This window comes from Pseudomonas sp. Tul2A7 (assembly GCF_054790505.1).
Genome location: NZ_CP186499.1, coordinates 4731926 through 4787596, shown reverse-complemented (window position 1 = coordinate 4787596; position 55671 = coordinate 4731926). Strand labels below are relative to the sequence as shown.

At 60.1% G+C, this 55671-nt stretch carries 56 protein-coding genes (2 of these 56 only partly in view); 33 read left to right on the top strand and 23 right to left on the bottom strand.

The features are described 5' to 3' along the window. Positions 1 to 139, top strand: the 3' portion of a protein-coding gene (locus ACOYXJ_RS21525; protein ID WP_460371328.1) for a LysE family translocator. The gene continues 482 nt to the left of window position 1, outside the view; the window shows 139 of its 621 coding nt (coding positions 483-621); its start codon lies beyond the left edge, outside the window; its stop codon occupies positions 137 to 139. Here the strand turns inward: ACOYXJ_RS21525 and ACOYXJ_RS21520 are convergent. Beyond that, entirely contained in the window at positions 136 to 549 is a 414-nt protein-coding gene (locus ACOYXJ_RS21520) for a VOC family protein (protein WP_460371327.1), read from the bottom strand. The two genes, ACOYXJ_RS21525 and ACOYXJ_RS21520, sit on opposite strands and share 4 nt — an antisense overlap. Positions 550 to 759: 210 nt before the next feature. On the opposite strand from ACOYXJ_RS21520, the gene ACOYXJ_RS21515 reads away from it, so the two are divergent. The 4 genes from ACOYXJ_RS21515 (at position 760) to ACOYXJ_RS21500 (ending at position 4522) form a co-directional block, all read left to right on the top strand. Continuing rightward, on the top strand, positions 760 to 1842 hold the full coding sequence (locus ACOYXJ_RS21515) for a bifunctional transcriptional activator/DNA repair enzyme AdaA (protein WP_460371326.1): 1083 nt from the start codon (positions 760 to 762) through the stop codon (positions 1840 to 1842). A gap of 32 nt (positions 1843 to 1874) precedes the next feature. Beyond that, positions 1875 to 2672 (top strand): isocitrate lyase/PEP mutase family protein, encoded by a 798-nt coding sequence (locus ACOYXJ_RS21510; RefSeq protein ID WP_460371325.1) that lies wholly within the window; start codon positions 1875 to 1877, stop codon positions 2670 to 2672. A gap of 1 nt (position 2673) precedes the next feature. Then, entirely contained in the window at positions 2674 to 3303 is a 630-nt protein-coding gene (locus tag ACOYXJ_RS21505) for a DNA-3-methyladenine glycosylase family protein (RefSeq protein WP_150794951.1), read from the top strand. A gap of 703 nt (positions 3304 to 4006) precedes the next feature. Further along, the gene (locus ACOYXJ_RS21500; RefSeq protein ID WP_150794950.1) at positions 4007 to 4522 is read left to right on the top strand and encodes an HvfX family Cu-binding RiPP maturation protein; all 516 of its coding nucleotides are present in this window, start codon (positions 4007 to 4009) and stop codon (positions 4520 to 4522) included. A 3-nt stretch (positions 4523 to 4525) separates the two neighbouring features. Here the strand turns inward: ACOYXJ_RS21500 and ACOYXJ_RS21495 are convergent, their stop codons facing one another. Further along, positions 4526 to 6142 (bottom strand): L,D-transpeptidase family protein, encoded by a 1617-nt coding sequence (locus tag ACOYXJ_RS21495; protein WP_150794949.1) that lies wholly within the window; start codon positions 6140 to 6142, stop codon positions 4526 to 4528. Positions 6143 to 6293: 151 nt separating this feature from the next. Between ACOYXJ_RS21495 and ACOYXJ_RS21490 the strand changes: the two genes are divergently transcribed. The 4 genes from ACOYXJ_RS21490 to ACOYXJ_RS21475 all read left to right on the top strand — a co-directional run bounded on the left by ACOYXJ_RS21490 (position 6294) and on the right by ACOYXJ_RS21475 (position 9587). Next, positions 6294 to 7004 carry a murein L,D-transpeptidase catalytic domain family protein gene (locus ACOYXJ_RS21490; protein WP_460371324.1) on the top strand — a complete coding sequence of 237 codons (711 nt, stop codon included), beginning with the start codon at positions 6294 to 6296 and terminating at the stop codon, positions 7002 to 7004. Between the two features lie 241 nt (positions 7005 to 7245). Then, a complete protein-coding gene (locus tag ACOYXJ_RS21485) occupies positions 7246 to 7503 on the top strand; it encodes a DUF2790 domain-containing protein (RefSeq protein WP_150794947.1) in 258 nt (85 codons plus the stop codon). 9 nt (positions 7504 to 7512) lie between these two features. After that, entirely contained in the window at positions 7513 to 8184 is a 672-nt protein-coding gene (locus ACOYXJ_RS21480) for a heavy metal response regulator transcription factor (protein ID WP_016985270.1), read from the top strand. Next, on the top strand, positions 8181 to 9587 hold the full coding sequence (locus ACOYXJ_RS21475; RefSeq protein WP_460371323.1) for a heavy metal sensor histidine kinase: 1407 nt from the start codon (positions 8181 to 8183) through the stop codon (positions 9585 to 9587). The genes ACOYXJ_RS21480 and ACOYXJ_RS21475 overlap by 4 nt, the downstream gene beginning before the upstream one ends. A gap of 51 nt (positions 9588 to 9638) precedes the next feature. Here the strand turns inward: ACOYXJ_RS21475 and ACOYXJ_RS21470 are convergent, their stop codons facing one another. Then, on the bottom strand, positions 9639 to 11051 hold the full coding sequence (locus tag ACOYXJ_RS21470; protein ID WP_460371322.1) for an MFS transporter: 1413 nt from the start codon (positions 11049 to 11051) through the stop codon (positions 9639 to 9641). Between the two features lie 103 nt (positions 11052 to 11154). Between ACOYXJ_RS21470 and ACOYXJ_RS21465 the strand changes: the two genes are divergently transcribed. Next, positions 11155 to 12042: a LysR family transcriptional regulator gene (locus ACOYXJ_RS21465; protein ID WP_460371321.1), complete on the top strand. Its 888-nt coding sequence runs from the start codon at positions 11155 to 11157 to the stop codon at positions 12040 to 12042. Here the strand turns inward: ACOYXJ_RS21465 and ACOYXJ_RS21460 are convergent. After that, positions 12039 to 12659: a cell wall hydrolase gene (locus tag ACOYXJ_RS21460; protein WP_460371320.1), complete on the bottom strand. Its 621-nt coding sequence runs from the start codon at positions 12657 to 12659 to the stop codon at positions 12039 to 12041. The two genes, ACOYXJ_RS21465 and ACOYXJ_RS21460, sit on opposite strands and share 4 nt — an antisense overlap. A 199-nt stretch (positions 12660 to 12858) precedes the next feature. Here ACOYXJ_RS21460 and ACOYXJ_RS21455 point away from each other — a divergent pair, with 199 nt between their 5' ends. Next, complete coding sequence (locus ACOYXJ_RS21455; protein WP_460371319.1) at positions 12859 to 13710, top strand: CAP domain-containing protein; 852 nt, start codon at positions 12859 to 12861, stop codon at positions 13708 to 13710. Positions 13711 to 14025: 315 nt separating this feature from the next. Here ACOYXJ_RS21455 and ACOYXJ_RS21450 read toward each other — a convergent pair whose 3' ends face one another. From ACOYXJ_RS21450 to ACOYXJ_RS21435, 4 genes are all read right to left on the bottom strand, one after another. Further along, positions 14026 to 14181 (bottom strand): DUF2474 domain-containing protein, encoded by a 156-nt coding sequence (locus ACOYXJ_RS21450; RefSeq protein ID WP_081265204.1) that lies wholly within the window; start codon positions 14179 to 14181, stop codon positions 14026 to 14028. Next, positions 14168 to 15184: a cytochrome d ubiquinol oxidase subunit II gene (gene cydB, locus ACOYXJ_RS21445; protein WP_460371318.1), complete on the bottom strand. Its 1017-nt coding sequence runs from the start codon at positions 15182 to 15184 to the stop codon at positions 14168 to 14170. The genes ACOYXJ_RS21450 and cydB overlap by 14 nt, the downstream gene beginning before the upstream one ends. A gap of 3 nt (positions 15185 to 15187) precedes the next feature. Then, positions 15188 to 16591 (bottom strand): cytochrome ubiquinol oxidase subunit I, encoded by a 1404-nt coding sequence (locus ACOYXJ_RS21440; protein WP_460372994.1) that lies wholly within the window; start codon positions 16589 to 16591, stop codon positions 15188 to 15190. A 106-nt stretch (positions 16592 to 16697) separates the two neighbouring features. After that, positions 16698 to 19022: an FdhF/YdeP family oxidoreductase gene (locus ACOYXJ_RS21435; RefSeq protein ID WP_460371317.1), complete on the bottom strand. Its 2325-nt coding sequence runs from the start codon at positions 19020 to 19022 to the stop codon at positions 16698 to 16700. 354 nt (positions 19023 to 19376) lie between these two features. On the opposite strand from ACOYXJ_RS21435, the gene moaA reads away from it, so the two are divergent. Both moaA and ACOYXJ_RS21425 read left to right on the top strand, forming a co-directional pair. Further along, positions 19377 to 20375: a GTP 3',8-cyclase MoaA gene (moaA, locus tag ACOYXJ_RS21430; protein ID WP_460371316.1), complete on the top strand. Its 999-nt coding sequence runs from the start codon at positions 19377 to 19379 to the stop codon at positions 20373 to 20375. A 35-nt stretch (positions 20376 to 20410) separates the two neighbouring features. After that, positions 20411 to 21307: a bestrophin family protein gene (locus tag ACOYXJ_RS21425; RefSeq protein ID WP_460371315.1), complete on the top strand. Its 897-nt coding sequence runs from the start codon at positions 20411 to 20413 to the stop codon at positions 21305 to 21307. A 324-nt stretch (positions 21308 to 21631) separates the two neighbouring features. Here ACOYXJ_RS21425 and ACOYXJ_RS21420 read toward each other — a convergent pair whose 3' ends face one another. Continuing rightward, positions 21632 to 22837 (bottom strand): molybdopterin molybdotransferase MoeA, encoded by a 1206-nt coding sequence (locus ACOYXJ_RS21420; protein ID WP_460372992.1) that lies wholly within the window; start codon positions 22835 to 22837, stop codon positions 21632 to 21634. Next, positions 22834 to 23373 carry a molybdenum cofactor biosynthesis protein B gene (moaB, locus tag ACOYXJ_RS21415; protein WP_150794935.1) on the bottom strand — a complete coding sequence of 180 codons (540 nt, stop codon included), beginning with the start codon at positions 23371 to 23373 and terminating at the stop codon, positions 22834 to 22836. The genes ACOYXJ_RS21420 and moaB overlap by 4 nt, the downstream gene beginning before the upstream one ends. A gap of 289 nt (positions 23374 to 23662) precedes the next feature. Here moaB and ACOYXJ_RS21410 point away from each other — a divergent pair, with 289 nt between their 5' ends. From ACOYXJ_RS21410 to ACOYXJ_RS21375, 8 genes are all read left to right on the top strand, one after another. Then, positions 23663 to 24562, top strand: coding sequence for a LysR family transcriptional regulator (locus tag ACOYXJ_RS21410; RefSeq protein WP_460371314.1), 900 nt, complete (start codon positions 23663 to 23665; stop codon positions 24560 to 24562). Between the two features lie 149 nt (positions 24563 to 24711). After that, entirely contained in the window at positions 24712 to 25557 is an 846-nt protein-coding gene (fdhD, locus tag ACOYXJ_RS21405; protein ID WP_460371313.1) for a formate dehydrogenase accessory sulfurtransferase FdhD, read from the top strand. Further along, positions 25554 to 26039, top strand: a complete 486-nt coding sequence (gene moaC / locus ACOYXJ_RS21400) for a cyclic pyranopterin monophosphate synthase MoaC (RefSeq protein ID WP_134176681.1) — start codon at positions 25554 to 25556, stop codon at positions 26037 to 26039. The genes fdhD and moaC overlap by 4 nt, the downstream gene beginning before the upstream one ends. Further along, positions 26036 to 26287 (top strand): MoaD/ThiS family protein, encoded by a 252-nt coding sequence (locus ACOYXJ_RS21395; RefSeq protein WP_460371312.1) that lies wholly within the window; start codon positions 26036 to 26038, stop codon positions 26285 to 26287. Before moaC ends, ACOYXJ_RS21395 begins: the two co-directional genes overlap by 4 nt. Before the next feature lie 3 nt (positions 26288 to 26290). Continuing rightward, positions 26291 to 26752: a molybdopterin synthase catalytic subunit MoaE gene (gene moaE, locus ACOYXJ_RS21390; RefSeq protein ID WP_460371311.1), complete on the top strand. Its 462-nt coding sequence runs from the start codon at positions 26291 to 26293 to the stop codon at positions 26750 to 26752. 315 nt (positions 26753 to 27067) lie between these two features. Beyond that, entirely contained in the window at positions 27068 to 28411 is a 1344-nt protein-coding gene (gene chrA / locus ACOYXJ_RS21385; protein ID WP_460371310.1) for a chromate efflux transporter, read from the top strand. Positions 28412 to 28818: 407 nt separating this feature from the next. Then, positions 28819 to 30183, top strand: a complete 1365-nt coding sequence (locus ACOYXJ_RS21380; RefSeq protein WP_460371309.1) for a glutamine synthetase family protein — start codon at positions 28819 to 28821, stop codon at positions 30181 to 30183. Positions 30184 to 30332: 149 nt separating this feature from the next. Continuing rightward, positions 30333 to 31616 (top strand): NAD(P)/FAD-dependent oxidoreductase, encoded by a 1284-nt coding sequence (locus tag ACOYXJ_RS21375; RefSeq protein WP_460371308.1) that lies wholly within the window; start codon positions 30333 to 30335, stop codon positions 31614 to 31616. A 105-nt stretch (positions 31617 to 31721) separates the two neighbouring features. Here the strand turns inward: ACOYXJ_RS21375 and ACOYXJ_RS21370 are convergent, their stop codons facing one another. Next, positions 31722 to 32507, bottom strand: a complete 786-nt coding sequence (locus ACOYXJ_RS21370; RefSeq protein WP_460371307.1) for a DeoR/GlpR family DNA-binding transcription regulator — start codon at positions 32505 to 32507, stop codon at positions 31722 to 31724. A 253-nt stretch (positions 32508 to 32760) separates the two neighbouring features. Then, positions 32761 to 33654, bottom strand: a complete 894-nt coding sequence (locus tag ACOYXJ_RS21365) for a LysR family transcriptional regulator (protein ID WP_460371306.1) — start codon at positions 33652 to 33654, stop codon at positions 32761 to 32763. 85 nt (positions 33655 to 33739) lie between these two features. Here ACOYXJ_RS21365 and ACOYXJ_RS21360 point away from each other — a divergent pair, with 85 nt between their 5' ends. Beyond that, entirely contained in the window at positions 33740 to 34516 is a 777-nt protein-coding gene (locus tag ACOYXJ_RS21360) for an NAD(P)H-dependent oxidoreductase (RefSeq protein WP_460371305.1), read from the top strand. Between the two features lie 64 nt (positions 34517 to 34580). Here ACOYXJ_RS21360 and ACOYXJ_RS21355 read toward each other — a convergent pair whose 3' ends face one another. Further along, positions 34581 to 35099 (bottom strand): transporter suffix domain-containing protein, encoded by a 519-nt coding sequence (locus tag ACOYXJ_RS21355; protein ID WP_016982834.1) that lies wholly within the window; start codon positions 35097 to 35099, stop codon positions 34581 to 34583. A 121-nt stretch (positions 35100 to 35220) separates the two neighbouring features. On the opposite strand from ACOYXJ_RS21355, the gene ACOYXJ_RS21350 reads away from it, so the two are divergent. The 3 genes from ACOYXJ_RS21350 to ACOYXJ_RS21340 are packed head-to-tail and all read left to right on the top strand — an operon-like array spanning position 35221 to position 38906. After that, entirely contained in the window at positions 35221 to 36774 is a 1554-nt protein-coding gene (locus tag ACOYXJ_RS21350; protein WP_460371304.1) for an efflux transporter outer membrane subunit, read from the top strand. Next, the gene (locus ACOYXJ_RS21345) at positions 36767 to 37891 is read left to right on the top strand and encodes an HlyD family secretion protein (protein ID WP_460371303.1); all 1125 of its coding nucleotides are present in this window, start codon (positions 36767 to 36769) and stop codon (positions 37889 to 37891) included. The genes ACOYXJ_RS21350 and ACOYXJ_RS21345 overlap by 8 nt, the downstream gene beginning before the upstream one ends. Then, positions 37881 to 38906 carry a DUF2955 domain-containing protein gene (locus tag ACOYXJ_RS21340; RefSeq protein WP_460371302.1) on the top strand — a complete coding sequence of 342 codons (1026 nt, stop codon included), beginning with the start codon at positions 37881 to 37883 and terminating at the stop codon, positions 38904 to 38906. The genes ACOYXJ_RS21345 and ACOYXJ_RS21340 overlap by 11 nt, the downstream gene beginning before the upstream one ends. On the opposite strand, the gene ACOYXJ_RS21335 is transcribed toward ACOYXJ_RS21340, so the two are convergent. The 4 genes from ACOYXJ_RS21335 to ACOYXJ_RS21320 all read right to left on the bottom strand — a co-directional run bounded on the left by ACOYXJ_RS21335 (position 38891) and on the right by ACOYXJ_RS21320 (position 41543). Then, positions 38891 to 39337, bottom strand: coding sequence for a YMGG-like glycine zipper-containing protein (locus ACOYXJ_RS21335; protein ID WP_102899238.1), 447 nt, complete (start codon positions 39335 to 39337; stop codon positions 38891 to 38893). The two genes, ACOYXJ_RS21340 and ACOYXJ_RS21335, sit on opposite strands and share 16 nt — an antisense overlap. Positions 39338 to 39617: 280 nt before the next feature. Further along, positions 39618 to 40637 carry an AbrB family transcriptional regulator gene (locus ACOYXJ_RS21330; RefSeq protein ID WP_460371301.1) on the bottom strand — a complete coding sequence of 340 codons (1020 nt, stop codon included), beginning with the start codon at positions 40635 to 40637 and terminating at the stop codon, positions 39618 to 39620. Between the two features lie 78 nt (positions 40638 to 40715). After that, entirely contained in the window at positions 40716 to 41138 is a 423-nt protein-coding gene (locus ACOYXJ_RS21325) for an HD domain-containing protein (RefSeq protein ID WP_102899240.1), read from the bottom strand. Between the two features lie 15 nt (positions 41139 to 41153). Then, positions 41154 to 41543: a hypothetical protein gene (locus ACOYXJ_RS21320; RefSeq protein ID WP_460371300.1), complete on the bottom strand. Its 390-nt coding sequence runs from the start codon at positions 41541 to 41543 to the stop codon at positions 41154 to 41156. Positions 41544 to 41708: 165 nt separating this feature from the next. Between ACOYXJ_RS21320 and ACOYXJ_RS21315 the strand changes: the two genes are divergently transcribed. The 3 genes from ACOYXJ_RS21315 to ACOYXJ_RS21305 all read left to right on the top strand — a co-directional run bounded on the left by ACOYXJ_RS21315 (position 41709) and on the right by ACOYXJ_RS21305 (position 43579). After that, complete coding sequence (locus ACOYXJ_RS21315; RefSeq protein ID WP_150793730.1) at positions 41709 to 42140, top strand: hypothetical protein; 432 nt, start codon at positions 41709 to 41711, stop codon at positions 42138 to 42140. A gap of 262 nt (positions 42141 to 42402) precedes the next feature. After that, complete coding sequence (locus tag ACOYXJ_RS21310) at positions 42403 to 42903, top strand: Hcp family type VI secretion system effector (RefSeq protein ID WP_102899242.1); 501 nt, start codon at positions 42403 to 42405, stop codon at positions 42901 to 42903. Continuing rightward, positions 42896 to 43579 carry a DUF4225 domain-containing protein gene (locus ACOYXJ_RS21305; RefSeq protein ID WP_150793729.1) on the top strand — a complete coding sequence of 228 codons (684 nt, stop codon included), beginning with the start codon at positions 42896 to 42898 and terminating at the stop codon, positions 43577 to 43579. Before ACOYXJ_RS21310 ends, ACOYXJ_RS21305 begins: the two co-directional genes overlap by 8 nt. 16 nt (positions 43580 to 43595) lie before the next feature. Here ACOYXJ_RS21305 and ACOYXJ_RS21300 read toward each other — a convergent pair whose 3' ends face one another. From ACOYXJ_RS21300 to ACOYXJ_RS21280, 5 genes are all read right to left on the bottom strand, one after another. Next, positions 43596 to 44138 (bottom strand): hypothetical protein, encoded by a 543-nt coding sequence (locus tag ACOYXJ_RS21300; protein WP_460371299.1) that lies wholly within the window; start codon positions 44136 to 44138, stop codon positions 43596 to 43598. A 155-nt stretch (positions 44139 to 44293) separates the two neighbouring features. Further along, a complete protein-coding gene (locus tag ACOYXJ_RS21295; protein WP_007950154.1) occupies positions 44294 to 44842 on the bottom strand; it encodes a cupin domain-containing protein in 549 nt (182 codons plus the stop codon). 488 nt (positions 44843 to 45330) lie between these two features. Next, positions 45331 to 46614, bottom strand: a complete 1284-nt coding sequence (locus ACOYXJ_RS21290; RefSeq protein ID WP_460371298.1) for an NAD(P)/FAD-dependent oxidoreductase — start codon at positions 46612 to 46614, stop codon at positions 45331 to 45333. A 49-nt stretch (positions 46615 to 46663) separates the two neighbouring features. Beyond that, positions 46664 to 48154, bottom strand: coding sequence for an aldehyde dehydrogenase (locus ACOYXJ_RS21285; protein WP_460371297.1), 1491 nt, complete (start codon positions 48152 to 48154; stop codon positions 46664 to 46666). Positions 48155 to 48425: 271 nt separating this feature from the next. Continuing rightward, a complete protein-coding gene (locus ACOYXJ_RS21280; protein ID WP_007918694.1) occupies positions 48426 to 49802 on the bottom strand; it encodes a glutamine synthetase family protein in 1377 nt (458 codons plus the stop codon). A gap of 281 nt (positions 49803 to 50083) precedes the next feature. Here ACOYXJ_RS21280 and ACOYXJ_RS21275 point away from each other — a divergent pair, with 281 nt between their 5' ends. The 5 genes from ACOYXJ_RS21275 to ACOYXJ_RS21255 all read left to right on the top strand — a co-directional run bounded on the left by ACOYXJ_RS21275 (position 50084) and on the right by ACOYXJ_RS21255 (position 55424). Continuing rightward, positions 50084 to 50845: a gamma-glutamyl-gamma-aminobutyrate hydrolase family protein gene (locus ACOYXJ_RS21275; protein ID WP_460371296.1), complete on the top strand. Its 762-nt coding sequence runs from the start codon at positions 50084 to 50086 to the stop codon at positions 50843 to 50845. 369 nt (positions 50846 to 51214) lie between these two features. Next, positions 51215 to 52357, top strand: coding sequence for an ABC transporter ATP-binding protein (locus ACOYXJ_RS21270; protein ID WP_007919249.1), 1143 nt, complete (start codon positions 51215 to 51217; stop codon positions 52355 to 52357). Further along, positions 52354 to 53268: an ABC transporter permease subunit gene (locus tag ACOYXJ_RS21265; protein ID WP_166497811.1), complete on the top strand. Its 915-nt coding sequence runs from the start codon at positions 52354 to 52356 to the stop codon at positions 53266 to 53268. The genes ACOYXJ_RS21270 and ACOYXJ_RS21265 overlap by 4 nt, the downstream gene beginning before the upstream one ends. Further along, on the top strand, positions 53265 to 54137 hold the full coding sequence (locus ACOYXJ_RS21260) for an ABC transporter permease subunit (protein WP_123594282.1): 873 nt from the start codon (positions 53265 to 53267) through the stop codon (positions 54135 to 54137). Before ACOYXJ_RS21265 ends, ACOYXJ_RS21260 begins: the two co-directional genes overlap by 4 nt. A 189-nt stretch (positions 54138 to 54326) precedes the next feature. After that, positions 54327 to 55424: a polyamine ABC transporter substrate-binding protein gene (locus ACOYXJ_RS21255; protein ID WP_034155530.1), complete on the top strand. Its 1098-nt coding sequence runs from the start codon at positions 54327 to 54329 to the stop codon at positions 55422 to 55424. Between the two features lie 242 nt (positions 55425 to 55666). Here ACOYXJ_RS21255 and thpR read toward each other — a convergent pair whose 3' ends face one another. After that, positions 55667 to 55671, bottom strand: partial view of an RNA 2',3'-cyclic phosphodiesterase gene (thpR, locus tag ACOYXJ_RS21250; protein WP_460371295.1) — the end only. It continues 517 nt past the right edge of the window; the window shows 5 of its 522 coding nt (coding positions 518-522); its start codon lies off the right edge, out of view; its stop codon occupies positions 55667 to 55669.

The window sequence follows — 55671 nt, the reverse complement described above, 5'->3', positions numbered from 1 at the left end:
CATCGGCGCCTACGCGTGGATGGGCCTGCACATGCGCCGCTGGTTCGCCGAGCCGCGTGGCAAACGGATCTTCAATCGTTGCTGCGCAGGCCTGCTGTCGGCGGCGGCTTCGGTGCTGTTGATGGCGAAACGCGCTTAAGCCTCGGACGGGCCTTTGAGTTCGACCTGATTGCCGTCCGGGTCGAAGCAATACAGTGACAAGCCGTAGCCCTCGGCACCGAAGCGGCGGGCGGCTTTTTCGACGCTCAGTCCGTGTGATTGCAAGTGTGTAATGAGCGCCGCTTCATCAAACGGCTCAATGCGCAGGCAAAAGTGATCGACGTTGCGTCGCTCGGCCCCGGCCGCCCCGCCGCCCTTGCGGCCGAGTTCGCCATGCAGGTCGACGAGGTCGATCATCGAAGTGCCGGCGCGCAGATGTATCAGGCCCAGCGGCTCGTTGCGCTTGACCACTTCGACGCCGAAGACCCGGTTGTAGAAGTCGATGCTGCGTTGCAGGTCCGCGACGCGCAGGACGATGTGATCAATGTGTTGGATGGAAAACGGATGCATCGGGTACACCTCAACAAACGGTAGGAGCTGCCGATAGCGGCGATCTGGGATTTTGGGACGCGGAGCGTCCCGGGCTGCATTCCCACGCAAAGCGTGGGAACGATCAAGATCGCAGCCTGCGGCAGCTCCTACACGGTAGTTCAGGGGATTTGAAAATTCACTGTCGATTTTTCGGTGGAGCCATCGACAAACTGGTTTTACTCTCGAGCCATGAACATACAAACCGCTGTCCTGCCGCCCCACGCCGAGATGGTTCGCGCCATGCTCGAACGCGACACTGCCTATGAAGGCGTGTTCTTCACGGCGGTGAAAACCACCGGGATCTTCTGCCGCCCCAGTTGCACGGCGCGCAAGCCGAAACCGGAGAACGTCGAGTTCTTCGCCCATGCCGACGAATGCATGTCGGCCGGCTATCGCGCCTGCCTGCGTTGCAAGCCGCTGGATGCGGCAGCCATTGCTCCGGATTGGGTGCAACGCCTGCTCAATGCCGTGGAAGCCGATCCCGAGGTGCGCTGGAGCGATGCACAACTGCTCGCCGAAGGCATCGAGCCGCTGAAGCTGCGGCGCTGGTTCAAGCAGCATTTCGGCATGACCTTCCATGCCTGGTTGCGCACCCGGCGCTTGGGCATGGCGCTGGGCGGGATCAAGCAAGGCACCTCGATTGATCATGCCGCGTTTGATTCGGGCTATGAGTCACTGAGTGGTTTTCGCGATGCTTTCCAGAAGTCCTTCCACATCACCCCGGGCCGGGCCAAACAGAGTGAACCACTGCTGTTCACCCGGCTGACCACGCCGCTGGGGCCGATGATCGCCATGGCCGAACGCCGTGGACTGGTGTTACTGGAATTTCTCGATCGCCCGGCGCTGACCCGCGAAGTCGAAGAGTTACAGAATCGCTACGGTTACGCAGTCGCGCCGGGGCACAACGCGCATTTGCAGCAGATCGAGCAGCAACTGGCGCAGTATTTCGCTGGCAAGCTGAACACCTTTACTGTACCGCTGCACTTGCCCGGCAGCGAGTTTGCCCGGCAAGTCTGGTCGGCGCTGCTGCAGATCCCCTTCGGCCACACCAGCACCTACGGCGCCATCGCCGCCAGTTTGGGCAAACCCGGCGCCAGTCGCGCGGTCGGTCTGGCCAACGGTCACAATCGGTTATCGATTGTGGTGCCCTGCCATCGGGTGATCGGCGCGGATGGCTCGCTGACCGGCTATGGTGGTGGACAACCGCGCAAAGCGTTTCTGCTGCGGCTGGAAAACGCCGCCGTGCAGCTCACGCAACAACTGGCATTCTGACCAACCGAATCGACTGACAAGAAGGATTTTTGATGAACGCGCTCGCGACGCAGTTTCACCAGTTGCACCAGCAAGGCCTGTTGATTCTGACCAATGTCGCCGACGCCACCGGTGCGCGACTGGTCGAGCACTTGGGCGGTAAAGCGGTGGCCACCAGCAGCGCCGCGGTGGCCTGGGCCCACGGCTATCCGGACGGCAACGCCCTGCCCCTTGAACGGCTGGTGGCGACGGTGGAATCCATCGCCCGGGTGATCAGCATTCCGTTGACCGTGGATGTCGAGGCCGGGTATTCCGATGACCTCGGGCGCGTGGCCGAAGTGCTCGATGCGGTGATCGCGGCGGGTGCCGTCGGCATCAATATCGAGGATGGTTCGGCGGATCCTGAATTGCTCGCGCGCAAGATCGAAGTGGCACGACAGGTTGCCAACAAGCGCGATGTGCAGTTGTTCATCAATGCGCGCACCGATGTCTATCTGAAAAGCCTCGTCCCGGCCGAAGATCGCGTCGCCGAAACCCTGCATCGGGCGGCGCGGTATCAAGCGGCGGGCGCCGATGGCTTGTTCGCGGCGGGTGTCACGTCGGCCTATGAAATCGAGGCCATCTGCAAGGGCACTGCGCTGCCAGTCAACGTGCTGGGTTTCGCTTGCCTGCCTTCGCCTGAAGAACTGCAAGCGCTGGGCGTGCGCCGCTTGAGCGCGGGTTCCGGGATTGCCGAATTCCTCTATGGCGCGATGGGTGGGCTGGTGAAAAGCTTTCTGGCCAGCGGCAAACTCGATACCCATGAGCTCAAGGCCTTCACCTATGGCGAAGTCAACGGCTTGCTGAAATAGCATGGCTGATGCCTATCAAGCGGCCAGCGAGTTTCTGGCCGCGCTTGATGCGGACTGGCAGCGCCATATCGCAGCGGTCGGCCCGTGCCTGCATCAACCGCATCCGGCGCGTGATCCGTATGAGTCGCTGGTGCGGGCGATTGCTTATCAGCAACTGCATGCCAAGGCCGGGGATGCGATTGTCGGGCGGTTGGTGGGGTTGTTTCCCGGTCAGACGTTCCCGCGTCCCGAGCAGATTCTTGCGACGGATTTTGATGGTCTGCGCAGTTGTGGGTTTTCCGCTGGCAAGATTGCGACGATTCAAGGGATTGCCCAAGCGACGCTGGACGGCGTGGTGCCGGATTACGCCACGGCGCTGGCGATGGACGATGAGGCGTTGATTGAACGCCTGGTCAGTTTGCGCGGGGTGGGTCGCTGGACGGTGGAGATGTTGTTGATCTACAGCCTGGAGCGCATGGATATTCTGCCGGCGGATGACTTTGGTGTGCGTGAGGGTTATCGGCGGTTGAAGGGGCTTGAGGTGCAGCCGACGCGCAGGCAGATGGTTGAGATCGGGGTGGCGTGGAGTCCGTATCGGACGGTGGCGGCGTGGTATTTGTGGCGGGTGCCAAAACTGCTGCCCTCACCCTAACCCTCTCCCGGAGGGAGAGGGGACCGATTGGGGGAGATTGGAGATTTACGCCGACTTGAAATAGCGCCTGTGAATCCATGATCGCCAAGACTTCTCAAACCCAGAATAGACAGCCCTCACCCTAGCCCTCTCCCGGAGGTAGAGGGGACTGATTGGGGGCGATTGGAGATTTACGCCGACTTGAAATAGCGCCTGTGAATCCATGATTGCCAAGACTTCTCAAACCCATAATAGACTGCCCCACCCTAGCCCTCTCCCGGAGGGAGAGGGGATCGATTGGGGGAGATTGGAGATTTACGCCGACTTGAAATAGCGCCTGTGAATCCATGATCGCCAAGACTTCTCAAACCCAGAATAGACTGCCCCACCCTAGCCCTCTCCCGGAGGGAGAGGGGACCGATTGGGGGAGATTGGAGATTTACGCCGACTTGAAATAGCGCCTGTGAATCCATGATCGCCAAAACCTGGATCCATAATCGACTCGGTTTTTCAGGTCGATGGATGACGCAAGACAACTCGGTCAGTCCCCTCTCCCTCCGGGAGAGGGTTAGGGTGAGGGGCTTTTGACTGTATCGCACTGTATACCCCGAAGCCGCAGACACACCCAACGCACAATCCCCCACCCCGCCGACACATCCCCGATACACCCCGACGCTGAAATACCCCGGTCGATTCAACTTGTTCAATCCACCGGAGACGCATCATGACCGCCACCCTTTCAACCGCCGTCAAAGGCCTGCACCTGAACCTCGATCGCGCCGGCACCTGGCTCGCCCCGCTGACCCTGCGCCTGTTCATTGCCTGGGAATTCTTCGAATCCGGACTGGAGAAATTCAACGGGCAAAACTGGTTCGAAGACATCCAGGACAAATTCCCCTTCCCCTTCGATCACCTGCCGGCAACGCTGAACTGGGAGCTGTCGATGTGGGCTGAGCTGCTCTGTGCGCTAGCGATTCTGGTCGGCTTTGGCACGCGTATCTCAGCGATTTCGCTGATTGTGGTCACCGTCGTCGCCACCGCCGCGGTGCACTGGCCCGCCGACTGGTCGTCGCTGAGCGAGCTGGCGCAGGGTTATGCGATCACCAATAAAGGCTTTGGCAACTTCAAGTTGCCGGCGATTTACCTTGCGGCGCTGATACCACTGGTGTTCGCCGGCGCTGGCAAGTTGAGCATCGATGCGTGGCTGGCGCAGGTGTTCTGGCGCCGCCACGCTCGCTGAGGCTCAATGCGCGCGATCAAGCCCGACGAGCAAGGCGCTGTCGCGACTGTAGATGTCCGGCGAGTAACGCACGCGGCCACTGCTGTCGACCTGTGCCGTCCAGTAGGTCATCAGGATCGGCACCGGCGCCGACAAGCGAAATTCGTGGGTAGTGCCGGTGGCCAGCAGGGTTTCGGTGCGGGCCTTTTCCGCCGGGGTCAGCAGCAGATCGCGCAGCTGCATCGGGTGCTCGACGCGCACGCAACCGGAGCTGAAGGCCCGCGGGCCTTTTTCGAACAGCGCCTTGCTTGGCGTGTCGTGCAGGTACACCGAGAACGGGTTGGGGAAGCGGATGACCATTTGCCCCAACGGATTGCGCGGTCCGGCGTCCTGACGCAGCAGTATGTTGCCGGGGTTGTCCCAATCGATGTCTGCCGCCGCCAGCGGCTGTCCGTTGGCGTCGAGCACTTGCAGGTTCTGCCGGCTGAGGAAGGTCTGATCCTTGCGGATCTCCGGCAGTTTGTCCTCCTTCCAGATGGTCGGCGGCACGGTCCAGGTCGGATTCAGGGTCAGGCGCGTGACACGGGACTTCAGCAACGGGGTCTGGCGCTCGGCACGGCCGACCTGGGTACGGGTCTGCCATACAGGCACGCCGCCCTGATACAACGTCAGTTCAGCGGCAGCGACGTTGACCAGCAGGCCATTGGGTTCCATGTCCTGGGCCATCCAGCGGAAACGTTCGAGATTGACCCGCAGTTGTTCACGGCGGGTCAGCGGAGTGATGTTGAGTTCGGCAATCGTCCCCGGTCCGACCACGCCATCAGCCTGGAGCGAATGGTTGGCCTGAAAACTCTTCACCGCGTCGACCAGAACGCCGTCATACGCATTGCCGGGCGTACCAATGATCTGAGTCAGATAACCTTCGCTGTACAGACGCTGAGCCAGTTCCGGCACGCGTTGGTCTTCCATGTCCGGGCGCAGCAGCGGCCCGCTGCCCACCGATTGCCATTGCGGCAAGGCTTTGAGCCGTTGCGCCGCGTAGAGCTGACGCAGATCCTGATATTGCGCCAGACGCGGCCGAGCCAGGTCGAACGCAGCGGGAATGTCATGCATGCCCGGTACGGCGATGGCCAACAATTCCGCCTGACGGTCACGCGGGGTGGCATCGGCATGCCACAGCGGTTCGAAGTGCGATTGCAGCAGCAGACCGTAGTGCAAATCCTGCAGGGCCTGGAGATAGTTGCGACTGATGTCGATGTCGGCACACAACTCGCCATCCTGCGGCGCCGTAGTCGCGACGGGATAGCGTTTTGGATTGAGACCATCATCGGCCAACAACTGTAATTGTGCCTGCAACATCGGCAATCGCGCAGATTCACTCGCCCACACCGGCATCCAGTCCTGCTGCTGGTAGAAGGCTTGCAGTTGCGTCAGCGCCGGGCCGTTGAGATGCGCGGCAATCGCCGGGCAAGACTGCGCCAGGCTGATCATTACAGCCTGCAACGGGCTTTGCGGCTCGACCGGCATCTCGGCCGGTGGCGTTGGCAGTGTCTCCAGCGGCGGCAACGGCTCATCGGCACAAGCGACAAACGGCGCAGCGAGCAAACAAATGCTCAAGTAGCATGCGTACTTTTTGAACAACTGCTTTACTCCAATCCATGGCCGTCCAGATGATGGCCAACCTTACATCAGGTGCGCTGAACAGTCAGGCTCGATCTGCGGGCTTGCGGGTTACGACTGGACGTCAGGAGCCAAAGTGCCAAATAAGTAGCAAGTGAGGACACTTTATAAAATGTTGACGTTTTTGCGCCGACTTCTGCTGACTGCCACCGCTCTCGTCGTGACCAGTCCCGTTTTTGCCGCCGGCAAACCCTCGCCGGTTCTCTACACCAGCCTCGCGCACGCCGCGCCAGAACTCAATCCCCAGGCGCTGAAAGGTGCGTTGAACGCCATGCAATGCGCGGTCAACAACGGTGCGAAACCGTCCCGCCATCTGGCGATCATCGACTATTCGCAGCCATCCACCGAACGCCGTCTGTGGATCTTCGACCTCAGCAAAAAGAAATTGGTGCTGCGCGATCTGGTTGCCCACGGTTCCAACTCCGGGGAAAACTTCGCCACGCAGTTTTCCAATGTCGAAGGCAGTTACCAGTCCAGCCTGGGCCTGTTCCGCACCCAGGAAAGCTACAGCGGCACCCACGGTTATTCGCTGCGCATGGACGGTCTGGAGCCGGGTTTCAATGACCTGGCCCGCGATCGCGCGATCGTCATTCACGCCGCCAGTTATGTGAACCCGTTGTGGAGCAAGAAACAGGGGCGCATCGGCCGCAGCCAGGGTTGCCCGGCAGTAAGGCCACAGATTGCCAAGCAGGTAATCGATCGTCTGAAGAATGGCCAGTTCATGTTTTCGTGGTATCCGGATCAGCGCTGGCTGAAGTCCTCGCCGTATCTGAACTGCCAGCCGCAGCAAGTGGCGAGCATTCTCAATACCCACGCGAGCTGACCGACCACCACAAATCCCCTGTAGGAGTGAGCCTGCTCGCGATAGCGGTGTGTCAGCCAACACAGATGGTGCCTGACACACCGCTATCGCGAGCAGGCTCACTCCTACATTTGATCTCTGTCAGCCCCACGTTTCATTACAACTTTGTCATTCAGCTGTCGGTTTGCCGTGCGGATCGCTCGGTAGCCTGAAGTTGTCCCGGCGCCAATGCCGATCAACTTTGACCACTGAGTGACTGACCATGAAAAGCCTCCTGCTCGCCTTCACCGCCCTCCTCGCCACCGGCAGCGTGTTCGCCGCGAACATGCCCGACACCGCTGTGATCCATGACAAATCTGGCTTCTACGTCCATCTGGATGTCGACAAAGTCCTGTCCAGCACCGATATTTCACAAGCGTGTGGCGTGGTCCCGGCGCAATTGAATTACCTCGACCATCAAGGCCGCGAACATGTGCTGGACTATCAGGTACAAGGCAGCGGCTGCATCAATGACCATTGAGGCTGATCGATGAATATTCTGGTTGTCGAAGACGAACCCAAGGCGGGCAATTACCTGCTCAACGGTTTGCAGGAACTGGGTTACAGCGTCAGCCTCGCCCGCGACGGTGCCGACGGTCTGCACCTGGCGCTGGAACACAGTTTCGATGTGATCGTGCTCGATGTGATGATGCCGAAAATGGATGGCTGGGAAGTCCTGCGCCGGTTGCGCAAGGAAGCTGACACGCCGGTGCTGTTTCTCACCGCCCGCGACGACATCGCCGACCGCGTCAAAGGTCTCGAACTGGGTGCCGACGATTACCTGATCAAGCCGTTTTCCTTCGCCGAACTGGTGGCGCGCCTGCGCACCCTGACTCGACGCGGGCCGATCCATGAAGACGAACAGCTGCAAGTGGCTGATCTGCAGATCGACGTGCTCAAACGCCGCGTGACGCGCGCCGGGGTGCGCATCACCCTGACCAACAAGGAGTTTGCGTTGCTGCAGTTGTTCGCCACGCATACCGGGCAGGTCCTCGCCCGTTCGCTGATTGCTTCGCGGGTCTGGGACATGAATTTCGACAGCGACACCAACGTCGTCGATGTCGCGGTGCGCCGCTTGCGGGCGAAGATCGATGACCCGTTCCAGCTCAAGCTGATCCACAGCGTGCGTGGCATCGGCTATCGCTTCGATACGCAGCCATGAGCGGCCATCGCCCTTATTCGCTGACCTTGCGCCTGGCGCTGGTGTTCGCCCTGCTCGCCTTCGCCTCTCTGGCCGGCCTCGGTGCCGCGCTGTACAACGAACTGGAGCAACAGTTGATCCGCCGTGATGACACCGCGCTGGTCAGTCGCGTCGATCAATTGCGCACGTTCCTCAACGACAGCAACACCCTGGAGCTGATCAAGAACAAACCGGCGCTGTTCCAGAACATGCTCGGCAACCGCGAAGCACTGCTGACCATCGGCGCGCCGGGGCAACCGCCGCTGCTGGTGGTCAACCCGGGCAATCTGAACACGCCGACGTTGCCGGCGGTGCCCATTAACCAAGCGCTGACGCTGAAAGACGTGCAGCACCTGCCGAATGTCGACGGTGTGCCGTTTTCGGCGGTGGCGGCAAGTATCGATTCCGGTGAACTGGGCAACCTGCAAGTCACCACCGGGCGCCTGATGAGCGAGCGCACGGCGATGCTCGCCAACTACAGTTTGAGTGTTTATGGCCTCGCTTCGCTGGCGGCGTTGTTGCTGGCGGTGGTCGGTTGTTTGCTGGTGTATCGCGGATTGTTGCCATTGCGGCGACTGGCGAAACACGCCCACGGTATTGGCGTCGGCAACCTTGGTGAACGCCTCGCCAGCAGCGGTGCGCCACAAGAATTGCAGCCGATGATCGAAGCGTTCAATGCCATGCTCGACCGCCTCGCCAAGGGCTTTGCGCAGTTGAGTCAGGTGTCCACCGACATGGCCCATGAACTGCGCACGCCGATCAACAACCTGCTCGGCGAAACCCAGGTTGCGCTGCAGCAGAACCGCAGCAGCGAGGACTATCAACAGCTGCTCGCCTCCAACGTCGAAGAGCTGGAACGCCTGACGCGGATGCTCGACAACATGCTGTTTCTGGCGCGCACCGATCCGGCCAGTGCCCTGAGTCAGCGTCAGGAGCTGGACGCGGCGGATGAAATGCAGCGCATTGCCGATTACTTTGAAGGCCTCGCGGCGGATGTCGGCGTGAGCATTGAGGCGCGCGGCAGCGGTGTGATCTGGGCCGAGCCGATGCTGTTGCGCCGCGCGTTGGCCAACCTGTGTGCCAATGCGATCAAGTACGGTGCGGCGAATTCGACGGTGCAGGTGGAGGCGATTGCCGAGCCGCAGGGTAGTTATTTGCGGGTGCGCAACTACGGCACAACCATCGCGCCTGAGCACTTGGCGCGGCTGTTCGAACGCTTCTACCGTGTCGATCAGTCACGCGAGCGTTCGGCGCAATCCAATGGTCTGGGCCTTTCGATCGTGGCAACCATCATGCAGTTGCATCAGGGCCGGTACAGCGCCAGCAGTGCCGATGGCATCACCTGCTTCGAACTGTTCTTCCCGGCCCGGCAATCTCGGGACTGAACATCACCACTTTTCCCCTGTGGGAGCGAGCCTGCTCGCGAAAGCGGTGTATCAATCACTGGAGATGTTGCCTGTGTCGACCTCTTCGCGAGCAGGCTCGCTCCCACAGTTGAACTGCGCTCGGCTGATGATCAACGCCATGAGCATCAACGCCACCGCTACGCCAAAAGTGATGTGCAAGCCGCTAGCAATGGCCGTAGCCGGCGCCTGCGTCGGATCGCCCGCTGCCAGCGCAAATACCGCGCCCATTACTGCCGCCCCGGTGATCAAGCCGAGGTTGCGCGCCAGACCGAGCATCGCCGAAACCACACCACGCTGCTCCTGACGAACGCCGGCCATCAATCCGGTGTTGTTGGCTGCCTGAAACAACGCATAACTGATGGCGACCACGGTGATCGGCAACAAATACCCAGGCAGCCCCAGATTCATTGGCAACAGCGCCAACAAAGCGCAGCCGCAAGCCATGGCGAACAATGCACCCGGCACGATCCGCCGCGCGCCGAAGCGATCCACCAGACGTCCAGCTGGCACACCGCCAAACGCAGACAACAACGGCCCGACCGATAATGCCAAGCCGACCACGGCGCTGTTGAGGCCCAATCCGCGACTCAGGTAAAACGGTCCCACCACCAGCGTGGTCATCATCACGGTTGTCACCAGCAGGGTCAGCGCCAGGCTGCTGCTCAATCGCCGGTCAGCGAACAGCGACAAGCGAATCAGCGGCGCCTTGGCCTTCTTCTCGACCACGACGAACAACCCGAGTCCGCACAGGCTGGCCAGCAACAACGGCAACGTGAAACCTTCGAGCGTCATTGCCAGCGCATAGGCTGCCAGCGTGAAAACCAGCACCGCGCTGCCAGAATAATCGAACGCCATGCGCCGCCCTGCTGCCCGATCCGCCGGCAAATAGCGGTACACCAGCCACGCATTGAGCATGCCCAACGGCACGTTGAGCAGAAAAATTGCCTGCCAGCCGACATGCGTCATCAACAGCCCGCCCAGCGACGGCCCAAGACTGGTGCCCGTCGCCGACATCGTTGCCAGCAAGCCCATCGCACTGCCCGCCCGCGCCTTGGGTACCGCGTCGGCCACCAACGCCACCGTCAAGGCGAACATGATCGCCGCGCCAACGCCTTGCACCGCCCGTGCGCCGATCAACCAGGCAAGTCCAGGTGCCAGCGCACAGGCCAGTGAAGCGCTGGTGAAAATGCCGATCCCGATCAACAGCAATCGACGCCGACCAAAGCCATCGCCCAACCGCCCGACACTGACAATCAAAGTGGTGATCGCCAGCAGGTAGGCGAGCACGATCCATTGCACTTGCTGAAACGTCGCCTCGAATGCGGTCGCGAGGATCGGCAACCCGGCGTTGGCAATGCTGGTGTCCAGTGACGGCATCAACATCGACAAGGCCAGGCTGGTCAGCGCCCAGCGGGCGGGAGTGCTCAGGGGGGCTCGGGACATGGGAGGCTCGCAGCGCAAAAGTGATCTGCCATAGCCTGAGCCTCGACAAGACAAGGCGCAAGACGCATGCTTTGCACTCAATACCTGCATGGAACGCCATGTCATGACCACGCCGGACCTGAACCTGCTGATCACCCTCGACGTGTTACTGCGCGAAGGCAGCGTCGCCCGCGCCGCCAAATGCCTGCGGCTGAGCCCGTCAGCCATGAGCCGCGCCCTCGCCCGTCTGCGCGAAACCACGGGCGATCCGCTGTTGGTGCGCGCCGGTCGGGGCCTGGTACCAACGCCGCGCGCACTGGAACTGCGCGAACGGGTCAGTCATCTGGTGCAGGACGCCGAAGCGGTTTTACGACCTACCGAAGTGCTCGACCCCGGCCGCTTGCAACGCACCTTCACCCTGCGCAACACCGACGGTTTTGTCGAAACCTTTGCTGCCGCCCTGCTCGCGCGCATCGCTGAAGAAGCGCCCGGCGTGCGTCTGCGTTTTGTGCAGAAAGCCGACAAGGACAGCACGCCGCTGCGCGAAGGTCGCGTCGATCTGGAAACCGGCGTGGTCGATGACAGCACCGACCCGACGCTGCACAGCCGCATCCTGTTTCAGGATCAGTGGATCGGTGTGGTACGTGAGGGGCATGCCTTGAGCGCGGGGAAAATCACCAGCAAACGCTTCGCCGGCGGCCAGCACATTCTCATTTCACGACGCGGGCGCAGCAGCGGCCCGGTGGACGAAGCGTTACTCGCTGTGGGACTGACACGGGACATCGTCACTTCATTCGGTGGATTCTCGGCGGCGCTGACGCTGGTGCGTGAATCAGACCTGATCGCCACGGTCCCGCAGCGTCATACCAGCAAACTGCGTACGGGCCTGCACAGTTTCGCCCTGCCCTTCGCGATGCCGGACATCAGTGTGTCGATGCTCTGGCACCCGCGCATGGATGCCGACCCGGCGCATCGCTGGTTGCGCGATTGTGTACGGCAAGTCTGCGCCTAACGCGCGTCGCCACCAGCAGGTTTGTAGAAGAGAAACTTTTTCGTTTCAGCCGTTCTGCGGTACTCCTTGGCCCAGCTCGGATGCACATTGCGGTCGTGGAAATACAGCGCGCCGTTGGTGCGATCCTTGAGTTGGCGGTTCAGCGCTTTGCGGGCGATATCCTTGGCCAGCGTGTATTCGGCATCCTCCTTGACCTGATCCGGACGCCCGTCGCACCACCAGGAAAACTGGCAGCTCTTGGTTTCCGAACCCTGTTTGACGACGGCGCAAATGTTGTCGGGAAAGCCTTCGTGGCCAAGGCGATTCATCACCACACTGGCCACGGCTTCCATTTCCGGAGTGTCCTTTCCCTTGGCTTCCCAATAGATGCTGCGCGCCAGACAAGTGATCGGATCGTCCAGCGGCGCGGCACCGGCCGGGTCGACCGCCTGCACTTCGGTCGGGGTGATGGCTTCGGCTTTCGGTGCCGGTGCGGCGCTGACCTTGTCCGCCGCTTTCTCTTCCAGCACTTGGGCTTTTTCTTCAGCCTTCGCTTTGATCGGGGCCTGATCGGTGGCCCAGACTGCGCCTGCCAACAGGGTCAATACAAGACAACCAGCCAAGCCTTTCAATCCCATGTCTGTTCTTCCGGCAGCGCCCGAGTCGGGCAAGGGGTTACGTCGGGGAGACACCCGGTTTCCGGGCTCTTCGGTGAGTGTAGACGGCAAAACCAGAGGCAAAGTTGCGCAGAAAAACCGCTGAATGAAGAAAAAAGACATTGCGCTCACCGGGGGCCTTTCGCGCATCATGGGCGCATTCAGCTCAAGGGAGATTTCCATGCGCTTCATGCCATCCGTTTTGCGTCTTGCCGCGTTGTCCGTGGGTGTAGTGTTTGCCATCCCGGCGCTGGCCAGCGATGAGTCGCAATTGATCGAGTCGATCAACAGCTACCGCAGCCAGCCGCAGCGTTGTGGTTCGCAGGCGTCCAATGAACTGCCGCCGCTGTCGGCTGATCCACGGCTGAGATTACGCGCCACCGGTGCTGTCGATCTGCAGCAAGCCATGGCCAGCGCCAGCTACCCGATGGTCAATGTGCAAGCGATCACGCTCAACGGCCCGCGTGATGCGGCGTCGGCGATGCAGGCGATCAAGGAGAGTTTCTGTCAGGTAGTGCTCGATCCGCAGTTCGTCGATGTCGGTGTCAGCCGCGACGACCGCGACTGGCGCATTGTGCTGGCGCGGCCGCTGCTGACAGCCAGGCTCGGTGATGCGCAAAGTGAGGGGCAGAAATTGCTCAGTGAACTCAATGTCGCCCGCAGTCAGGCCCGTCAGTGTGGCGGTCAGGCTTTTACCGCAGCGGCTCCGCTGGCCTGGAACGCGACGCTGGGCACGATCGCCCAGGATCACAGCCGCGACATGGCTAACAACAATTACCTCGACCACAAGGACCGCGACGGCCGCACCCCGGGCGATCGCGCGGAACTCGCTGGTTACAGCGGGCAACTGGTCGGCGAAAACATCGCCGCAGGTCAAGACACCGTGCACAAAGTCGTCGAAGGCTGGCTCGCCAGTCCCGGCCACTGCGCCAACCTGATGAACCCGCAATACCAGGAACTCGGCGCCGCCTACGCGACTGATCCGAAAAGCAGTGCAGGTATTTACTGGACCGCGATGTTTGGCGCCCAGTAAGCCCAATCGCAAAAACACCACAATACCTGTGGGAGCGAGCCTGCTCGCGAAGAGGCCTTTACAGTCAACATCAATGTGTCTGACCTGACGCCTTCGCGAGCAGGCTCGCTCCCACAGTGTTCGGCGGTGTTTACATATTCTCCAACCACCACAAATCCCTGTAGGCCTTCGCCTGCTCGCGATGAGGCCATTACATTCAACATCAATGTTGTCTGACCCGACGCCATCGCGAGCAGGCGAAGGCCTACAGGGGGTAGTCAGTGACCTCAAGATCGGCGGCAATAAAAACCGGAGCCAGGCTCCGGTTTTTTGGGGTCAATGGGTCCTCATCCCTGCGGCATACATCGCCAGTTTCAGCAGACTCGCCACCACCGCCAGCGATACCACACTGCCCAGCCAGATCAGCAGCAACCAGCCCAAACGCTTGTACCAGCGACTGCTTTTCACTTCACGCGAATCAATGGTAGCCATCGCCAATCCTCACTTTGCCGCGGAACACGTAGTAGCTCCAGAAGGTGTACATCAGGATCACCGGCAGGATGAACAGTGCGCCGATCAGCGCAAACAACTGGCTCGAGGGCGGTGATGCCGCAGCCCAAATGCTCACCGACGGCGGGATGATGTTTGGCCAGATGCTCAGCGCCAGGCCGATGTAACCGAGCAGCATCAGCACCAGCGTAAACACGAACGGCCAGTGCGTATGCCGCTGACGCAACGTGCGCAACAGTCCGAATAGCGCCAGCAATGCCAATACCACCAACCCGGCAAACACCTGCAGATGCCCGTGCGTCGACCAACGCGCCGCCAGTTCTGGATGCAGTTGCAGGGTCCACACGCCGATCACCAGCACCATCGCCATCAACAGCAAGGCCAGCGGCCGGGTGAACAGACGCATCCGCGATTCGAGCATGCCCTCGGTCTTGACCAGCAACCAGGTGCTGCCGAGTAACGCATACGCGATCACCAGACCCACGCCACACACCAGCGGAAACGGCGCCAACCAGTCCAGACCGCCACCGGCAAATTGCCGATCGAACACCGGAATCCCGGACACATACGCACCAATCACCACGCCCTGGGAGAACGTCGCCAGCAGCGAACCACCGATAAACGCCTTGTCCCACCAATGACGTTTTTGCGGCGAAGACTTGAAGCGAAACTCGAACGCCACACCGCGGAAAATCAACCCGCAAAGCATGAGGATCAGCGGCAGATACAACGCTTCGAGAATCACCCCGTACGCCAGCGGAAACGCGCCATACAACGCCGCGCCACCGAGCACCAGCCACGTCTCGTTACCGTCCCACACCGGCGCGACGGTGTTCATCATGACGTCGCGTTCCTGCTCGTCCGGGATCAGCGGAAACAGGATCCCCAGGCCCAGATCGAAGCCGTCCATGATCACGTACATCATCACCCCGAAGGCGATGATCACTCCCCAGATCAACGAGAGATCGATACCTTGAATAGCCATGACTCAATGCTCCTTCATAGGGACGATAGCCGCCGAAATCGGCCGACGCGGCGTCTGCAATTCATCGCCCTCAGGCGGATGTTCGTGGTGCGGCTGCGGGCCTTTTTTCACCAGTTTCATCATGTAGCCGATGCCCACGCTGAACACCGTGAAATAGATCACCACGAACAGCGCCAGCGACGTGCTCATCTGCGCCACCGAGTGATGCGACGCGGCGTTGTGGGTGCGCAGCAAGCCGTACACCACCCACGGCTGACGCCCGACTTCCGTGGTGACCCAACCGGCCAGCAGCGCAATCAAGCCGCTCGGCCCCATCAACAACACCAGTCGCTGGAAGCCGCGATGCTGATAAAGCTTGCCGCCCCGGCGCAACGCCAGCCCCAGCAAACCGACGAGGATCATCAACATCCCCAACCCGGCCATGACGCGAAAGCTCCAGAAGATCACGGTCGAATTCGGCCGGTCTTCTTTCGGGAAGCTCTTCAACGCCGGGATCTGCTTATCGAGGCTGTGTGTGAGGATCAGGCTGCCGAGGTACGGGATTTCCAACGCATATTTGGTCTTCTCCGCCTGCATATCAGGGATGCCGAACAGCACCAGCGGCGTCGGACCGTTGTCGGCGTTTTCCCAGTGCCCTTCGATGGCGGCGATCTTCGCCGGTTGATGCTCCAGCGTGTTCAAGCCATGGGCGTCACCGACCACTGCCTGGATCGGCGCAACGATCAACGCCATCCACAGCGCCATGGAAAACATCTTGCGCACCGGCGCCGTGTTATTGCCGCGCAGCAAATGCCAGGCAGCCGACGCACCGACGAAGAACGACGTGGCGACAAACGCGGCAATCGCCATGTGCGCCAGACGAAACGGGAACGACGGGTTGAACACGATCGCCAGCCAGTCCAGCGGCATCACCCGACCGTCGACGATTTCGAAGCCCTGCGGCGTCTGCATCCAGCTGTTGGAGGCAAGAATCCAGAAGGTCGAAATCAACGTGCCGATGGCGACCATCACCGTGGCGAAGAAGTGCAAGCCCCGGCCGACGCGGTTCCAGCCAAACAACATCACCCCAAGGAACCCGGCCTCAAGGAAGAATGCAGTCAGCACTTCATAGGTCAGCAACGGCCCGGTGATGCTCCCGGCAAAATCCGAAAAGCCGCTCCAGTTGGTGCCGAACTGGTACGCCATGACCAGTCCCGAAACCACGCCCATGCCAAAATTGACCGCGAAAATCTTCGACCAGAAATGGTAGAGATCGCGGTACGTGTCGTTGCGGGTTTTCAGCCACAGGCCTTCGAGTACCGCAAGGAAACTCGCCAGGCCAATGGTGATCGCCGGGAAAATAATGTGGAACGAAACCGTGAACGCGAATTGAATTCGCGCCAGGTCCAGTGCCTCCAGATTGAACATGATGATGTCCTCATCCAGGCTGAAAAACGGCAGCACGAACCCGGGCCACCGCCAGGCGCGAACGCCTGCAGCCAGTCAAATTGCTATGGTTTTTATAGGTTGCGGATTACGCCACCGACGACGGAATCAGGTTGCTGACCTTCGCAGCCTCGAGGCGGATCGCCACGAATTTGGACGTCGGCGTGTAGGTCCGGTCGCCGTAGCTTTCCAGCGGCACCAGCGGATTGGTCTCCGGGTAGTAAGCCGCTGCTTGCCCTACGGGAATGTCGTAAGCGATCAAGGTAAAACCGCTGACCCGACGTTCACGTTCGTCATCCCACAGCGCCACCAGATCAACCTTCTGCCCCGGCTCGAAACCCAAGCGCTGGATGTCCTGCTCGTTGGCAAAGATCACGTCGCGCATGCCGTAAACCCCGCGATAACGATCATCGAGGCCATACAGCGTGGTGTTGTACTGATCGTGGGAACGCATGGTTTGCAGGATCAGATGCGGCTTGACCGGCAGGTTACGCACGCCTTCGCTGATCAGGTGCTCCGGCAGCACGCACGGCGTGAACTGGGCCTTGCCGCTGGCAGTGTTCCAGACCCGATCCGAGGCGTCGTTACCGAGATGGAAGCCACCCGGGATCAAGAGTTTTTCATTGAAGTTCTCGAAGCCCGGAATCACGTCGGCAATCAGGTTGCGGATGCGCCCGTAGTCGCCCACCACCCATTCCCAATCGATCGGGTGTTTGCCCAGGGTCGCGGCGGCGATCCCGGCAATGATCGCCGGCTCGGATTTCAACTGCGCCGACTTCGGCTTCAACTGACCGAACGACAAATGCACCATGCTGAACGTGTCTTCAACGGTCACGCCTTGCGGGCCTTCAGCCTGGATATCGATGTCGGTACGCCCGAGGCACGGCAGGATGAGCGCGTCGCGACCGGTGACCAGATGGCTGCGGTTGAGCTTGGTGGCGATGTGCACGGTCAGGTCGAGTTTGCGCATGGCGGCGTGGGTGCGCGGGGTGTCCGGCGTGGCTTGGGCGAAGTTGCCGCCCAGACCGATAAACACCTTGGCTTCGCCACGTTCCATGGCGCCGATCGCCATCACCGTGTTGTGCCCGTGCATGCGCGGCACCTCGAAGTTGAAGCGTTTTTCCAGCGCGTCCATCAAGTCTTTCGGCGCCAGTTCGTTGATGCCCATGGTGCGGTCGCCCTGCACGTTACTGTGGCCGCGAACCGGCGACAGACCTGCGCCCGGACGGCCGACGTTGCCGCGCAGCAGTTGCAGGTTGATGACTTCCTGCAGGGTCGCCACGGAGTGCACGTGTTGGGTCAGGCCCATGGCCCAGCACATGATCACGCTTTTGGCGCGGCCATACATGCGCGCGGCCAGTTCGATGTCATGCAACGGCACGCCGGACTGCTCGAGAATGTGCTCCCAACTTGTCGCCTCGACTTCAGCCAGATAGCTGTCGAGCCCTGTGGTGTGCTCGGCAATGAACGCATGATCGAACACCGGTTCGCCGCCAGTCGCCTGCGCCTCACGCTCCCACTGCAGAAGGAATTTGACCATGCCGCGAATCATCGCCATGTCGCCACCCAGCGCCGGGCGGAAGTACGCGGTGTTGGTCGCTTCCCAGCCGTTGCTGAGCATTTCGAGCGGGTTCTGCGGGTTCTGGAAACGCTCCAGGCCACGCTCTTTCAGCGGATTGATACACACCACTTGGGCGCCACGTTTCACCGCTTCACGCAACGGCTCGAGCATGCGCGGGTGGTTGGTGCCGGGGTTCTGGCCGATCACAAAAATCGCGTCGGCGTGATGCAGGTCCTCGTAGACCACGGTGCCTTTGCCGACGCCGAGGGTCTCGATCATGCTCACCGCGCTGGCTTCGTGGCACATGTTCGAGCAGTCGGGGAAGTTGTTGGTGCCGAATGCACGGACGAACAACTGATAGAGAAATGCTGCTTCATTGCTCGCGCGGCCCGAGGTGTAAAACTCGGCCTCGTGCGGCGATTTGAGGTTTTTCAGGTGATCAGCGATCAGCGCGAACGCATCTTCCCAACTGATTTCCACATAGCGGTCGACCCGCGCGTCGTAGCGCATTGGGTGGGTCAGACGACCCTGATATTCCAGCCAGTAGTCGCTCTGCTCGGCCAGGCTCGACACCGTGTACTTGTTGAAGAAGGCCGGGTCGACCAAACGCCCGGTCGCTTCCCAGTTCACCGCTTTCGCGCCGTTTTCGCAGAACTTCAACATGCTCGCGCCCGGCGCTTCGCCCCAGGCACAACCCGGGCAGTCGAAGCCGCCGTTCTGGTTGGTCTTGAGCATGGCACGGATGTTTTTCAGGGCGTTTTCACTGCCCAGCCAGCTCTTGGTCAGGCTGATGACAGCGCCCCAACCGGCAGCGGCGCCTTTGTAGGGTTTGTAACGGTCGACTTGTGACATGGGACTCTCCATGACGATGCACACAGGCATGAACCTGATTCGGTTAAACAGCGACGGCCGACTTTCAAGGTTGCAAAGTGGTCGTTGGGTTTGCCGGGGCAAGGATATGAACCGTTACAAAACATTGTCTAATCGCTATTAATGACCGTCTTATCGAAAGCATCTATCACGGATTAAAACCCTTTATTTACGGGGCCTTGCGAAAGTAACGGAGCAACTTTCGGCGAAAAATAATTCATCATCGACGGCATCAATCAGCTGTTCATTAACAGTGATTGGACGGCAGTGAAGGTTGCCCATAACCTGCGCTGACCAAACTCCTTCAACCGGGGTTTTCATTCCTGCGAGGCTGTCATGTCAGAGCGTGTCTTGATCGATGGTTACAACCGCCGCGTCGACTATCTGCGCATGTCGGTAACCGACCGCTGCGACTTCCGCTGCGTCTATTGCATGGCCGAAGACATGCAGTTTCTGCCACGGCAAAAAATCCTCACGCTGGAAGAGATCTATCAACTGGCGCAGAGCTTTGTGGCGCTCGGCACGCGCAAGATTCGCCTGACCGGTGGCGAGCCGCTGATCCGTCCGGGCGTGGTCAAGTTGTGCGAGCAGATCGCCGCCCTGCCCGGCCTGCGCGAGTTGTGCATGACCACCAACGGCTCGCAGCTCGGCAAACTCGCCGCGCCGTTGTTCGACGCCGGGGTCAAACGCCTGAACATCAGCCTCGACAGCCTTGATCCGCAGCGCTTCAAACAGATGACCCGCACCGGCGATCTGGCGCAGGTGATCAACGGCATCGATGCTGCGCGCAAGGCCGGTTTTACCCGCACTAAACTCAACATGGTGGTGATGCAGGGCCGCAACGATCAGGAGATCAATGATCTGGTCAGCTTCGCGATCGACCGGCAGCTCGACGTCTCTTTCATCGAAGAGATGCCGCTGGGAATCATCAGCGAACACAGTCGTGCCGAGTCGTTTTTCTCCAGCGCCCAGGTACGAGAAAAGATTGCCGAACGCTATACCCTGATCGACTCGGCGGAGTCGACGCAAGGCCCGTCGCGCTACTGGCGGCTGGCCGAGGCGCCGGAGATTCGTCTGGGCTTTATCTCGCCGCACAGCCACAACTTTTGTGGCACCTGCAACCGCGTACGGCTCACCGTCGAAGGGCGCCTGCTACTGTGTCTGGGTAACGAGCATTCGGTCGATCTCAAAGCGGTACTGCGTGCGCACCCGGGGCAACCGCAACGGCTGGAGAAAGCCATTATCGAGGCGATGAAACTCAAGCCGTATCGACATAATTTCGAAGTGAACGATGATGTTCAGGTCGTGCGCTTCATGAACATGACCGGCGGCTAGACCGCCCCTTCCAAGGGTTATCGGAACCGCACAGCATGATCATCAGACCCAAGGTCAACCAGTTCGCCATTCTCTTCACCCTCAAGGGTTCGATCGCCAAGCGCATCGCCATGCGCACGTTGATGGTCACCCTGCTCGCTTCGGCCATCGTGCTGGTGGAAATCCTACATCCAAGCAACTTCACCAAGGTCAACGCCACGCCGTTTACCTTGCTCGGTTTGTCGCTGTCGATCTTCATGAATTTTCGCAACAACGCCTGCTATGACCGCTGGTATGAGGCGCGCAAAGCCTGGGGCGAAGTGATCGTGCACATTCGTTCGGTGATCCGCGAAACCCATGTCATCCGTGAATCGGCTGAGCGCAAGCCTTTGCTGCTTAACTTGTGTGGCTTTGCCCATGCCCTCAATGCGCGGTTGCGCCGGGAAAGCGAAGCGGCGGCCAGCAGTGCCTGGATCACGCCCAAACACGATGCGCAGGTTCCGGACTACAGCGGGCGGATTCTGCAGCAAGTCGGCCAGCAGTGCTCCGACCTGCATTCGAACGGCGAGTTGAGCGAGTGGCGCTACATGCTGCTGGCCAACCACCTGACCAGCCTGACCCAGGCACAAGCGGTGTGCGAACGGATCAAGAACACCCCACTGCCCTTCCCCTACACCCTGCTGCTGCACCGCACGATCTACCTGTTCTGCATCCTGCTGCCGTTCGCCATGGCCGAACCGCTGGGCTGGCTGACACCATTGTTCACGGCGATTGTCAGCTACACGTTCTTTGGTCTGGATGCGATTGCCGATGAGCTGGAAGACCCGTTCGGCCGCGACGAAAACGACCTGCCCACCGATGCACTGGTGCGCACCATCGAGCGTGACATCCTCAGCGAACTGGGTGCCGAAGTACCGCCGGCGCTGCAGCCTGTGGACTATGTCCTGAGCTGATCCTTCGCTCTCCAGACACCTCAAAACCCCGTGGGAGCGAGCCTGCTCGCGAAGAAGCCCAGTCAGCCAACATCGATGTTGACTGACACTCCGCCTTCGCGAGCAGGCTCGCTCCCACAGGGTTTGTGTACACCGCCGATATTGATGAGCACCACAAAACCATTGTAGGAGTGAGCCTGCTCGCGATGGCGCCGGCCCAGTCAACATCTTCGTCGACTGACCCTCCGTCATCGCGAGCAGGCTCACTCCTACAGGTTTCGCATTCACACCCGGATATTGATGAGCGCCATAAAGCTCGCTCCCACAGGTTGAATTTGTGTTGGGTCAGAACAGTTCGTTGAAGGGGATGAAGCGCAGCGGGTCGCCGAGGTTGTGCGTGCTGTGCTCGGGGATTTCCACCAGGCCATCGGCCCAGGTGGCGCCGAGCAGGACGCCGGAGCTTTGATTCGGATAAAGCACCGCACGCCCCGCTTCCAGCCTCACCCGCAGGTATTCACGGCGGCTGCCAGCCTTGTGCCAATCGAAGCCCGCGTTAACCGTAAAACTCAGCGGGATGACTTCTTCCACGCCTTGAATGCGCAGCAGATACGGCCGCGCCAACAAGCCAAACGTCACCAGCGCCGAGGTCGGATTGCCTGGCAGACCAATCACCGGCACCGTGCCGAAATGCCCGACCGTCAGCGGCTTTCCAGGCTTGATCGCCAGTTTCCACAACAGCGGTTTGCCGTTGTCACGCAGCACTTGACCCAGGCAATCGGCATCACCGGCAGACACGCCACCGGTAGTCAGAATCAGATCCGCACTCACTTGCAATTGCTCAAGCTTGAGCCGCGTCTGTGCCGGGCGATCCGGGAGGATGCCGGCGTCGATCACTTCGCAGCCCAGCTCACGCAACCAGTGGCCAAGCAACACGCGGTTGCTGTTGTAAATACTGCCGGGGCGCAACGGCTGACCCGGCTCGACCAGTTCATCACCGGTCGACAGCAACGCCACACGCGGGCGACGCACCACGTGCAGTTGTGCCAGCCCTTGCCCGGCGGCGACTGCCAGTTCGAACGGTCCGAGGCGTTTGCCGGCGCGCAGCAGGATGTCGCCAACGCGATTTTCCTGACCTTGCGCGCGGATGTTCTGCCCCGCCTTCAGCGGCTGCAAGAAGCGCACGCGGCCGTCCTCCAGCACTTCGACGTTCTCCTGCATCTCGACGCAGGTGGCGCCGGGCGGCAGCGGTGCGCCGGTAAAAATCCGTGCGCAGGTGCCGGGCAGCAACGTGTCCGGCGCCAGCCCGGCGTAAACCTTCTGCGAGACCTTCAGCGGCTGCCGGTGCAGATCGGCAAGATTGAGCGCGTAACCGTCCATGGCACTGTTCGGCCACGGCGGCAAGTCGAGTGTCGCCACCAGATCACTGGCCAGCACCCGCCCACGCGTGTCATCGAGCGCCAACAGTTGGCTTTCGGCCAGACCTTGCTCATTGGCCATGCCGAGCAATTGGTCGAGGGCGTCCTCGACCGGCATCAACGGCGCCTTGCTCATCCGCGTGGCCCGCAGGCTTGCACGGCTTTCAGGTGCGGGACGAAGTTGCATGGGCGATGACGGTTGTCGAGTTGCTCGGCAAGAATGCCTTCCCACGCCGTGCGGCAAGCGCCGGTCGAACCCGGCAGGCAGCACACCAGCGTGCCGTTCGACAGCCCGGCCAGCGCGCGGCTTTGCACGGTGGACGTACCGATATCCAGAATCGAAATCGCCCGGAACAGTTCGCCAAAACCATCGATCTGTTTATCGAACAAACAGGCCACCGCTTCCGGCGTGCTGTCGCGACCGGTGAACCCGGTGCCGCCGGTGATCAGCACCACTTGAATGGTTTCGTCGGCAATCCAGTTCGCCACCTGTGCGCGGATCTTGTACAGATCATCCTTGAGCAAGTTGCGCTCGCTCAAGGTGTGCCCGGCTTCCAGCAAACGACTGACCAGCAACTGGCCGGACGTATCGCTGGCGTAATCGCGCGTATCGCTGACCGTCAGTACGGCAATATTCAGGGGGACAAACAGGGCATCGGCTTTGGCGCTCATGGCAGTTCTCCGGCAGCAGTCAATCAACATTGCCGAGCAGCCTAAGTGCCGCTTATGAGTACTGTCTAATCACTCTGGCCAACCACATTATCGACCCGCTCTATCGGTGTTTTTCACCTCGCCAGACGCCAGCAGAACCGGGCCTGATAGAGCTGATCGATTGGCCCTTAAACAGTTCCGATTGGACGAACAACCGTTCAGATGAGATCGTCGCACCCTGCGCTTTTCGTGCGTCTCGCGCATCCGCGTCAATACTCAATCAAAAAATTCCCATCGAGCAGGTGCCTTCGTGGACATCAAACAACTCAAGTTCTTGATCGCGCTGGACGAAACCCGCCACTTCGGCCAGGCCGCCGCACGCTGCCACATCACTCAACCGACGCTGTCGATGCGCCTGCGCAATCTCGAAGATGAGCTGGATCTGGTGCTGGTCAACCGTGGCCAGCGCTTTGAAGGTTTCACCCAGGCCGGCGAACGCGTGCTGGCCTGGGCGCGCACTTTGCTCGCAGCGCATGACGGATTGTTTGCCGAAGCGGCGGCGTGTCGCGGGCAACTGGTGGGCAGTTTGCGTCTGGGTCTGGTACCGCTGAGCAGCTTCAACCCGGTCAATTACATTCAGGGTTTGTCCGGCACTTATCCGGAGTTGAAATTCAGCCTGTCGTCGCTCAGCTCCGACGAGATCATTGCCGGGCTGGGCAATAACCAACTGGATTTGGGCGTGTGCTACCTGGACCACGTCAACCCGAACTATTTCGAATTTTTCGAGATCGGCGAAACCCGCGTCGGCCTGCTCTACGACAACCGCCACTTCCATTTCGAAGGCTCGCAAATGAGCTGGGAAGACGCCGCCGAACTGCCGTTGGGGATGATCACCGCCGGCATGCACTACCGTAAATCCATCGACCTGAGTTTCCGTAGTCGTGGGCTCAGTCCGCAGCCGATCATGGAAAGCGATTCGACCTATCAGCTGTTGCAGGCGATTCACCAAGGCTTCTGCTGCGCGATCATGCCGCTGGACAGTGGCCTGGAAGAGCCGATCGAAAACCTGTCGTTCATGCAGTTGCCGGATGCCAGCGTGCTGGCGCCGCTGGGCCTGGTGATGCGCAAGACCGAGCCGCGTTCGGCGATTGCCGAGAAGTGTTTTGCCGAGGCGCGGAAGTTGTTTGGGGTTGAGGTTTCTGCCGAGTAAATGATGTTGAATGTCAGGGCGCCTTCGCGAACAGTCGATACAAATCCTGATTGATCGACCAAAGCAATCACCACATCGGAACAAGCGATTGGACGCACTTTTAACGCCCCCGTAGCCTGAACACTCTTCAGCGCCTCGGGACTTTCAAGATGCTCTGCCAAGTCGAAACCATCACAGAACCCAGCACCGAACCGAACGCCCCCGCCCCGCAACCGGCGCAGGTGGCGTTTCGCGAATACCTGCCCGACGCCGCCATCTCCCACGCCGCGCTGGCCTCGGAAATCGCCCTCGCCATCACCTACAACGGCCTCAGCCAGGCGGTGATGATGGTCTCGCCCGGCAACCTCGAAGACTTCATCCGTGGCTTCAGTCTGAGCAACGCGATCATCGATAGCGTCGACGAGATCTACGACATCCGCCTCACGCATTTCGATCAGGCCTGTCAGGCCGAGGTGCAGATTTCCAGCCGGGCGTTCTGGGCCTTGAAAGATCATCGTCGGCAAATGACCGGCACCAGTGGCTGCGGCATCTGTGGCGTTGAAGCGCTGGAGCAGGCGTTGCCGCAACTGCAAATTCTGCAACCTTCACCGCTGCCGCCGGCCAAGCATTTCGACGACATCCGCCAACGCATCGAACAGGCCCAGCAACTGGCGCGCAGCAGCGGTGCCTTGCATGCCGCGCTGTTCTTCGACGCTGACGGCGAAGCCTTGCTGTGCCGCGAAGACATCGGCCGCCACAACGCCCTCGACAAGCTGATCGGCGCGATGCAAATCGATGCCATCAATGCTGCTGAAGGCTTCGTCGTGGTCACCAGCCGTTGCAGCCTCGAACTGATTCACAAAGCCGTTCGCGCCCGCCTCGGCACCCTCGTCAGTCTGTCAGCGCCAACCGCTTTGACCGTGCGCTGGGCGCTCAAGCACCGACTCAATCTGATCCATGTGCCGCACCGTAACGCCCCGCGAATCTACAGCCCGATCCAGGAGTTTTCTGCATGAGTCACACCCTCACCCACCTCGACGATCAGGGCCGTGCCAACATGGTCGACGTCAGCGACAAAGCCGCGACCCGCCGCGAAGCCACGGCGCAAGCCTGGGTGCAGATGCGCCCGGAAACCCTGCAAATGATCCAGGCCAACGGTCACCCGAAAGGCGATGTCTTCGCTGTGGCGAGGATCGCCGGGATACAAGCGGCCAAGCGCACTCACGAACTGATTCCGCTGTGCCACGCGTTGCTGCTCAGCTCGATTCACGTCGAACTCAAGGCTTGCGAACCGGATCGCGTGCAGATCACCAGCACTTGCCGCCTTACTGGCCAGACCGGCGTCGAACTCGAAGCGTTGACCGCCGCCAGCGTTGCCGCGCTGACGATTTACGACATGTGCAAAGCGGTGGACCGGGCGATGGTGATTGGCGATATCCGCCTGCTCAGCAAACAGGGCGGGCGCTCGGGGCACTTTCAATGGGAGGACGCGCAATGATCCTGATCAACTACTTCGCCAGCTACCGTGACCGGTTGAATCTGGGCGGTGAAAAAATTCCGCTGACTGATGCATTGGCCAGCGTTGAAGATGTGCGGCAAATGCTGATGCAACGCGGCGAGCTGTGGCGCGAAGTGCTCGGCGCCAGCAACCTGATGTGCGCGGTGAATCAGGAGCTGTGTCAGCCGAGTCAGGTGATTGAGGATTTCGATGAAATCGCGTTTTTCCCGCCAGTGACCGGGGGTTGATCGATGGCTATTCGAGTCCAGTACAAGAGCTTTGATGTCGGTCAGTTGACAGCTGATCTGCACGCGCGCAATCCACGGGTGGGCGCGGTGGTGAATTTCATTGGTTATGTGCGTGATCTGAATATTGGCCAGAGCGTGAATGAACTGTTTCTGGAGCACTATCCGGGCATGACCGAAAAAGCCCTCGAGCAGATCGCCGAAGAGGCCCGCGAGCGCTGGCCGCTGTTGGGCGTGGAGATTGTGCATCGGGTTGGTGCGTTGTCAGTGAGTGAGCCGATCGTGTTTGTCGGGGTTAGCAGCAAGCATCGGCACATGGCTTTCGAGGCGTGCGCGTTCATCATGGACGTGCTCAAGACCCGCGCGCCGTTCTGGAAGCGTGAGACTACGCCTGCGGGTTCTCACTGGGTCGAGGGTCGTGAGAGCGATCGGGATGCGGCGTTGCGCTGGAGTCTGGCGCATGCCTGAAGAGCAAAAGCCCCTCACCCTAACCCTCTCCCCGAGGGAGAGGGGACTGATTGGGGGATATTGCAGAAGTACGCCGAAGTGAAGGAGTTGTGGTGAATCCATAATCGATGGGATCTTTCCGGTCATGGAGAACGGCAGACACCTCGGTCGGCCCCTTCGGGTGACCATCAAATCCATAATCGACTCGATCTTTCAGGTCGACGAACAACGTCAGACAACTCGGTCGGCCCCCTCTCCCTCTGGGAGAGGGTTGGGGTGAGGGTTGAAAGTCTGATTAGATAGCCGCTCCGCCAGGACCCAACTCCGGAGTCTCGCTTGAGCACAGCGCCGAACAACCTGCCCCGCCCCGATCCCGTCACCCTGCGCCAAGCCTGGCGCTTTTGGCTGAAACTCGGCTGCATCGGTTTCGGCGGGCCGGCCGGGCAGATTGCGATCATGCATCAAGAACTGGTCGAGCGCCGGCGCTGGATCTCTGAAAAGCGTTTTCTGCACGCGCTCAACTACTGCATGTTGCTGCCCGGCCCCGAGGCTCAGCAATTGGCGACGTACATCGGCTGGCTGCTGCATCGCACCTGGGGCGGTGTCATCGCCGGTGCGCTGTTTGTGCTGCCGTCGTTGTTCATTCTGATTGGCTTGTCGTGGCTGTACGTCGCTTTCGGTGATGTACCTGCGGTGGCCGGGGTGTTTTACGGGATCAAACCGGCGATCACCGCGATTGTCCTGCACGCCGCGCATCGCATCGGCTCGCGCGCATTGAAGAATGCGTGGCTGTGGGTGATTGCCGGGGCGTCGTTCGTGGCGATTTTCGTCTTCAACGTGCCCTTCCCCTTGATCGTCCTCGGGGCTGCGTTGATCGGCTATCTGGGTGGACGATTCGCCCCTCAGCGGTTCAGCAACGCGGGTGCGCGCAACAGCGAGAAATCCTTCGGCGCGGCGTTGATCGACGACGATACGCCGGCGCCCGAACATGCCCGTTTCAGCCTGCCGAAGCTGCTGCGCCAGGGGTTGATCGGCGCAGTGCTCTGGTGTTTACCGATGGCGTTGTTGACAGCATTGTTCGGCTGGGACGGCACGTTCACGCAAATGGCCTGGTTCTTCACCAAAGCCGCCCTGCTCACCTTTGGTGGCGCCTACGCGGTGCTGCCTTACGTCTATCAGGGCGCCGTCGGGCATTACGGCTGGTTGACGCCGACGCAGATGATCGACGGCCTCGCCCTCGGCGAAACCACCCCGGGCCCGCTGATCATGGTGGTGGCGTTCGTCGGTTTCGTCGGCGCCTACGTGCAACCGGCGTTCGGCGCCGAACATGCATTTGCTGCCGGCGCACTGGCAGCAACCCTGGTGACCTGGTTCACCTTCCTGCCCTCGTTTCTGTTCATCCTCGCCGGCGGGCCATTGGTGGAATCGACGCACAACGAACTGAAGTTCACCGCACCGCTGACGGCAATCACCGCCGCCGTGGTCGGGGTGATTGTGAATCTGGCGTGTTTTTTCGCCTATCACGTGTTGTGGCCGAACGGTTTTGCCGGGGCGCTGGATGTGTTTTCGCTGATGTTGGCGGTTGCAGCGGCGCTGGCGCTGTTCGTTTTCAAGCGCGGCGTGATCAGTGTGTTGATCGTTTGCGCCCTCGCTGGGTTGGGCTTTCACCTGATGCGCTGAAGCGTGGCCCGCGAATCTCCCGTTTACACGCCCGCGAATTCCCCCTTACTATCCGGGCACACCGGTCGGCGGGTCAGCCCGCCACCGACGTTTTCCGCCAACGGAAACACGCGTTATGAGTACGTCACCACAACAACGAAAATCGTTGAACGTCTCTACCCTGCGCGCCCTCTCTCACAGGGGCGGCGTATGAATCGTATCGTCAATCTCCCCATGGCCCTGCGCCGTTCCAAGCTGCGTCACTCCGCACGCCCGCCGGATATCGCCCGGTCTGTCTGATCGCGCCTGTTAAAAACCGCGACAGCCCCCTCTTTCTTGATATCCCTGCCAGGACAGCCACGCCTATTGCCGCGTCGTGTCCGGCCCGAATCTGCGCGCCTGTGCGGCGCCACCGTGAGTGATTGATTATGAAATTCGCAGCCCTTGAAGACGCACGCCTGTTCCTTGACCAAAACCCCGATATCGACATGATCGAGCTGTTCATCCTCGACGCCAACGGCGTGCCGCGCGGCAAGCTGTTGCACCGTGAGGAACTGCTCGCCGTATATGAAAGCGGCCGCCCGCTACCGAGCACCATTCTCGGTCTGACCGTGCAGGGTGAAGACGTCGAAAACTCCGGTCTGGTCTGGGACGTCGGCGATATCGACTGCCGCGCCTACCCGCTGGAAGGCAGCCTGGTGCGCCTGCCATGGCGGCAGATTCCGACCGCCGCCGTGCAGGTCAGCATGCACCCGGCCGAGGGCATGCCCGCCAGCATCGCCGACCCTCGGCACTTGCTGATCAAGGTCATCGACGGCCTCAAAGCCGAGGGTTATCACCCGGTGATGGCCTGCGAACTGGAGTTCTACCTGCTCGACGCCAAACGCGATCACAACGGCCGCCCGCAACCGGCACTGGACGCCGACGGTGGTCGACCGCGACACACTCAGGTTTACGGTTTACGTGAGCTGGAACAGATCGAACCGTTCCTCGCCGACCTCTACAGCGCCTGCAAACTGCACGGCATTCCGGCGCGCACAGCGATTTCCGAATACGCGCCGGGTCAGGTGGAAATCACCCTTGAACACGGTGACGCGCTGGAGGCGATGGATCAGGCCGTGCGCTACAAACGTCTGGTCAAAGCCATCGCCCACAAGCACGGCATGCAGGCGACCTTCATGGCCAAGCCGTTCGATGATCTGGCCGGCACCGGCATGCACATGCACGTGAGTCTGGCCGATGGCGTGGGTCACAATCTGTTCGCCTCCGAAGACCCGGCCGGCACCCCGCTGCTGCGCACGGCGATTGGCGGCATGCTCGCGTCCTTGCTCGATTCGCTGCTGCTGTTCTGCCCGAACGCCAACTCCTACCGGCGCTTTCAGGCCAACAGCTACGCGCCGCTGGCGCCGACCTGGGGTGTCGACAACCGCACCGTCAGCCTGCGCGTACCGGGCGGCCCGGCCAACACCCGGCACATCGAACACCGCATCTGCGGCGCCGATGCCAACCCGTATCTGGCAGCGGCGGCGATCCTTGCCGGGATTCATCGCGGCATTCGTGAAGACATTGATCCCGGCGCGCCGGTCGAGGGCAATGGTTATGCGCAGGCGAAGGAATTGCTGCCGACCGATTGGTTGACGTCGCTGCAGGCGCTGGAGAATTCGGTGTGGGCACGGGATGCCTTGGGGCGGGAATTTCTCGGGGTGTATCTGGCGGTGAAACGTGCCGAGTACCGGCAGTTCATGGCCGAGGTGGGTGAGCAGGATTGGCGTTGGTATCTCACCGAGGCTTAACGATCCGACACCGAACCTGTGGGAGCGAGCCTGCTCGCGAAGGCGTCGTCACATTCAACATTTTGGGTGACTGACACGCCGCTTTCGCGAGCAGGCTCGCTCCCACAAGGGCTTGCACCCCGACTCCCGAATTTTGTGTGGACACTGACATGACCGAACGCTGCAATTCCTACTACACCGCCACCCTCAACCAGGACACCGACTACCCGACCCTGCAAGGCCGGCACAAGGTCGACGTGGTAATCATCGGCGGCGGTTTCACCGGCGTTGCCACCGCTGTCGAACTCGCCGAAAAAGGCCTGAAAGTCGCCATCGTGGAGAGCCACAAGATCGGCTGGGGCGCCACCGGGCGCAACGGCGGCCAAGTCACCGGCAGCCTTTCCGGCGACGGCGCGATGCGCAAACAGATGCGTCCGAAACTCGGCGACGACGTCGATGATTTCATCTGGCACCTGCGCTGGCGCGGGCACGAAATCATCCAGCAACGCGTCGAGAAATACGGCATTCAGTGCGACCTCAAACACGGTCACTTGCACGCGGCGTACAAGCCCAGCCACATGACCGACTTGCGCAAGGATTATGAAGAAGCGGTACGGCGCGGATTAGGTGATGAAGTCAGCCTGCTCGACCGCAGTCAGGTGCGTGATCTGCTGCAAAGCGACCTCTACCACGGCGCAATCAAGAATACCCGCAACATGCATCTGCACCCGCTCAACCTGTGCATCGGTGAAGCGCGGGCGGCGAAAATTCTTGGCGCGCTGATCTTCGAAAACAGCGAAGTGCTGGAGATCATTCACGGCGCTACGCCCGGTGTGCGCACGGCTCACGGACAGATCGATGCCAATCAGGTGATGCTCGCCGGCGACGTCTATCACAAGCTCGAACCGGGGCAGCTCAAGGGCAAGATTTTCCCGGCCATGGGCGGCATCGTCACCACCGCGCCGCTAGGCGATCTGGCGAAACAGATCAACCCCGAAGACCTCGCGGTGTACGACTGCCGTTTCGTCCTCGACTACTACCGCCTCACCGCAGACGGCCGCCTGTTGTTTGGTGGCGGCGCCAATTACAGCGGCAAGGATTCACGGGACATCGCCGCCGAACTGCGCCCGTGCATCGAGCAGACCTTCCCGGCGCTCAAAGGTGTGCAGATCGATTACCAGTGGAGCTGCGCGATGGGCATCGTCATCAACCGCATTCCGCAACTGGGCAAGCTTTCGGACAACGTCTGGTATTGCCAGGGCTACTCGGGGCACGGCATCGCGACGACGCACATCATGGGCGAAATCATGAGCCGGGCGATCACCGGGCAAATGGAGCAGTTCGATACCTTTGCGGCGTGCCAGCACATTCGTGTGCCGATGGGGGATTTGCTCGGTAACCCGTTGTTGGCCGCCGGGATGTGGTACTACCAGATGCTCGAAAAGTTGCGGTGATTGCACTGGCCCTATCGCGAGCAGGCTCACTCCTACATTTTGGAATGCGATCCCCTGTAGGAGTGAGCCTGCTCGCGATGAGGCCATCAGCCCCACCACAAAACCTCAATCCGGCAACTGCTCCACCACAATCCCCAACCGCCGATAATCCTCGACACTCCCCGACGCCACATGCCGCTCGGTAATCAGCGTATGCAGGCGCGTACACGGCGCCACCACAAACGGCTCCACCGCTCCCAACTTGTCCGCCGTGGTCACCGCAATCACCCGCGCCGCGCCATCAAGCATCGCCTGCTTCACCGGCACTTCATCGAAATGCAGCGAGGTGATCCCCACCTCCGGATGAATCGCACAGACCCCGGTAATCGCCAGATCCGCCCTGATCCCTGCGAGCAAACGCAGCGCCTCATGCCCACCCGCCGCCATCGTCCGTGGATTCAGCTGGCCGCCAGCGAGAATAACTTTCACTGCCTTGAATTCGGACAAGGCAATCGCCGTCATCGGCGAAGCGGTCACCGCCGTGATGCTGATATCTGCACGCAACGAGCGCGCCACTTGTAGCGTGGTCGAGCCGGAATCGAACAGCACAATCTGCCCGTCCTCAATCTCCTGCGCCGCTCTTTGCGCCAAACGGATCTTGACCTCATCCGTCTCGTCCAGCCGCGTGAAGTAATCCTTGCCGGAATCCTTCGGACGCGGCAACGCCCCGCCGTGCACGCGCTGCACCAGGCCGGCGTTGTCCAGTTCGGACAGGTCGCGGCGGATGGTGTCCTCGGACACCGCGAAGTGTTGGCTCAACTCGGACGCCATGACTTTGCCGTCGCGTTCGAGCAGTAAAAGGATTTTCTGCCGGCGCAGGGATGGCAGTTCAGCCGCGGAGTGATCGTGCATGGTTATGCCTGTTTGTGCTTGTAGTTGCAGGTTTCGCGAGACTAACCAAAGCCTCGGGCAAAAACAAATCGGCAGGTATCGATTGTTTCGATCTTTGGAATCAATAAGGCGAATTTTTCCTTTGCTTTCAACCTGTTCAGAATGACCCCACTCCAAAAGGCTCAGGATGAACACCTCATGAATCTCAATTTTGCATTTGCGTGCATGATCGTCGTGTCGTTTGCGATTGCCTTGGGCCACGCCTGAAAGCGTCTCAGACCGACGCCAGCAATTGCTCGCGCAGCCATTTGTGCGCCGGATCGCGATGCGAACGTTCGCCCCAGAACATCGCCATCTCGTAACCGGGCACTTCCAGCGGCGCGTCGACCACTTGCAGAGCCGGGTTACCACGCACCAGACGTGACGGCAGCATCGCCACCAGATCGGTGCTGGCCAACACCGACATCGCCATCAGAAAGTGCGGCACCGACAGCACCACTTTGCGCATCAGCCCGACATCGGCCAACGCCCGATCGGTCACCCCGAAAAAGCCCCCGCCCTCACGCGACACCATCACGTGCTCCAGCGCGCAGAACTGTTTGCGTGTGGGTGCAGACTTCAGCCCCGGATGGCCGATTCGACCTGCCAGTACATAACGCTCGGTAAACAACGGTCGTCGGTGCAACTCCGGCGGCGCGTCTTCGCTAATATGCAGCGCCAGATCGAACACGCCCTGCTCAGCCTGTTTGACCAAATGCGCCGGCGTCAGATCGATCACCGCCAGCCGCGTGCCCGGCGCCTGTTCGCGCAAACCGCGCAGGGCCGGCAGCACCACCGTCGACTCGCCGTAATCCGTCGCGGCGATTTTCCAGGTGTGCGTCGCCTGCGCCGGGTCGAACGCACTGGCCGGCGCCACCGCCCGCTCCAACGCCTCCAGTGCCTCGCGCAACGGTTCACGCAACTCATCGGCGCGCGCCGTCGGGCGCATGCCGCGCGGCCCGGGCAACAGCAGCGGATCGCCGAAGATGTCGCGCAGCTTGGCCAAATGCACACTCACCGAAGGCTGCGACAGGTTCAACCGTTGGGCCGCGCGGGTAACGTTGTGCTCCGACAGCAACACATCGAGGGTCAGCAGCAGATTGATATCCAGCCGTCTCAGATTATTCATGGCTATACCAGACATATCAGACATTCATTTCCAATATACCGGTTGAACGCCGATCCTGCTGTCACTCAGCTAACGGAGCTTCAACATGAACGTCTTACTCGTCTACGCACACCCGGAACCAACATCCCTCAACGGCGCGCTGCGCGACTTCACCGTCCAGCGCCTGCAAGCCGCCGGCCACACCGTGCAGGTCTCCGACCTCTACGCGATGAACTGGAAAGCCACCCTCGACGCCGACGACGCCCCGGAGCGCGATACGGCAAAACCGTTCCACGCCTCCCTCGACTCGAAGGTCGCCTACGCCGAAGGCACTCAATCCGCCGACATCGCTGGCGAACAGGAAAAACTGCTGTGGGCTGATGCACTGATCCTGCAGTTTCCACTCTGGTGGTTCACCATGCCGGCGATTCTCAAAGGCTGGGTCGATCGCGTGTATGCCTACGGCTTTGCCTACGGCGTCGGCGAGCACTCCGACAGCCGCTGGGGCGAGCGTTATGGCGAAGGCAGAATGAAAGGCAAACGGGCGATGTTGATGGTCACCACCGGTGGCTGGGAGTCGCATTACGCCCCGCGCGGGATCAACGGGCCAATCGATGATCTGCTGTTTCCGATCCAGCATGGCGTTCTCTACTACCCTGGTTTCGACGTGCTGCCGCCCTTCCTGACCTATCGTGTCAGCCGGATGGATGAAGCGCGGTTCACCGAGACGACCGAGGCGTTGGGCCAGCGTCTGGACGAGTTATGGAGTACACGGCCAATTGCATTTCGGCAGCAGAACGCGGGGGAGTACGACATTCCTGCGTTGACCCTCAAGGATCACGTTGCGCCGGATCTAGTGGGCTTTGCCGCCCACCTCCGCTGACCTCACGCCTACCTTGTGGTGAGGGGTTTTATCCCCCCGCCACAATGGCTCTAGCAATCAACGTTCAAACGGACACCACCTTCGCCGTACGCACAAAAAGTGCATGGGCCTTGTCCCAGAAATTGCCGCCCAGCACAAAGAAGCTGCCGATGAACATCAGATCCCCGAGCATCTGCATCTGCCACAGATTGGGCCGCAACCCCGGCCAGAAATTATCGAAATACGGTTCCAGAAACGACGACAGCAACGGCAGGCAAAACATCACTACGCCCACCCGATGCCGCAGCGGCGAGACTTCGGCGACGGGCGTCGGAAGCATCCCCGAGACATGTCGGCCAATGGTGCGTTTGAGCTCGGCAAACCCGGCCTTGCCCATCACTGCGATGACCACCAGCAACAGCACCTTGTTACTGATAAAGAGCACGCCGGTCAGCGCCGCGACTTTCGAACCGGGCACGTCGAGGGCGGCGGCCAGTGGCACCATCAGCCACGAGCCCAGCATCAGGCAAATGATCGCCACGCCAACCTTGAAGCGCCAGGTGGCAGCGGGGGTCGGTGTCAGCGGATCTTGGACAGTTTCCATGGTTTTATACCTGTTTGGGTGGGGTGCAGACGCCTGAAAAGCGTAGCAGCAGATTCACCTGAACAACTTGCAATTCGCCGTCTATGCTCCACTGATATTTGCGGGTCAGGGACATAACGCAATGCCTTCAACAACAGCCCTGCTGACGCGGCCCGGTTACCTGTTGTTGCTTGGCGCCTTGAGTGTCAGCAGCTGCGTACGCCTGGGACCGGACTTTCAGGCGCCGGGCGAAGCGTGGAGCAAGCAGTGGAACAGCGCGGCACTGGAGCAGGCCAGCGAACGCGCTGCCCAACCGGATCTGCGCCAGTGGTGGCAGGTGTTTGCCGACCCGATACTCGACCGCCTGATCGCCGCCGCCGATGCGCATAACAGCAGCCTGAAAATCGCCGGCCTGCGGGTACTCGAAGCCCGCGCCCAACTGGGCATCGCCGAAAGCGGTCGCTACCCGCAACTGCAACAGGTCGGGGTCGACAGCCTGTATGTCGACCGTCATCAGTCGGGCGGCAGCAATCCACAGGATCTGCACTTCTGGCAGCACAGCGCCGCGTTCGATGTCGGTTGGGAGCTGGATTTCTGGGGCCGCTTCAGCCGTGCCATCGAATCCTCGGACGCCAGCTATTTCGCCGCACAGGCCAACTACGAGGACGCCCTCGTACTCCTGCGCGCGCAAGTCGCCGACACCTATTTCTCCCTGCGCACCACCGAGGCACGACTGCGCGTTGCCCGGGAAAACGCCGTGCAGCAAAAACGCAATTTCGAGATCACCGAAAAACTCTTCAACAGCGGCCAGAGCGCCGAGCTCGACCTGCAGCAGGCAAAGACCCAATACCTCGGCACCCTGAGCAGCATTCCGGCCTTCGAGGATCAACTGTTGCGCACGCGCAACGCTCTGGCGGTGCTGGTTGGCCAGCCGCCCGGTGGCGCAGCATTGCTGGCCGAGCAAACCGGGCTGATCCCGCTGACGGATCGCGCTGTACTGCAGGACGTTCCGGCCAACCTGCTGCTGCGCCGCCCGGACGTGCGCGCGGCGGAACTGAATGTCGCCGCGCAATCGGCGCTGGTCGGGGTCGCCGAAACCGATCTGTATCCGTCGCTGACCTTACTCGGCAGCATCGTCTGGTCGAGCGATACCCTCGGCGCCACTCCGCGCAGTTTCGACCTGATCGGCGGCCCGAGCCTGCGCTGGAACATCTTCGATTACGGGCGCATCCGCAACAACGTGCGGGTCCAGGACGCGCGTTTGCAGCAACTGATCGAGGCCTACCGCGACAAGGTGCGCCAGGCCGCACGCGAGGCTGACGATGCCGCCAGTGGCCTGAGCAAAGCGTTGGAGCGCGAACGCATTCTGCGTGAAGCCGAAGGTGCGGCGCGGCGCTCGCTGGTGCTCGCCAACACGCAATACCGCGAAGGCTATTCGGACTTTCAGCGGGTACTCGACGCGCAACGCGCACTGCTGGAATTGCAGGACAACTATCTGGTCAGCCGCAGCAACGCCGTGAGCAACCTGATCGCGCTGTACAAAGCCCTTGGTGGCGGTTGGCAAAGCAATGCCCCGCAGGTCGATGAGCCGACCCGGCAACAGATGCAACAGCGCACTGATTGGGGCGGCCTGCTCAGCGCGCCGCCCGCCCAACCGGCGTATCCCCTCCCATCGCAGGTAACCCGTCATGACTGAAGCCGCGCCACCCGCCCCGGCCCCCGCGCCTGCCCAGCCCGATCCGGCAAAAAAAGGCATCCGCTGGGTGCTGTTGCTGATCGTACTGAGCCTGGCCTGGTATCTGCTCGCCGACCGCTACACGCCCTACACCCAGCAGGCGCGGGTCAGCGCTTTCGTGATTCCGGTCGCTGCCGAAGTCGCCGGTCGGGTGATCCGCGTCAACGTGCGTAACAATCAGGACGTAAAGGCGGGTGACATCCTCTTCGAACTCGATCCGCAGCCGCTGCAAATCGCTGTAGATCGCGCCAAAGCCGATCTGGAATCAACCCGTCGGCAAGTCGGCGCCAGCACCGCCGGCATCGCCTCGGCGCAGGCTTCGTTGCGTGCCGCGCAAGCCAACGAACTCAAGGCGCGGCAGGACAATCAACGCCTCGAGGGCCTGTACAAACAGGATCCCGGCACCGTCTCTGTGCGCTTGCTGGAAGTGTCTCGCGCCAACCGCGAACAAGCCGTCGCCCAAGTCGCCGCCGCCCGTGCCGAGGTGCAACGCGCCCAGGAACAGGAAGGTGGCAACACCGAGACCAACGCGCAATTGCGCAGCGCCGCTTCGGCACTGGCCAAGGCCGAACTGGACCTGGCCAACACCCGCATCGGTGCGCGTTCGGCCGGATTGATCACTGACCTGCGCACCGACGTCGGCCAGTTCACTGCGGCTGGCAGCCCGGTGATGACCTTGATTGCCATCCACGACGTATGGATCAGCGCCGACCTCACCGAAAACAACCTTGGCCGTGTGCAACCCGGAACGCCGGTGGTCATCGTCCTCGACGCGTTGCCCGGCGCAGTACTTGATGGGCGGGTGCGCAGCGTCGGTTATGGCGTCAGCGTCGGCCAGACACCCGCGCCGGGCACCCTGCCAAGCATTCAGAACAGCCGCGACTGGTTACGGCCGGCGCAGCGTTTCCCGGTGATCATCGAGTTCACGCCAGAGGCGAAGAAACGCCTGATCGACAGTCGCGCGATCCGTGCCGGCGGCCAGGCTGAAGTCATGGCCTTTCCCACCGAGGGCAATCCGCTCAATCCGTTGGGCCGTTTGTTTGTCGGCCTGATGAGCTGGCTGTCGTATGCCTACTGAACGCAGCGTTCCGGCGCAGCGGGCCTTGCGCCTGGCGTTCGGCACGGCGCTGTGCACCGCCGCCAGTTATGCGCTGGCGCTGCCGCTGGCGTTTATCTCGCCGGTGTTGGCGGTGCTGCTGCTGGCCAGCCTGCCCCGACCATTGCCGCTCAAAGGTGCGCTGGTGCTAGCGTTGGTCGCGGCGCTCACCACCAGCATCGGCCTGCTGCTGATGCCGCTGCTGCGTTACTACCCGGTGAGCGGCGTGTTGTTGATTGGCGTCGGTTTGTTTCTGGTGTTCCGCTTTGGTTTGCGCGGCGGCAACCCGCTGATCGTGACCTTTCTGGTGATCGGCATGACCATGATCTCCGCCGCCGGGTTCGCTGAATTCGATCTGGCGATAGCGGTGATTGGTGCGTTGGTCAAAGGCCTGTTGCTGGCAGTCGCGGTGGTTGGCGTCAGCCACGCATTATTCCCGGAACCGGCAAACAGCCCCGTCCCACCCAAGCCGCCCGCCATGCCCGCCGACGAAGTACCGCGCGTGGCCCTGCGCGCCACGCTGATCGTGCTGCCGACCTTTTTGCTGGCCCTGAGCGACCCGGCCAGCTACATGCCGATCATCCTCAAAGCCGTCAGCCTCGGCCAACAAAGCTCCACGACAAACACTCATCACGCGGGGCGCGAACTGGTCGGTTCGACCCTGCTCGCCGGCGTTTTGGCGGTGCTGGTGTGGTGCGGATTAAGCCTTTTCGTGCACTTGTGGATGTTCTTCCTGTGGATGTTGCTGATCGGGCTATGGCTGGCGCGCAAACTCTATCGCCTCACCCCGACGCAATTCAGCCCGGGGTTCTGGCTCAACACCCTGATAACAATGATCATCCTGCTCGGCCAATCGGTGCAGGACAGCGCGGCAGGCAAAGACGTCTACACAGCATTTGCCGTGCGCATGGCCCTGTTTATCCTGGTAACGCTTTACGGCGTTTTGATGATGCACCTGCTCCATGGGCACAGAACCCGCCGTCAAGGCGTGACCTGATAGCCGCGTCCTTGCAAACACCCGGTGTAGGCACTGGAACTGGCCGCTGCATCGGTTTTGCTCTGCGCGCGTCGCTCTTGCCGCTGTCGAGAGCCGCCGACTACCGCACCGGCCGCGGCGGTTTGCTGCGCACGGTTCTGTCGGTAATCCTGCTTGCGATCATCGTCGACTCGGTCGTAAACCTCGTCGTGTTGACGACCGCGGACTTCAGAACCTGCGGCTCCGGCGGCGGCACCGACAGCGGCGCCCTTGAGACGACCACCCGCCTGGGGTGTTGAAGTCGTTGAAGTCGAGGCGATGGAGTGGCAGTCGTTGATGTCGATCTGGGTTTGCTGGGAGGTCTGACCTTTGAGCGGGACGATGGATTCGGCGCTGGCTTGAGTGATGTACAGGGCAGCGATCATCAGCGCGATGGGCGTTAGGCGATTCATGGTTACCTCCGGCGGGGCCTGGGGTTGGCGGTGGTGCGGGGTAATGAGGGAGTGTAGTTCATGGTGTTGGATCAAGCGCCCCCCCTCACCCTAGCCCTCTCCCGGAGGGAGAGGGAACTGATTGCGGGATATTCAAGTAGTACGCCGACGTGAAATTCCTTGCAGTGAATCCATAATCAATAAGGTCGTTCAGGTCGATGCATCGCGCAAAACACCACGGTCGGCTCCCTCCGGGAGAGGGCTGGGGTGAGGGGGATCGATTGAGCTGACACAATCCAAATCAGGAAGTTTCCCGCACCCGCCGCACCTGCACCAACAACGCCGGAGCAAAATGCAGCAGCACCATCCGCGCCAAATGATGGGTCAGAATAAACACCACATTCAGCCCTCCCGCGAACGCGACGATTGCAATCGTTTCGATCGCCCCCGGCATATACGCCAGCCACAGCGACAGCGGATCACTGTCCAACAACCGCGCCGCCACTTCGGCAAACGCCGCCGCGACCACGATCATCAACCCGACCGAAACCAGCGCCGTGCGACCATGCCGGCCCAACTCCTTGACGCCCAATCCCTGAAATCGCGAGCCGATTCGTACACCCAGAATCAGTGAAGCCAGATTCAAACTCCAATCCGGCATGTGGAAGCTGTGCAGCCATCCTGCTTTGACAAAAACCGCCGTGATGATGATCGCCGTGAGCATAAACGGCGCCGGTACGCCGATCACCAGCAGCAAACGTCCAAGCACGACGCTCAAGCCGATCACCGCACACACGGTCAGTGCCATCCCGGTCGTCAACGGAGCGCTTTCAATCACCGCCACCGATGCCTGTCCCGGAATCAAAAAACTCACCAACACGGTGATCAGCAACAGCCGCATCAGGTGCACGATGATGACTTTGCTTGAGGCCTTTTCCGACTCCAGCAAATCGAAAACCGCTGCCAATGCGCCCGGGTATACCGCCAACAATGCATCAGTGCGATTCCACCGTGCCCCGCGCGTCAGCCACAGCGCGGCCAACGTAATCTGCACGATCAAACACAGCAGCAATACGCCAAGGCTGGGCAACATGGCCGATGCCGTCGCGCTGTCCCACGCTTCGAACATCAGCCCCGTGGCGATGCCCAGCACCACCTGTATGTAGCCCAGGCCATAAGGCGTCACGGGGGCGAAACCTGATTTAGTGGCGACCAATGCAGTGACAAGAATCGAGCCCAACAGCAAACCGTGAGGCACGCCGAGGGACTGCAACACCGCGCCAAACCCGGCGGCGATCAACAAACAGAGAATGGATTTCATAGATGCCTTCCTGGCAATTAAACTCGATCCCCATGTAGGAGCTGCCTTCGGCAGCTCCTACAGGGGGATTGCGTAGTTTTATGAGCGCAACCGGCCAATCGCGCGCCGATACTTCTCGATCCGCTCCAGATCCTCCCAACTCGGCGAGGCAATCCGCGAGAGGTCGCTGTTCTCTTCAAGATCAGCAAGTTTCACCACTCGCCCGATCGGGTTCTGCGCGGCGCGATCGACGAAGTCTTCATAGGATTCCCCGGGCACTTTGGTCACCGACTCAATCGCCGTCAGCACGTCTTCGCTGAAACCTTCTTTGCGCAAATCATCGAGGCTGATCCCACAATCCTCGACCACATCGTGCAGCACGGCGACGATGCGTTCTTCCAGCGTGCTCATGCGCAGCATGACTTTCAGCGGATGCAGAATGTACGGCGCACCACCCTTGTCGAGCTGCCCGGCGTGGGCGGTTGCGGCGATGGCGATAGCGCGTTCCAATGTTTGAGTCATAGAAGTTTCCTCGGGTTAAACGCCATACCGGCCGCCGACGTGGATATTGCGTTTGAGCCAAGCGGCAATGGACTTCAAGCGACCGACTGGCTTCGCGGGCGCGGAGTGACGCTGGAGAATCATCGACACCAATGTCACTTGATCCGCACCAGGATGTGCATCGATCAACTCAGCGACCCAGGCACAGTCAGACTTCTTCAAATGCTCACGCCAGTCACCGGGCCAGGCCTCCAGCTCATCCAGCGCCAACCACCGCGCACCGCCCTGCTCGGCGTGCCCGCCACCAATCGATTGCTCGAAACAAAAAGGCGTCGCCGCTCGGCTCAAGTCGATGCTGAAGAAGTAGACGTCGTGGGTGTTGTGCTGTGGCGTGGGGGCGTTGTTGCGGCCGCCGATCTCGATCATGGGCAATATTCCAATCCTTGGGGCGCTAGATGTGTCCGATTGTTTCGCAGTCTACGCGAACAGCGCAAATCAAATACCTGATTGAACCTCCTTCTCCTGCGCAGTCTCGAAACCATAAGCGCCCCATCATTGATCAGAACCGGCGCCATCGAAGAGGAAAGCCCGATGAACATTCGATTCCTGCTTCTGCTCGCCACGTTCTGTGTCATCCCCACCTGCGTCATGGCCGAAGGTTGCGACGTCGAGACCCGCTCCTCCAGCGCCTCCGTGCCCACCGTGTCCGGCCATAGCTGTTACGAATACGAGGGCATGCCCGTCAACTCCATCGACTGGTCCTGCAGCAATGAAAGCAAAGACATGGTCAACGCCGTCAAGAAAAAGGTCCAGCAGTGCGACGACCACTATCAAGCCACCTGCATCGCCACCCTCACTCAGGAATCCCTGGCCAACCCGCACTCCACCAGTAAGGACAAAAACGCCAAGGCGTTGAATGTTCCGGATGGCGCGCAGGTCACCACGTATTACTACGGTGCGGAAAATCTGGGGCAGGCGAAGATTGATTGTGAAAGTGGCGGTGGGCATTGGACGACCAAGTAAACGTTTGATATCCGCGTTGGCAATACGCAAAGGAAAGCCCGGGGCAAAAGACCGGGCTTTTTAGTGCGCGTTATCCATTAACCACAACTGCTACCTTCGGTCGTAACTTTGTTGGCACTTCAGAACATTCACTTCCTGACTTCCGCTGCTCCTGTAAGACGTGTCTGAGTTTAAAGAACTCTGAAATGCTGCCTCTCGGCCCTGGCTTTAGTTGGCGGTTACTCTGCAGACAAAACCGATTTTCCAATAAAGCAGAGCATCCATGGCCAATCACAGTTACATGAGCATTACCGGGAACCGACAAGGGCTTATCTCCGCCGGATGTTCCGACACTAGCTCAATCGGCAATAAATGCCAGTTGGGCCATCTGGATGAAATCATGGTGCTAGCCTACTCACACAACATGACCACCGGCAATGACGGTGGCGTTGGCGCCGACCGAGGCCAACACCTGCCAATCATGATCACCAAGAACATAGACAAGTCTTCCCCGCTCCTGTCCGCCGCACTTCACGAACGCGAAGTGCTGGAATGCACAATATTTTTCTACCGAACCTCGCCCGCCGGCACCCAAGACAAATATTTCAAAATCCACATAACCGGCGCCAAAGTCGCCCACATCAATCTTCAAGTTCCCCACGCCATTCACCTCAATGACGCACAACCACAGGAACTGGTGTCGTTCACTTATCGCGAGATCAGCTGGACGCATATTCAAGCGGGAACGTGCGGCCACAGCACGTGGGGAAATAACGGTGAATGAGGACTCATGCGACATTAACGACGTTACCCGCGCCGCGTCGGACCTGGTCGCTTTCGGCTGCCAGATTGGCGCCACGCAGTTTTACGACAGTTTCAGCCAGCTCAAGTTTGGCGAGATCGTGTCGGCTTATGCCAATGAGATTATTCGGGCGGTGGATGACGGTGTTATTAGTGCGAAGCAAGGATTGCAGGAACTGAGGGAGGAGTATTCAGAGCTTTCTGCCAAGTCCATGTTTTATTTTCAGAATGGGGTGACTATCGCGGCGGGAAGCATGCAACTTCAGGCTGGCGCCTTAGCGATTGGAGCCACCCGAGGTAAAGCTGGCGTTACGGGCGTCACCTTAATCGGGCACGGTGTCAACAACATTTTTGAGGGTGTGGGAAACATCTTCAACGGCCCTGACAAACCAAGTGTTGTTGGGCCTATCAGGATCGGTTATCAGAACGTTTTTGGCATCAAACACGGTAATCTTACCTATTACAGCGTGGATCTCTATCTATCTATTCGAGGCATGATACATCTCGTCCGAAAGCCAGATTCGGTGCAACTCTTCAATAGAGACCCTATAAACTACGAACGGGCCCACAAGCGAATGGGAACACTAACCTTAGCTTTCGAAGCTTTAACCGACAGCTTCACGCTAAACTCAATCAGAGAATCAGGCCTTGAACAGTAGTCACAAAACCAGCACGTCAACGGCGAGAGCGAAGTGAACGCTGAAAAAAACTTAAATAGCAAATCGACCCAAGAAAAAAAATAAACAGAAAAGACGCTAATACCCAGTACGAAACACCATTAAAAAAATCAAACCCCATCATAAAAGGGACAAAAGCAATAGCCAATATTCCAGATAAAAAGACTATTTCGATTAACACCCATCGTAAATTGTAGTGCTTTTCTTCAACCACTTTTCCATCGAATATATTGCGAAGCGATGGAGCAGAAAAAATAAAACCATGCAAAGCAAATAAAACAAAAACAACAAAAAACACTACCCAGACTAGGTCCCCCTCAAGCCTTATAAACTGACCAATACAATTTAAGACCATTACACCCCAGAAAAATGAAGAAGCAAGGATTGGACAATAAACACGAAATAAATACCGAAGATCATTTAATTGCACAGCCCGCTCCCTCATATAGCTATAACACCAAAAAAAAATCAAAGCTCTACGGACAATCAAAAACGGCTTCCGATCAACCACCACGCAATGTAAACATGCCAGAAGAGCCATAACATCCTTAACCTCGCCTCATCACGCACCCATTCAGAACCTTCCTACAAATCAAAACCCTGCACCCTACAAACATTTCATCCACGCAAAAAAAATCCGACACCCAATAAAAGGTGTCGGATTTATTTACAACGTGCGCCTAATCTAAACAGTGATCAGAAGTTAGCCGGCGTATTCGCACTAATTATCTCAGCCTCATCCGCCCCGATATTCCGGAACTTATGCGGCAGCGTCGTCGGGAAGTAATACCCATCCCCCGCATTCAACACACTCACCGACCCATCCACGGTCAACTCCACCGTGCCACGCGTCACCAACCCACACTCCTCACCCTCGGCATGCACAATTGGCTCTTCCCCGGAGCTCGCGCCCGGGGCGTACTGCTCGCGCAGCAAGCGCATCTGGCGGCTTGGTACCGAGGCGCCGATCAGCAGCAGACGCAAACCATGGCGGCCCAGATCAGGCTGTTCATTGGCACGGAACACGTATTGATGCTCGCGCGGGGGTTGGTCGAAGGTGAAGAAGTCGGCCAGGGACATCGGTATGCCTTCGAGCAGCTTTTTCAGGGAGCTGACGGAGGGGCTGACGCGATTCTGTTCGATCAGGGAAATGGTGGCATTGGTCACGCCGCTACGCCGGGCCAGCTCGCGCTGGGAGAGTTTGTAGCTTTCGCGTACTAGTTTGAGTCGAGAACCCGTATCCATGACTGCCTTATGTGAGAAGTACTTAGGCTCTGCGCGAAAACTGCCTGCGCGACGATCATGCTGCGTTAAAAACAGGCTCGGAATGCTCATGTAGGGCCCTACACTCCGCTTCCTCGCCTGTTTTTGCCTTGCCTGATCGCCGCTCGGCGGTTCTCGCGCAGACCCACGGGTAATGGGGGTGGGTGGCGGGTGCCGCGCGAGGGGCGCGGATCACGTTGCTCCCGTGTCCCGGAACCGTGAAAGGCGGCTATTAAATCACGTTTGCCGGTGTTGCTCAGCAGGTTCGATGGACGGTGAGGTAAAAGTCCTTCTTGCCTTGGTAATACAGTCACTGTGGGAGCGCAGACGACGGGGATGGTGGCTGACATGGCCTCTTCGCGAGCAGGCTCGCTCCCACAGTTGGACATCTGGGTGTCAGTGACATCGGTGGTGTTGCTGCAGCATTAAAAAACCGGCGGGGTCTTGGGGGCCGCCGCCGGGGAGGTAACCTAGATGCCGAAGCGGTCGCGCAGCGAGTAGTAGACGGCGCCGAGGGCGGTGAGCGGCGCGGAGAACGTGCGGCCGCCGAGCATTGGCATGTGCGGCAGCGATGCGAAAGCATCGAAACGTTCGGCGTCGCCACGGATCATTTCCGAGATCAGTTTGCCGGCCAGGTGCGAGCAGGTGACGCCGTGGCCGCTGTAGCCTTGCATGTAGTAGGCATTCTTTTCGATACGGCCGAATTGCGGCATGCGGGACATGGTCAGCAGGAAGTTGCCGGTCCAGCGGTAGTCGATTTTGACGTCTTTGAGCTGCGGGAAGGTCTTGAGGATCTTCGGGCGGATCAGTTGTTCGATGTCGTCCGGTTCACGCGCGCCGTAGACCACGCCGCCGCCGTAGAGCAGACGGTTGTCGGCAGTCAGGCGGTAGTAATCCAGCAGGTAGTTGCAGTCTTCGACGCAGTAATTGTTGGTGATCAGGCTGCGCGCCTGTTTGTCGGTCAACGGTTCGGTGACGACGATCTGCGAGCCGCACGGCATGCTTTTCGCGGTGACGCGGTTATCCAGACCTTGCGGCAGGTAGGCATTGCCGGCGATCAGCAGGTACTTGGCGCGGACCTGGCCTTTGGCGGTGCGCACGACGTTAGGCTCGCCGTATTTGATTTCCACGGCCGCCGATTGCTCGTAGATCTTGCCGCCCAGACGCGTAATCGCCGCTGCTTCACCGAGGGCCAGGTTCAACGGATGAACGTGACCGCCCTGCATGTCCAACAGACCGCCAACGTAAGCATCAGAGCCAACTTCACGACGAATCTCAGCCGCGTCGAGCATCTTCAGATTGCGGTTGCCGTAACGTTCCCAGCCACGCTTCTGCTCAGCCAGACCATTGAGTTGTTTCTTGTTCATTGCTGCGAAGATGCCGCCCGGGCGGTAGTCGCATTTGATGTCGTATTCCTTGATGCGCGAACGGATGATGTCGGCGCCTTCGAAGATCATGCTGCCGAGGATTTCCGCAGTCTTGTCGCCGTAGCGTTCTTCGATCACGTCGACGTCGCGGCTGTACGAGTTGACGAGTTGACCGCCGTTGCGACCGCTGGCGCCGTAGCCGACTTTCGCCGCTTCCAGCACCGTCACTTTGTAGCCGGCCTCGGTGAGGAACAGCGCCGAGGACAGGCCGGTGTAGCCGGCGCCGATAATGCAGACGTCGCACTCGACCGACTCTTCCAGAACCGGAAAGTCGATGACTTCGTTGCGAGTGGCGGCGTAGTAGCTGTTTACGTGTTGCTGTTTCATACGTTTCTCCGAGGGTCGCCAATAAACGGCGACCACCGCTGTAATAGAGTCAGAGCTTGATCCAGGTCGCTTTCAGCTCGGTGTACTTGTCGAACGCGTGCAGCGATTTATCGCGACCGTTACCCGACTGCTTGAAGCCACCGAACGGCGCGGTCATGTCGCCGCCGTCGTACTGGTTGACCCAGACGCTGCCGGCACGCAGGCCACGGGCGAAGGTGTGCGCCTTGCTGAGGTTGCTGGTCCAGACGCCGGCGGCGAGGCCGAAGATGCTGTCGTTGGCAATCTGCAGCGCTTCTTCCGCGGTGTCGAAGGTGATCAGCGACAGCACCGGGCCGAAGATTTCTTCCTGGGCGATGGTCATCGCGTTGGTCACGCCGTCGAACAGCGCCGGTTGCACATAGAGGCCGCCGGTTTCTTCGAGGGTGCGTTGGCCGCCGGCGATCAGCTCGGCGCCCTGCTCGCGACCGATGCTGATGTAGCGCAGCACATTGTCGAGTTGACGCTGATCGACCACGGCACCGACGGTGGTCGCCGGGTCGAGTGCATGACCCGGTTGCCACGCTTGCAGCGCTTCCACCAGCAGCGGAATGAACTGCTCGCGGATCGAGCGCTCGACCAGCAAGCGCGAACCCGCAGTGCAGACTTCGCCCTGGTTGAAGGCAATGGCGCCGGCCGCTGCTTGTGCTGCCGCGCGCAAGTCCGGTGCGTCGGCAAACACCACGTTCGGGCTCTTGCCCCCTGCTTCGAGCCAGACGCGTTTCATGTTGCTTTGGCCGGCATAAATCATCAGTTGCTTGGCAATCGCCGTGGAGCCGGTGAAGGCCAGCACGTCGACGTCCATGTGCAACGCCAACGCCTTGCCAACGGTGTGACCGAAGCCTGGCAGAACGTTGAACACGCCTTTCGGAATGCCGGCATCCAGCGCCAGTTGGGCGATGCGGATCGCCGTCAGGGGCGATTTTTCCGAAGGCTTGAGGATGAACGAGTTGCCCGCCGCCAATGCTGGAGCGAATTTCCAGCTGGCCATGATCAGCGGGAAATTCCACGGCACGATGGCCGCAACCACGCCGGAAGGTTCGCGGGTGACGAGGCCGAGTTGATCGTGCGGTGTGGCGGCGACTTCGTCGTAGATCTTGTCGATGGCTTCGGCGCTCCAACGGATCGCGTTGGCGGTCGCCGGGATGTCGATGCTCATCGAATCGCTGATCGGTTTACCCATGTCGAGGGTTTCCAGCAGCGCCAGTTCTTCCTGGTTCTGCAGGATCAGATCGGCGAAGCGAATCAGGATGCGCTTGCGCTCGGCCGGGGCTTTTTTCGCCCAGATGCCGGACTCGAAAGACTGGCGTGCGACGTCAACAGCGAGGTTGGCGTCGGCTGCATCGGTGCTGGCCACGGAGGCGAGGAAACGGCCGTCGACGGGGCTCAGGCATTCGAAGGTATCGCCACTGATGGCCGGGCGGTATTCACCGTTGATGAATGCGCGGGCTTCGATGGTCAGGGACTGGAAGCGTTGTTCCCAGTCGTTGCGGGTCGTTGTCATTGTTGTGGCTCGACAAGGGGGGATTGGGGGTGTTGTCTGGCTGCGATGTCTGGCTTGAGATGGCTGCCCTCACCCTAGCCCTCTCCCGGAGGTAGAGGGGACCGATTGGGGGATGCTCAGAATCTCCGCCGACCTGAAAAATCTTTGCCGAATCCATAATCGACTGGATCGTTCAGGTCGCCGAATATCTCAAGACAACCCGTTCAGTCCCCTCTCCCTCCGGGAGAGGGTTAGGGTGAGGGGCTCTTCAGCTTTTGAGGGCCTCAGCCAATCACACCGTATGCAGATACCAGTTGTACTCAAGGTCAGAGATCGAGTTTTCGAACTCGGCCAGCTCGCTCTCCTTACAAGCGACAAACACGTCGATGTACATCGGGTCGATGTAGCGGGCCATGACTTCGCTGTCGTCCAGCTCGCGCAGTGCATCACGCAGGTTGTTCGGCAGGCTCTGTTCGTTCTGCTCGTAGCTGTTGCCTTCCACCGGGGCGCCCGGTTCGATCTGGTTGGTCAGACCGTGGTGAATACCGGCCAGTACCGAAGCCATCAGCAGGTACGGGTTGGCGTCAGCGCCAGCAACACGGTGCTCGATACGCACAGCATCGGCCGAACCGGTTGGCACGCGGACCGCAACGGTGCGGTTGTCGATGCCCCAGCTTGGCGAGTTCGGTACGTAGAACTGTGCGCCGAAGCGGCGGTAGGAGTTGACGTTCGGGCAGAGGAAGGCCATTTGCGCAGGCAGGGTCTCCAGCACACCGCCGATCGCGTGACGCAGTGCGGCGTTCTGCTCGGGATCCTCGCTGGCGAAGATGTTGTTGCCTTCTTTGTCCAGGATCGAAATGTGCACGTGCAGACCGTTGCCCGCCTGACCCGGATACGGCTTGGCCATGAAGGTGGTGTCCATCTCGTGGTCGTAGGCGATGTTCTTCACCAGACGCTTGAGCAGGACAGCGTAGTCGCACGCCTTGATCGGGTCGGAGACGTGATGCAGGTTGACTTCGAACTGCGCCGGGGCACTTTCCTTGACGATGGCGTCAGCCGGGATGCCCTGCTCTTTCGCACCCTCGAGGATGTCTTGCAGGCAATCGACGTACTCGTCGAGGTCGTCGATCAGGTACACCTGAGTCGACACCGGACGCTTGCCGGACACCGGCGAACGTGGCGATTGCGGACGACCGTTCACGTTGTCCTGGTCGATCAGATAGAACTCGAGTTCGAATGCTGCGCAGATGGTCAGGCCGAGGTCGTCGAATTTGCGTACGACGTTGGCCAGCACTTCACGCGGGTCAGCGAAGAACGGCTGGCCTTCGATTTCGTGCATGGTCATTAGAAGTTGTGCGGTTGGACGCTTCTGCCACGGCTCGATGCTCAGCGTGCCGGGGATCGGGTAGCAGATGCGGTCAGCGTCGCCGATGTCCAGACCCAGGCCGGTGCTTTCCACCGTGGAGCCATTGATGTCGAGGGCGAAAAGCGAGGCCGGCAGGTTGATGCCTTTCTCGTAAACCTTATGAAGACTGGTGCGTTCGATGCGCTTGCCGCGCACCACACCGTTCATATCCGCAATCAGAAGGTCGACGTACAAAACCTCAGGATATTTCTTAAGGAATGCGTTTGCTTCGTTGAGTTGAACGGTACGCAGAGGGACCGACATGATGCACCTATTTAGCTGTTAATTATTATGTTCACTGCTGTTTCGCCGAGCCAGTCAACCCGAACGGCAAAGTGAAGTCAATAGCGAACAGATGGCCGTTCAGGGTTTATTTTTTGGGCTTTTTTTAACACTTTCGTGCCAATACATACGCCACAGCCCCGGAAATCATGAAGATTTGATGAGCGGCGTTTAGAATTTTTTACATGGCAGTTGTTAATTAAAATCAACGAGGCTAAGCTCCGGAAAAGCTCGTTCAAGTGTCAGACTCGAGGTGAATAAAAATGGCATTCAAGCCATTGATCGGCGTTACTGCGTGCGTCAAACAGATTGGCCTGCACCCCTATCACATCAGCGGCGACAAGTACGTACGTGCTGTCAGCGTTGGCGCTGAAGGGCTGCCAGTGGTCATTCCTTCCCTTGGCAAGCTGACTGAAATCGAAGACCTGCTCGGTCAACTCGACGGTCTGCTGCTGACCGGCTCGCCCTCGAATGTGGAGCCCTTCCACTATCAAGGCCCGGCCAGCGAACCCGGCACGGATCACGATCCGGCGCGGGATGCCACTACCCTTCCTTTATTGCGTGCAGCCATCGCGGCGGGCGTTCCGGTACTCGGCATTTGCCGTGGCTTCCAGGAAATGAACGTGGCGTTCGGCGGCAGCCTGCATCAGAAGGTGCATGAGCTGCCGGGCATGCTCGATCACCGTGAAGCCGACAGCCCGGACGTGGCCGTGCAGTACGCACCGGCGCATGCGGTGACCGTGCTCGCCGGCGGCGTGTTCGAGGCGCTGGAACTGCCGAGCGAGTTTCAGGTGAACTCGATTCACAGCCAGGGCATCGATCGCCTCGCCCCCGGCCTGCGTGCCGAAGCGGTGGCGCCGGACGGTTTGATCGAGGCGGTCTCGGTCGAGCACAGCCCGACCTTCGCCCTCGGCGTGCAATGGCACCCGGAATGGCAAGTGCTGGACAACCCGAACTACCTGAAGATTTTCCAGGCATTCGGCGCGGCTTGCCGGCAACGGGCGGCGCGGCGCGACAAGCGCTGACACAACCCAAAGATCACAACGATTTACTGCCCCCACGGACGTCGGGTGTGCCTTTGCACATCCGTCATTCGTGAACAGCAACACCCGTAATAACAACAAGTACGACCCAGGCAGCCAGGACGGCGGCGCCGACCAAGCCGGATCGGTACGGGTAATGCCAGTCAGGTAAACGCATTTCCCCTGTGGGAGCGAGCCTGCTCGCGAAAGCGGTGTATCAGCAAACAATGATGTCGACTGACACTCCGTATTCGCGAGCAGGCTCGCTCCCACAGGTTCTGCGCCATAGCTGACAGACATCCCGTACAGGCTTGCAATCCACTTAAGCCCGGCCACATTGGCCAGGCGAACGAAACCTGTTGGGAGTTTCACATGGCAAACGCCTCCAGCACTTACAGGAAGGCACTTGAAGGTCATCAGCAACCGAAAAAGGTGCTGGTGAAAGTCGATCGTGTCACCAAGAAGTTCGACGAAACCGTGGCCGTGGACGATGTGTCCCTGGAGATCCATCAGGGCGAAATTTTCGCTCTGCTCGGTGGCTCCGGTTCGGGCAAATCGACCCTGCTGCGCATGCTCGCCGGTTTCGAGCGCCCGACCGAAGGGCGGATTCTGCTCGACGGCGTGGACATCACCGACATGCCGCCGTACGAGCGGCCGATCAACATGATGTTCCAGTCCTACGCGCTGTTCCCACACATGACCGTGGCGCAGAACATCGCCTTCGGTCTGAAGCAGGACCGTTTGCCGGCCAGCGAAATCGATGCCCGTGTCGATGAAATGCTGCGTCTGGTGCACATGACCCAATACGCCAAACGCCGCCCGCACCAGTTGTCCGGCGGCCAGCGCCAGCGCGTCGCCCTCGCCCGCTCGCTGGCCAAGCGTCCGAAGCTGTTGCTGCTCGACGAGCCAATGGGTGCGCTGGATAAAAAGCTGCGTTCGCAGATGCAACTGGAGCTGGTACAGATCATCGAACGCGTCGGCGTGACCTGCGTGATGGTGACCCACGATCAGGAAGAAGCCATGACCATGGCCGAGCGCATCGCGATCATGCACCTCGGCTGGATCGCCCAGATTGGCAGCCCGGTCGATATCTATGAAGCGCCGGTCAGCCGCATGGTCTGCGAATTCATCGGCAACGTGAACGCCTTCGACGGCACCGTGGTGGAGGACCTTGAAGGTCACGCGATCATCCACAGCCCGGACTTGCAGCAGAAGATCTACGTCGGTCACGGCGTCAGCACTTCGGTGCAGGACAAGTCGGTCACCTACGCGATCCGTCCGGAAAAAATGCTCGTCAGCACCACCCAACCCGAGTTCCGCTACAACTGGTCCGAAGGCAAGGTGCATGACATCGCCTACCTCGGCGGTCACTCGGTGTTCTACGTCGAACTGCCCGGCGGCAAAATCGTCCAGTCGTTCATGGCCAACGCCGAACGCCGTGGCGCGCGTCCGACCTGGGACGACAAAGTCTACGTCTGGTGGGAAGACGACAGCGGCGTGGTACTGCGCTCATGAGAACCTTCAATCAGCAATTCCTGCGCCTGGTGCCCAGCGGGCGAAAACTGGTAATCGGCATTCCGTTCATCTGGCTGTTCCTGTTTTTCATGCTGCCGTTCTTTCTGGTGATGAAGATCAGTTTCTCGGAAGCCGCGCTGTCGATCCCGCCGTACTCGGAGATCTACACCTACGCCGAACAGAAATTCCAGCTGCTGCTGAACATCGGCAACTACACCCTGCTCGGCGAAGACGAGCTGTACCTGTCGGCCTACCTCGGTTCGCTGAAAGTGGCGGCGCTGAGCACGATGATGTGCCTGCTGATCGGTTTCCCGATGGCCTACGCGATCACCAAGACCGGCAAGGAAACGCAAAACGTCCTGCTGCTGTTGATCATGATGCCGACCTGGACCGCGATCCTGATCCGCGTTTATGCGTGGATGGGCATCCTCAGCAACAACGGTCTGCTCAACGCGTTTCTGATGTGGACGGGGCTGACCGATCACCCGATCGAGATCCTCAACACCAACACCGCCGTCTATATAGGGGTCGTGTACGCGTATTTGCCGTTCATGGTGTTGCCGCTCTATGCCAACCTCGTCAAGCACGATGGCAGCTTGCTGGAAGCCGCCCAGGATCTGGGCTCGAGCAACTTCAACAACTTCTGGAAAATCACCGTGCCGCTGGCCAAGAACGGGATTATTGCCGGCTGCATGCTGGTGTTCATTCCGGTGGTGGGTGAGTTCGTGATCCCGGAACTGTTGGGTGGTCCGGAGACGCTGATGATCGGTCGCGTGCTGTGGCAAGAGTTCTTCAATAACCGCGACTGGCCAGTGGCGTCTGCGCTGGCGGTGGTGATGCTGTTGATCCTGATTGTGCCGATTCTGCTGTTCAACCGCAGCCAGGCCAAAGAGATGGAGGCACGGGGATGAAACGCTTCGGTTTTTCCAAATTCATGCTGATCTTCGGTCTGATGTTCATTTATCTGCCGATGCTGATTCTGGTGATCTACTCGTTCAACGCATCCAAACTGGTGACAGTCTGGGGCGGCTGGTCGGTGAAGTGGTACGTCGGCTTGCTCGACAACACGCAACTGATGGGCTCGGTGGTGCGCTCGCTGGAAATCGCCTGCTACACCGCGATTGCTGCCGTGGCGCTGGGTACCCTCGCCGCTTTCGTGCTGACCCGCGTCACGCGCTTCAAGGGTCGCACGCTGTTCGGTGGTCTGGTCACCGCGCCGTTGGTGATGCCTGAAGTGATCACCGGTCTGTCGCTGTTGCTGCTGTTCGTGGCGATGGCGCAGTTGATCGGCTGGCCGCAGGAGCGTGGCATCGTCACGATCTGGATCGCCCACACCACGTTTTGTGCCGCTTATGTCGCGGTGGTAGTCTCCGCCCGCCTCCGCGAACTGGATCTGTCGATCGAAGAAGCGGCGATGGATCTCGGTGCGAAGCCGTTCAAGGTGTTTTTCCTGATCACCATTCCGATGATCGCGCCATCGCTGGCCGCGGGCGGGATGATGTCGTTTGCCTTGTCGCTGGATGATTTGGTGTTGGCGAGTTTCGTCTCCGGGCCCGGTTCGACGACGTTGCCGATGGAAGTGTTCTCGGCGGTGCGTCTGGGTGTGAAGCCTGAGATCAACGCGGTGGCCAGCCTGATTCTGCTGGCGGTGTCGCTGGTGACCTTCCTGGTCTGGTACTTCGGCCGCAAGGCAGAAGCCAACCGCAAGCGGGCAATTCAGGAAGCGATGGATCAGACGGCGAACGAGTCGTGGCAGCCTCAGCAATCCGCCACCGCATAACCCTGTAGGAGCTGCGGCACGCTGCGATCTTCTGATCTTGATGTGAAAGATCAAAAGATCGCAGCCTCGTTTCACTCGACAGCTCCTACACAAATGTAGTCAGCCCCTCGGTCAGTCCCCTCTCCCTCGGGAGAGTGTCAGGGTGAGGGGGCTTTGCGTAACGTGAATAAAAAGAATGGAGTTGTACCGATGAAAATGTTTGGCAGGACTCTGCTGACACTGTCCTTAATGGGCGCAATGGTCATGGGCGCCCAGGCCAACGACAAGGTGCTGCGTGTTTACAACTGGTCCGATTACATCGCGCCGGACACCGTCAAGAAGTTCGAAGACGAAACCGGCATCCGCGTGACCTATGACGTCTTCGACAGCAACGAAACCCTTGAGGCGCGCTTGCTGGCGGGCAAATCCGGCTACGACTTGGTCGTGCCGTCGAACAGTTTCCTGGCCAAGCAGATCAAGGCCGGCGTCTATCAGACCCTGGACAAATCGAAGCTGCCGAACTGGAAGAATCTCAACCCGGTGCTGTTGAAAAACGCCGCCGCCAGTGATCCGGACAACGCCCATGCGTTCCCGTACATGTGGGGCTCGATCGGCATCGGTTTCAATCCGGCCAAGGTCAAGGAAGTGCTCGGCGCCAACGCCCCGACCAACTCCTGGGACTTGCTGTTCAAACCGGAAAACGCTGAAAAACTCAAAGCCTGCGGCATCAGTTTCCTCGACTCGCCGACGGAAATGATCCCGGCCGCCCTGCACTACCTGGGCTACCCGGTGAACGACAAGGACACCGCGCACATCAAGGAAGCCGAGGCGCTGTTCATGAAGATTCGCCCAAATGTGGCGTACTTCCATTCCTCGAAATACATCTCGGATCTGGCCAACGGCAACATCTGCGTGGCAGTCGGTTACTCCGGCGACGTGCTGCAGGCCAAGGCCCGCGCGGTGGAATCGGGCAACAACGTGGTGATCGACTACAGCATTCCCAAGGAAGGCGCCGGCAGCTTCTACGACATGGTCGCGATCCCGCGTGATGCCGCCAACGTCGAGAACGCCTACCTGTTCATGGATTTCCTGATGCGCCCGGACATCATCGCCGAGATCACCAACAGCAACGGCTACAGCAACGCCAACGCGGCGGCTACGCCATTGGTGGATGAAGCGATCCGCAACGATCCGGGTTCGTACCCGTCGCAAGCGGTGATGGCAACGCTGTATGCGGTGCCGGATCAGCCGATTGCCACGCAGCGAATCATGACCCGTGGCTGGACCCGGGTGAAACTCGGTAAGTAAAAACACCGGTGATCAAAAATGTGGGAGCGAGCCTGCTCGCGAAAGCGGTAGGACAGGCGACGAAAATGTTGGATGTGCCGACGCCTTCGCGAGCAGGCTCGCTCCCACAGTAAAGCGATGCAGTGTAAAAATTTCCCGTTCACGCAGCGCCTTACCACCGCTGCACCCTGCAATGAACGGCCTCACCTGGCTTCCTCGGTCAAGGTGAATTTCAGGCGCCCTCGGGCGCCTTTTTTGTGCCTTCACA

Coding starts and splice junctions, on each gene's coding strand:
- ACOYXJ_RS21520 (WP_460371327.1), bottom strand. CDS start 549: ATGCATCCGTTTTCCATCCAACACATTGATCACATCGTCCTGCGCGTC.
- ACOYXJ_RS21515 (WP_460371326.1), top strand. CDS start 760: ATGAACATACAAACCGCTGTCCTGCCGCCCCACGCCGAGATGGTTCGC.
- ACOYXJ_RS21510 (WP_460371325.1), top strand. CDS start 1,875: ATGAACGCGCTCGCGACGCAGTTTCACCAGTTGCACCAGCAAGGCCTG.
- ACOYXJ_RS21505 (WP_150794951.1), top strand. CDS start 2,674: ATGGCTGATGCCTATCAAGCGGCCAGCGAGTTTCTGGCCGCGCTTGAT.
- ACOYXJ_RS21500 (WP_150794950.1), top strand. CDS start 4,007: ATGACCGCCACCCTTTCAACCGCCGTCAAAGGCCTGCACCTGAACCTC.
- ACOYXJ_RS21490 (WP_460371324.1), top strand. CDS start 6,294: ATGTTGACGTTTTTGCGCCGACTTCTGCTGACTGCCACCGCTCTCGTC.
- ACOYXJ_RS21485 (WP_150794947.1), top strand. CDS start 7,246: ATGAAAAGCCTCCTGCTCGCCTTCACCGCCCTCCTCGCCACCGGCAGC.
- ACOYXJ_RS21480 (WP_016985270.1), top strand. CDS start 7,513: ATGAATATTCTGGTTGTCGAAGACGAACCCAAGGCGGGCAATTACCTG.
- ACOYXJ_RS21475 (WP_460371323.1), top strand. CDS start 8,181: ATGAGCGGCCATCGCCCTTATTCGCTGACCTTGCGCCTGGCGCTGGTG.
- ACOYXJ_RS21470 (WP_460371322.1), bottom strand. CDS start 11,051: ATGTCCCGAGCCCCCCTGAGCACTCCCGCCCGCTGGGCGCTGACCAGC.
- ACOYXJ_RS21465 (WP_460371321.1), top strand. CDS start 11,155: ATGACCACGCCGGACCTGAACCTGCTGATCACCCTCGACGTGTTACTG.
- ACOYXJ_RS21460 (WP_460371320.1), bottom strand. CDS start 12,659: ATGGGATTGAAAGGCTTGGCTGGTTGTCTTGTATTGACCCTGTTGGCA.
- ACOYXJ_RS21455 (WP_460371319.1), top strand. CDS start 12,859: ATGCGCTTCATGCCATCCGTTTTGCGTCTTGCCGCGTTGTCCGTGGGT.
- ACOYXJ_RS21450 (WP_081265204.1), bottom strand. CDS start 14,181: ATGGCTACCATTGATTCGCGTGAAGTGAAAAGCAGTCGCTGGTACAAG.
- cydB (WP_460371318.1), bottom strand. CDS start 15,184: ATGGCTATTCAAGGTATCGATCTCTCGTTGATCTGGGGAGTGATCATC.
- ACOYXJ_RS21440 (WP_460372994.1), bottom strand. CDS start 16,591: ATGTTCAATCTGGAGGCACTGGACCTGGCGCGAATTCAATTCGCGTTC.
- ACOYXJ_RS21435 (WP_460371317.1), bottom strand. CDS start 19,022: ATGTCACAAGTCGACCGTTACAAACCCTACAAAGGCGCCGCTGCCGGT.
- moaA (WP_460371316.1), top strand. CDS start 19,377: ATGTCAGAGCGTGTCTTGATCGATGGTTACAACCGCCGCGTCGACTAT.
- ACOYXJ_RS21425 (WP_460371315.1), top strand. CDS start 20,411: ATGATCATCAGACCCAAGGTCAACCAGTTCGCCATTCTCTTCACCCTC.
- ACOYXJ_RS21420 (WP_460372992.1), bottom strand. CDS start 22,837: ATGAGCAAGGCGCCGTTGATGCCGGTCGAGGACGCCCTCGACCAATTG.
- moaB (WP_150794935.1), bottom strand. CDS start 23,373: ATGAGCGCCAAAGCCGATGCCCTGTTTGTCCCCCTGAATATTGCCGTA.
- fdhD (WP_460371313.1), top strand. CDS start 24,712: ATGCTCTGCCAAGTCGAAACCATCACAGAACCCAGCACCGAACCGAAC.
- moaC (WP_134176681.1), top strand. CDS start 25,554: ATGAGTCACACCCTCACCCACCTCGACGATCAGGGCCGTGCCAACATG.
- ACOYXJ_RS21395 (WP_460371312.1), top strand. CDS start 26,036: ATGATCCTGATCAACTACTTCGCCAGCTACCGTGACCGGTTGAATCTG.
- moaE (WP_460371311.1), top strand. CDS start 26,291: ATGGCTATTCGAGTCCAGTACAAGAGCTTTGATGTCGGTCAGTTGACA.
- ACOYXJ_RS21380 (WP_460371309.1), top strand. CDS start 28,819: ATGAAATTCGCAGCCCTTGAAGACGCACGCCTGTTCCTTGACCAAAAC.
- ACOYXJ_RS21375 (WP_460371308.1), top strand. CDS start 30,333: ATGACCGAACGCTGCAATTCCTACTACACCGCCACCCTCAACCAGGAC.
- ACOYXJ_RS21370 (WP_460371307.1), bottom strand. CDS start 32,507: ATGCACGATCACTCCGCGGCTGAACTGCCATCCCTGCGCCGGCAGAAA.
- ACOYXJ_RS21365 (WP_460371306.1), bottom strand. CDS start 33,654: ATGAATAATCTGAGACGGCTGGATATCAATCTGCTGCTGACCCTCGAT.
- ACOYXJ_RS21360 (WP_460371305.1), top strand. CDS start 33,740: ATGAACGTCTTACTCGTCTACGCACACCCGGAACCAACATCCCTCAAC.
- ACOYXJ_RS21355 (WP_016982834.1), bottom strand. CDS start 35,099: ATGGAAACTGTCCAAGATCCGCTGACACCGACCCCCGCTGCCACCTGG.
- ACOYXJ_RS21350 (WP_460371304.1), top strand. CDS start 35,221: ATGCCTTCAACAACAGCCCTGCTGACGCGGCCCGGTTACCTGTTGTTG.
- ACOYXJ_RS21345 (WP_460371303.1), top strand. CDS start 36,767: ATGACTGAAGCCGCGCCACCCGCCCCGGCCCCCGCGCCTGCCCAGCCC.
- ACOYXJ_RS21340 (WP_460371302.1), top strand. CDS start 37,881: ATGCCTACTGAACGCAGCGTTCCGGCGCAGCGGGCCTTGCGCCTGGCG.
- ACOYXJ_RS21335 (WP_102899238.1), bottom strand. CDS start 39,337: ATGAATCGCCTAACGCCCATCGCGCTGATGATCGCTGCCCTGTACATC.
- ACOYXJ_RS21330 (WP_460371301.1), bottom strand. CDS start 40,637: ATGAAATCCATTCTCTGTTTGTTGATCGCCGCCGGGTTTGGCGCGGTG.
- ACOYXJ_RS21325 (WP_102899240.1), bottom strand. CDS start 41,138: ATGACTCAAACATTGGAACGCGCTATCGCCATCGCCGCAACCGCCCAC.
- ACOYXJ_RS21320 (WP_460371300.1), bottom strand. CDS start 41,543: ATGATCGAGATCGGCGGCCGCAACAACGCCCCCACGCCACAGCACAAC.
- ACOYXJ_RS21315 (WP_150793730.1), top strand. CDS start 41,709: ATGAACATTCGATTCCTGCTTCTGCTCGCCACGTTCTGTGTCATCCCC.
- ACOYXJ_RS21310 (WP_102899242.1), top strand. CDS start 42,403: ATGGCCAATCACAGTTACATGAGCATTACCGGGAACCGACAAGGGCTT.
- ACOYXJ_RS21300 (WP_460371299.1), bottom strand. CDS start 44,138: ATGGCTCTTCTGGCATGTTTACATTGCGTGGTGGTTGATCGGAAGCCG.
- ACOYXJ_RS21295 (WP_007950154.1), bottom strand. CDS start 44,842: ATGGATACGGGTTCTCGACTCAAACTAGTACGCGAAAGCTACAAACTC.
- ACOYXJ_RS21290 (WP_460371298.1), bottom strand. CDS start 46,614: ATGAAACAGCAACACGTAAACAGCTACTACGCCGCCACTCGCAACGAA.
- ACOYXJ_RS21285 (WP_460371297.1), bottom strand. CDS start 48,154: ATGACAACGACCCGCAACGACTGGGAACAACGCTTCCAGTCCCTGACC.
- ACOYXJ_RS21280 (WP_007918694.1), bottom strand. CDS start 49,802: ATGTCGGTCCCTCTGCGTACCGTTCAACTCAACGAAGCAAACGCATTC.
- ACOYXJ_RS21275 (WP_460371296.1), top strand. CDS start 50,084: ATGGCATTCAAGCCATTGATCGGCGTTACTGCGTGCGTCAAACAGATT.
- ACOYXJ_RS21270 (WP_007919249.1), top strand. CDS start 51,215: ATGGCAAACGCCTCCAGCACTTACAGGAAGGCACTTGAAGGTCATCAG.
- ACOYXJ_RS21265 (WP_166497811.1), top strand. CDS start 52,354: ATGAGAACCTTCAATCAGCAATTCCTGCGCCTGGTGCCCAGCGGGCGA.
- ACOYXJ_RS21260 (WP_123594282.1), top strand. CDS start 53,265: ATGAAACGCTTCGGTTTTTCCAAATTCATGCTGATCTTCGGTCTGATG.
- ACOYXJ_RS21255 (WP_034155530.1), top strand. CDS start 54,327: ATGAAAATGTTTGGCAGGACTCTGCTGACACTGTCCTTAATGGGCGCA.